This window comes from Actinopolyspora mortivallis, from assembly GCF_003001495.1.
In the GTDB taxonomy this organism is placed as follows: Bacteria; Actinomycetota; Actinomycetes; order Mycobacteriales; family Pseudonocardiaceae; genus Actinopolyspora; species Actinopolyspora mortivallis_A.
In genome coordinates this window covers 1-57,072 of the sequence record NZ_PVSR01000007.1, presented here as the reverse complement: position 1 = coordinate 57,072, position 57,072 = coordinate 1, and the positions used below count along the sequence as shown (strand labels likewise).

At 68.2% G+C, this 57,072-nt stretch carries 52 protein-coding genes (1 of these 52 only partly in view); 35 read left to right on the top strand and 17 right to left on the bottom strand.

Annotated features, from left to right (window positions below):
* A protein-coding gene (locus CEP50_RS07370; protein ID WP_106113187.1) for a DUF3040 domain-containing protein crosses the window boundary here: on the bottom strand, positions 1–248 show its 5' portion. It extends 19 nt beyond the left edge of the window; the window shows 248 of its 267 coding nt (coding positions 1–248); its start codon is at positions 246–248; the stop codon falls past the left edge of the window.
* 338 nt (positions 249–586) lie between these two features.
* On the opposite strand from CEP50_RS07370, the gene CEP50_RS07365 reads away from it, so the two are divergent.
* Positions 587–856 carry a DUF1876 domain-containing protein gene (locus CEP50_RS07365; RefSeq protein ID WP_019854161.1) on the top strand — a complete coding sequence of 90 codons (270 nt, stop codon included), beginning with the start codon at positions 587–589 and terminating at the stop codon, positions 854–856.
* Between the two features lie 48 nt (positions 857–904).
* On the opposite strand, the gene CEP50_RS07360 is transcribed toward CEP50_RS07365, so the two are convergent.
* Entirely contained in the window at positions 905–1,810 is a 906-nt protein-coding gene (locus tag CEP50_RS07360) for a universal stress protein (protein WP_106113186.1), read from the bottom strand.
* 129 nt (positions 1,811–1,939) lie between these two features.
* The gene (locus CEP50_RS07355) at positions 1,940–2,377 is read right to left on the bottom strand and encodes a universal stress protein (RefSeq protein ID WP_106113185.1); all 438 of its coding nucleotides are present in this window, start codon (positions 2,375–2,377) and stop codon (positions 1,940–1,942) included.
* Between the two features lie 304 nt (positions 2,378–2,681).
* Between CEP50_RS07355 and CEP50_RS07350 the strand changes: the two genes are divergently transcribed.
* From CEP50_RS07350 to CEP50_RS07300, 11 genes are all read left to right on the top strand, one after another.
* Positions 2,682–4,112 carry an endoglycoceramidase I gene (locus tag CEP50_RS07350; RefSeq protein ID WP_106113184.1) on the top strand — a complete coding sequence of 477 codons (1,431 nt, stop codon included), beginning with the start codon at positions 2,682–2,684 and terminating at the stop codon, positions 4,110–4,112.
* A gap of 95 nt (positions 4,113–4,207) precedes the next feature.
* Complete coding sequence (locus CEP50_RS07345; protein ID WP_106113183.1) at positions 4,208–5,098, top strand: universal stress protein; 891 nt, start codon at positions 4,208–4,210, stop codon at positions 5,096–5,098.
* Between the two features lie 185 nt (positions 5,099–5,283).
* Positions 5,284–6,591 (top strand): aspartate aminotransferase family protein, encoded by a 1,308-nt coding sequence (locus CEP50_RS07340; RefSeq protein WP_181188255.1) that lies wholly within the window; start codon positions 5,284–5,286, stop codon positions 6,589–6,591.
* A complete protein-coding gene (locus CEP50_RS07335) occupies positions 6,521–9,805 on the top strand; it encodes a non-ribosomal peptide synthetase (protein WP_106113181.1) in 3,285 nt (1,094 codons plus the stop codon). Before CEP50_RS07340 ends, CEP50_RS07335 begins: the two co-directional genes overlap by 71 nt.
* Before the next feature lie 12 nt (positions 9,806–9,817).
* Complete coding sequence (locus CEP50_RS07330) at positions 9,818–10,558, top strand: thioesterase II family protein (RefSeq protein ID WP_106113180.1); 741 nt, start codon at positions 9,818–9,820, stop codon at positions 10,556–10,558.
* 41 nt (positions 10,559–10,599) lie between these two features.
* Positions 10,600–11,040 (top strand): nuclear transport factor 2 family protein, encoded by a 441-nt coding sequence (locus tag CEP50_RS07325; protein WP_106113179.1) that lies wholly within the window; start codon positions 10,600–10,602, stop codon positions 11,038–11,040.
* 370 nt (positions 11,041–11,410) lie between these two features.
* Positions 11,411–12,016 (top strand): Rv1733c family protein, encoded by a 606-nt coding sequence (locus CEP50_RS07320; RefSeq protein ID WP_106113178.1) that lies wholly within the window; start codon positions 11,411–11,413, stop codon positions 12,014–12,016.
* 28 nt (positions 12,017–12,044) lie between these two features.
* Positions 12,045–12,632 (top strand): CBS domain-containing protein, encoded by a 588-nt coding sequence (locus CEP50_RS07315; RefSeq protein ID WP_181188253.1) that lies wholly within the window; start codon positions 12,045–12,047, stop codon positions 12,630–12,632.
* Between the two features lie 741 nt (positions 12,633–13,373).
* Positions 13,374–13,664, top strand: a complete 291-nt coding sequence (locus tag CEP50_RS07310; RefSeq protein ID WP_106113177.1) for a WhiB family transcriptional regulator — start codon at positions 13,374–13,376, stop codon at positions 13,662–13,664.
* Between the two features lie 284 nt (positions 13,665–13,948).
* A complete protein-coding gene (locus tag CEP50_RS07305; protein WP_106113176.1) occupies positions 13,949–14,887 on the top strand; it encodes a quinone oxidoreductase family protein in 939 nt (312 codons plus the stop codon).
* A 144-nt stretch (positions 14,888–15,031) separates the two neighbouring features.
* A complete protein-coding gene (locus CEP50_RS07300) occupies positions 15,032–15,295 on the top strand; it encodes a DUF3040 domain-containing protein (protein ID WP_106113175.1) in 264 nt (87 codons plus the stop codon).
* A 41-nt stretch (positions 15,296–15,336) separates the two neighbouring features.
* Here CEP50_RS07300 and CEP50_RS07295 read toward each other — a convergent pair whose 3' ends face one another.
* The 3 genes from CEP50_RS07295 to CEP50_RS07285 all read right to left on the bottom strand — a co-directional run bounded on the left by CEP50_RS07295 (position 15,337) and on the right by CEP50_RS07285 (position 17,349).
* Entirely contained in the window at positions 15,337–16,215 is an 879-nt protein-coding gene (locus tag CEP50_RS07295) for an NAD(P)-dependent oxidoreductase (RefSeq protein ID WP_106113174.1), read from the bottom strand.
* 138 nt (positions 16,216–16,353) lie between these two features.
* Positions 16,354–16,785: a gamma-glutamylcyclotransferase family protein gene (locus CEP50_RS07290; protein WP_106113173.1), complete on the bottom strand. Its 432-nt coding sequence runs from the start codon at positions 16,783–16,785 to the stop codon at positions 16,354–16,356.
* Between the two features lie 39 nt (positions 16,786–16,824).
* Entirely contained in the window at positions 16,825–17,349 is a 525-nt protein-coding gene (locus CEP50_RS07285; RefSeq protein ID WP_106113172.1) for a hypothetical protein, read from the bottom strand.
* Between the two features lie 413 nt (positions 17,350–17,762).
* Between CEP50_RS07285 and CEP50_RS07280 the strand changes: the two genes are divergently transcribed.
* Complete coding sequence (locus tag CEP50_RS07280; RefSeq protein WP_106113171.1) at positions 17,763–18,653, top strand: universal stress protein; 891 nt, start codon at positions 17,763–17,765, stop codon at positions 18,651–18,653.
* A 36-nt stretch (positions 18,654–18,689) separates the two neighbouring features.
* On the opposite strand, the gene CEP50_RS07275 is transcribed toward CEP50_RS07280, so the two are convergent.
* Positions 18,690–20,417 (bottom strand): carbon starvation CstA family protein, encoded by a 1,728-nt coding sequence (locus CEP50_RS07275; protein ID WP_106113170.1) that lies wholly within the window; start codon positions 20,415–20,417, stop codon positions 18,690–18,692.
* Between the two features lie 106 nt (positions 20,418–20,523).
* Here CEP50_RS07275 and CEP50_RS07270 point away from each other — a divergent pair, with 106 nt between their 5' ends.
* Complete coding sequence (locus tag CEP50_RS07270) at positions 20,524–21,324, top strand: hypothetical protein (protein WP_146134757.1); 801 nt, start codon at positions 20,524–20,526, stop codon at positions 21,322–21,324.
* Between the two features lie 35 nt (positions 21,325–21,359).
* Here CEP50_RS07270 and CEP50_RS07265 read toward each other — a convergent pair whose 3' ends face one another.
* From CEP50_RS07265 to CEP50_RS07255, 3 genes are all read right to left on the bottom strand, one after another.
* Entirely contained in the window at positions 21,360–22,217 is an 858-nt protein-coding gene (locus CEP50_RS07265) for an endonuclease/exonuclease/phosphatase family protein (RefSeq protein WP_219905370.1), read from the bottom strand.
* 153 nt (positions 22,218–22,370) lie between these two features.
* Positions 22,371–23,048, bottom strand: coding sequence for an MBL fold metallo-hydrolase (locus CEP50_RS07260; RefSeq protein ID WP_106113167.1), 678 nt, complete (start codon positions 23,046–23,048; stop codon positions 22,371–22,373).
* 35 nt (positions 23,049–23,083) lie between these two features.
* Positions 23,084–23,848, bottom strand: a complete 765-nt coding sequence (locus CEP50_RS07255) for a maleylpyruvate isomerase family mycothiol-dependent enzyme (protein WP_106113166.1) — start codon at positions 23,846–23,848, stop codon at positions 23,084–23,086.
* A 412-nt stretch (positions 23,849–24,260) separates the two neighbouring features.
* On the opposite strand from CEP50_RS07255, the gene uvrA reads away from it, so the two are divergent.
* Both uvrA and CEP50_RS07245 read left to right on the top strand, forming a co-directional pair.
* Positions 24,261–27,137, top strand: a complete 2,877-nt coding sequence (uvrA, locus tag CEP50_RS07250) for an excinuclease ABC subunit UvrA (protein WP_106113165.1) — start codon at positions 24,261–24,263, stop codon at positions 27,135–27,137.
* Positions 27,138–27,517: 380 nt separating this feature from the next.
* The gene (locus CEP50_RS07245) at positions 27,518–28,627 is read left to right on the top strand and encodes a J domain-containing protein (RefSeq protein WP_106113164.1); all 1,110 of its coding nucleotides are present in this window, start codon (positions 27,518–27,520) and stop codon (positions 28,625–28,627) included.
* Between the two features lie 34 nt (positions 28,628–28,661).
* Here the strand turns inward: CEP50_RS07245 and CEP50_RS07240 are convergent, their stop codons facing one another.
* The 6 genes from CEP50_RS07240 to CEP50_RS07215 all read right to left on the bottom strand — a co-directional run bounded on the left by CEP50_RS07240 (position 28,662) and on the right by CEP50_RS07215 (position 36,290).
* The gene (locus CEP50_RS07240; protein WP_106113163.1) at positions 28,662–30,254 is read right to left on the bottom strand and encodes a beta-N-acetylhexosaminidase; all 1,593 of its coding nucleotides are present in this window, start codon (positions 30,252–30,254) and stop codon (positions 28,662–28,664) included.
* Positions 30,251–31,147, bottom strand: a complete 897-nt coding sequence (locus tag CEP50_RS07235; protein WP_106113162.1) for a carbohydrate ABC transporter permease — start codon at positions 31,145–31,147, stop codon at positions 30,251–30,253. The genes CEP50_RS07240 and CEP50_RS07235 overlap by 4 nt, the downstream gene beginning before the upstream one ends.
* Positions 31,144–32,121: a carbohydrate ABC transporter permease gene (locus CEP50_RS07230; protein ID WP_106113161.1), complete on the bottom strand. Its 978-nt coding sequence runs from the start codon at positions 32,119–32,121 to the stop codon at positions 31,144–31,146. The genes CEP50_RS07235 and CEP50_RS07230 overlap by 4 nt, the downstream gene beginning before the upstream one ends.
* A 31-nt stretch (positions 32,122–32,152) precedes the next feature.
* Positions 32,153–33,436, bottom strand: coding sequence for an extracellular solute-binding protein (locus tag CEP50_RS07225; RefSeq protein WP_106113160.1), 1,284 nt, complete (start codon positions 33,434–33,436; stop codon positions 32,153–32,155).
* Between the two features lie 264 nt (positions 33,437–33,700).
* Positions 33,701–34,837, bottom strand: a complete 1,137-nt coding sequence (locus tag CEP50_RS07220) for a lactonase family protein (protein ID WP_106113159.1) — start codon at positions 34,835–34,837, stop codon at positions 33,701–33,703.
* Positions 34,838–34,985: 148 nt separating this feature from the next.
* On the bottom strand, positions 34,986–36,290 hold the full coding sequence (locus CEP50_RS07215) for an amino acid deaminase (protein ID WP_106113158.1): 1,305 nt from the start codon (positions 36,288–36,290) through the stop codon (positions 34,986–34,988).
* Between the two features lie 164 nt (positions 36,291–36,454).
* Here CEP50_RS07215 and CEP50_RS07210 point away from each other — a divergent pair, with 164 nt between their 5' ends.
* From CEP50_RS07210 to CEP50_RS07200, 3 genes are all read left to right on the top strand, one after another.
* Complete coding sequence (locus tag CEP50_RS07210) at positions 36,455–37,201, top strand: IclR family transcriptional regulator (protein WP_106113157.1); 747 nt, start codon at positions 36,455–36,457, stop codon at positions 37,199–37,201.
* A gap of 19 nt (positions 37,202–37,220) precedes the next feature.
* Entirely contained in the window at positions 37,221–37,610 is a 390-nt protein-coding gene (locus CEP50_RS07205; protein ID WP_106113156.1) for a RidA family protein, read from the top strand.
* Between the two features lie 228 nt (positions 37,611–37,838).
* On the top strand, positions 37,839–38,717 hold the full coding sequence (locus tag CEP50_RS07200) for an endonuclease/exonuclease/phosphatase family protein (protein WP_258174975.1): 879 nt from the start codon (positions 37,839–37,841) through the stop codon (positions 38,715–38,717).
* A 31-nt stretch (positions 38,718–38,748) separates the two neighbouring features.
* On the opposite strand, the gene CEP50_RS07195 is transcribed toward CEP50_RS07200, so the two are convergent.
* The gene (locus CEP50_RS07195; protein WP_181188252.1) at positions 38,749–39,165 is read right to left on the bottom strand and encodes a DUF1844 domain-containing protein; all 417 of its coding nucleotides are present in this window, start codon (positions 39,163–39,165) and stop codon (positions 38,749–38,751) included.
* Positions 39,166–39,382: 217 nt separating this feature from the next.
* On the opposite strand from CEP50_RS07195, the gene infC reads away from it, so the two are divergent.
* The 16 genes from infC to tyrS all read left to right on the top strand — a co-directional run bounded on the left by infC (position 39,383) and on the right by tyrS (position 56,509).
* Complete coding sequence (gene infC / locus CEP50_RS07190) at positions 39,383–39,994, top strand: translation initiation factor IF-3 (protein ID WP_084792096.1); 612 nt, start codon at positions 39,383–39,385, stop codon at positions 39,992–39,994.
* 121 nt (positions 39,995–40,115) lie between these two features.
* Positions 40,116–40,310: a 50S ribosomal protein L35 gene (rpmI, locus tag CEP50_RS07185; protein WP_019854195.1), complete on the top strand. Its 195-nt coding sequence runs from the start codon at positions 40,116–40,118 to the stop codon at positions 40,308–40,310.
* Between the two features lie 123 nt (positions 40,311–40,433).
* Positions 40,434–40,802 carry a 50S ribosomal protein L20 gene (rplT, locus tag CEP50_RS07180; RefSeq protein WP_106113154.1) on the top strand — a complete coding sequence of 123 codons (369 nt, stop codon included), beginning with the start codon at positions 40,434–40,436 and terminating at the stop codon, positions 40,800–40,802.
* Between the two features lie 50 nt (positions 40,803–40,852).
* Positions 40,853–41,701 (top strand): TrmH family RNA methyltransferase, encoded by an 849-nt coding sequence (locus CEP50_RS07175; protein WP_181188263.1) that lies wholly within the window; start codon positions 40,853–40,855, stop codon positions 41,699–41,701.
* A gap of 168 nt (positions 41,702–41,869) precedes the next feature.
* Entirely contained in the window at positions 41,870–42,937 is a 1,068-nt protein-coding gene (gene pheS / locus CEP50_RS07170; protein WP_106113153.1) for a phenylalanine--tRNA ligase subunit alpha, read from the top strand.
* A gap of 71 nt (positions 42,938–43,008) precedes the next feature.
* Positions 43,009–45,501, top strand: coding sequence for a phenylalanine--tRNA ligase subunit beta (pheT, locus tag CEP50_RS07165; RefSeq protein ID WP_106113152.1), 2,493 nt, complete (start codon positions 43,009–43,011; stop codon positions 45,499–45,501).
* A 226-nt stretch (positions 45,502–45,727) separates the two neighbouring features.
* The gene (gene argC, locus CEP50_RS07160; RefSeq protein WP_106113151.1) at positions 45,728–46,753 is read left to right on the top strand and encodes an N-acetyl-gamma-glutamyl-phosphate reductase; all 1,026 of its coding nucleotides are present in this window, start codon (positions 45,728–45,730) and stop codon (positions 46,751–46,753) included.
* Between the two features lie 154 nt (positions 46,754–46,907).
* The gene (argJ, locus tag CEP50_RS07155) at positions 46,908–48,068 is read left to right on the top strand and encodes a bifunctional glutamate N-acetyltransferase/amino-acid acetyltransferase ArgJ (RefSeq protein ID WP_106113238.1); all 1,161 of its coding nucleotides are present in this window, start codon (positions 46,908–46,910) and stop codon (positions 48,066–48,068) included.
* Entirely contained in the window at positions 48,065–48,988 is a 924-nt protein-coding gene (gene argB / locus CEP50_RS07150; protein ID WP_106113150.1) for an acetylglutamate kinase, read from the top strand. The genes argJ and argB overlap by 4 nt, the downstream gene beginning before the upstream one ends.
* Positions 48,988–50,211, top strand: coding sequence for an acetylornithine transaminase (locus tag CEP50_RS07145; RefSeq protein WP_106113149.1), 1,224 nt, complete (start codon positions 48,988–48,990; stop codon positions 50,209–50,211). The genes argB and CEP50_RS07145 overlap by 1 nt, the downstream gene beginning before the upstream one ends.
* Entirely contained in the window at positions 50,211–51,137 is a 927-nt protein-coding gene (argF, locus tag CEP50_RS07140) for an ornithine carbamoyltransferase (RefSeq protein WP_106113148.1), read from the top strand. Before CEP50_RS07145 ends, argF begins: the two co-directional genes overlap by 1 nt.
* Positions 51,134–51,703, top strand: a complete 570-nt coding sequence (locus CEP50_RS07135) for an arginine repressor (protein WP_106113147.1) — start codon at positions 51,134–51,136, stop codon at positions 51,701–51,703. Before argF ends, CEP50_RS07135 begins: the two co-directional genes overlap by 4 nt.
* Entirely contained in the window at positions 51,696–52,892 is a 1,197-nt protein-coding gene (locus CEP50_RS07130; protein ID WP_106113146.1) for an argininosuccinate synthase, read from the top strand. Before CEP50_RS07135 ends, CEP50_RS07130 begins: the two co-directional genes overlap by 8 nt.
* Positions 52,893–53,024: 132 nt before the next feature.
* Positions 53,025–54,494: an argininosuccinate lyase gene (argH, locus tag CEP50_RS07125; protein ID WP_106113237.1), complete on the top strand. Its 1,470-nt coding sequence runs from the start codon at positions 53,025–53,027 to the stop codon at positions 54,492–54,494.
* A gap of 19 nt (positions 54,495–54,513) precedes the next feature.
* Positions 54,514–55,167, top strand: coding sequence for a DNA-3-methyladenine glycosylase (locus CEP50_RS07120; protein ID WP_374957089.1), 654 nt, complete (start codon positions 54,514–54,516; stop codon positions 55,165–55,167).
* Between the two features lie 70 nt (positions 55,168–55,237).
* Complete coding sequence (gene tyrS / locus CEP50_RS07115; RefSeq protein WP_181188251.1) at positions 55,238–56,509, top strand: tyrosine--tRNA ligase; 1,272 nt, start codon at positions 55,238–55,240, stop codon at positions 56,507–56,509.
* Positions 56,510–57,072 lie beyond the last annotated feature (563 nt).

The following is a 57,072-nucleotide window of genomic DNA, read 5'->3' as shown; positions in this document are numbered from 1 at the left end:
CAGTCGTGCAGTGCGATCAGCGCGGTCGCCAGGGCCACGCCGAGGAAGAATCCGCCTCCCTCACCGAGCAGCAGGCACAGCGCGGCGCACGTATAGGTGAACACGACCAGTGCCGTTCTGGGTCTCAGCGCTCCACGGAACGAGGGGCGCGAGGCCCGCCCGTTCATGCGTTCGGCGAGATCGGGGTCGTCGCCGGTCAGGTGTCGTTCGATCTCGTCGAGGCGGCGCCGTTCGTCCCGGTCGAGCATGTCCACCTCCCGTGGTCGAACCGGTCGGTTCCAGACTCGCGCGGGCGGAGTCGACGGGAAAGGGGGAAACCTACCCGAATCTGATATGTGACCGGGGCTTTCGGTCTCCGTCCGCACCCGCCGGTGCGGGTGGACTCCTTGCACCGCGGATGTGACCGCGCTCACCATGGTGGTGTGTGCCTCGTTCCGTGCATGCGCCGGTCCAACCGGGGAGAGGCCGGAACGAGCCCGATCGAAGGACCGGGCGGAACCGTTTTCACGGGACGGGGAGGACCGGACACCGACGCCGTCCCCGGACAGGTCCGGCGAAGGTGACGCGGTGACATCGGGAGGACATCATGATCGCGACCGAGGAGTGGTCGGTGACGATCCACATCGATGAGCGAGAGGACCGCACTCACGCCGAGGCCCGGTTGAGACGACGGGGCGGGGAGGAGATTCGCGGTAACGGGTTGGCGCGCAGAAACCCGCACGACGTCAACGTCCCCGAGATAGGTGCGGAGTTGGCCGCGGCCCGGGCGTTGTCACAGCTGTCGCACCAGCTGTTGGACGTCTCCATCGCCGACGTCGAGCGTTCGACGGGGCAGCCGGCGCATTTCCACAGCTGAGCACGTATCCGTTCCGGAGGCGGGGCTTCGGAGCGTTCGACCGCCGCGTCAGTGCACGACGGCCACGGGACAACGCGCGTAGTGGGCCACGGCGTAGCTGACCGATCCGAGCAGGCTTGATCGGATGGAGCCGCGTCCCTGACTTCCCACCACGAGCAGGTCGGCCTCTTCGGAGGCGGAGAACAGCGCGTCGGCGGCTTTCTCCTCGGTCACCACCTGGCGGTGCAGGGGGACCTCGGGATAGCGTTCGTGCCAACCGGCCACGGTTTCGGCGAGAACCTTCTCGCAGGTCTGGTGCACCTGGCTCTGGTCGAGCCTGCGCCGGGCCGCCGGGGAGACGGCGTACTTGCGGATCTCGTTCCAGGACAACAACACTGTCAGTCCCGCTCCGTGACGTGAGGCGAACTCGTAGGCGAACTGGACCGCCCGAGAACTGCCCCGGGAGCCGTCGACCCCGACGACAACCCTGGTGAATTCGCGCGGGTTGGTGGTGATCCTCCTCAGTTCCCGTTCGCCCCGTACCACCACCACGGGAGTGCGGGCGGTGCGAACCAGCTCGGCGGAGGTGGAACCGAGCAGTATCCGCCAGGGTTTGGCCTGGTCCGGTGGTCCCAGCACCAGCAGATCCTCCGGTTCGGTGGTCTCCCCGAGGATCTTGGCCGGGTGCCCCATACGTGTCATGGTGCGAACCCGAAGATCGGGAAGTTCCCGGGTGCACTCGGTGGCCATGGTGTTGAGTTCGGTCTCCAACTCCGTGCGCAGCGGTTCGAACTCCACAGCCTCAGTGGGCAGGCGGATCCTGGTGAACTCCTCCAACGGCACGGGGATGGCCTGGGCAATCAGGAGGGGTTGGTTCTTGCTGGCCGCTTCGAAGGCGGCCCAGCGAACCGTGTGTCGGGAGTGTTCGAGTTCCTTGAAGCCGACGACGACCTTTCCGGCACGTTCCGCGTTCATCGCTGACACCCTTCCGAGTTCGCCGAAGCGGTGGTCTTCGTTGTCGGCCGGTGGGTTTTCTCCTGCTCCGGGGCCCGTGGACCATGGTAGTCGGACACGCGGACGGGTGTGTGCGGAAACACCCCGGGGTTATTCGACGGGTTCGCGGACCACGACCACGGGGCAGGCCGCGTGGTGGACACAGTGCTGGGCGACCGAGCCGAGCAGGGCGCCGGGGAAACCTCCGTGGCCCCGGGAGCCGAGTACGAGCAGGTCCGCGTCGGCACTGGCCTCCAGCAGGGACCGCGTCGCCGATCCGCGGGCGACTCGTCTGTCGACCTCCAGGTCGCTTCCGAAGCGGGAGAGGGCGTCGGTGACCGCCCGCGTCAGTTGACGGGTGGCGTTCTCCTCACCACCCCGGTCGACCTTCGGAGCCTGTGGGTCGTGGTAGTCGGGGGGAGCCCAGGCGACCAACGCCGTGACCTCCGCGTCGTTGGTGAGCGCGTAGCGCAGCGCCCAGGTCAGAGCCTCCTCGGAGTCCGGTGAACCGTCCACTCCGACCACGACTCGTTCGGGCTCGGTACCCATGGTCTCCTCCCGGGTCGGGTGGGGTCCCCGTGCGGGTCGGCCCCGGGCGTTCCTGAGGTGGCCTCGTGTCGTGGTCGGGGGACCCGCGGTGCGGGTCGGCTGCGGAACAAAGTCCGCCCGGTCGGCGCGGGGACGGTGTGAGCTCGTTCGCCGTGCTCACGGTACTGCTCGTGCGCGGGAACGACAATGTGAACTCCCGGGCGGCTCCGTACCTCCGATCCGGTGACAGGGGGACGACACCGTCGAATTAAATGAATAATTTTCATACAGTTTGTCCCCGTGATCCGACAGTGACGGAGCGGGTATGAGAAGACTGATCACGCTGGCCCTGGTGGCCGCCACCGCCGTGTTGTCGGTCGACGGGGCGCGGGTCCACGCCGAGAGCCCGTCCCCACAGCGGGCGGGGGAGCTGCGCATCCAGGGGCGGTGGTTCCTCGACGAACACGACCGCCGGGTCCTGCTGCACGGGGTGAACAACGTGGACAAGACCGCTCCCTACGTCCAACCGGGGGACGGTTTCACCGTGACGGCCGAGGACGCCCGACTGTTGGCCCGACACGGGTTCAACACCGTCCGTCTCGGCGTGTCCTTCGACGGACTGATGCCGAACCGTGGCGAGCTCGACGAACGGTACCTGGACCGTGTCGCCCACGTGGTGGATGTTCTCGGTGCGGAGGGTATCCACGTGCTGCTCGACAACCACCAGGACGGACTCAGCGAGATCTGGGGCGGAAACGGCTTCCCGGAGTGGGCGCTCGAAAGCCGACCGTTTCCCGGGGAACCGAACCCGGGCTTTCCGCTGTACTACCTGATGCCGAGTATGAACCGGGCCTGGGACGAGGTCTGGAACAACAGCAACGGGGTGCTCGACCACCTGGGGGACGCGCTGGCGGCACTGGCCGAGAGGGTCTCCGACAAACCCGCCGTGCTCGGCATCGAGCTGTTGAACGAGCCCTGGCCGGGAACGGCCTTCCCCACCTGCTTCCCCGCCGGATGTCCGGCCTTCGACCGCGAGTACCAGGCGGTGCACGAACGACTGACCGAACGGATCAAGGGGGTGGCTCCGGAACTACCCGTGTTCTGGGAACCCAACGTCACCTGGAACCAGCTGATGCCCACCCACATGGCCGATCCCCCGTGGACACCGCCGATCACCGACGAGCGGGTGGCGTTCTCCTTCCACGACTACTGCCTCGCCAGCCAGGCCGCCACCTACCTGGGACTGCCGGAGGAACTGGTCGGTGCCTGCCCGGCACAGCACGAGCTGACCTGGTCCCACGCCGACGACTTCGTCGCGCGGACGAACGTTCCCGCCATGGTCACCGAGTTCGGAGACGGTGATCCCCGGGTGCTGGCCAACACCCTGCAGCGGGCCGACGAGAGGTTCGTGGGCTGGCACTACTGGCACTACACGAGTGTGGTCGGATCCGCCGAGGAACGGCGGGATCCCTTCGGCGGGGAACTCGGAAAGCAACTCGTCCGAACCTACCCGCGAGCCACGGCGGGAACACCGGAGTCCATGGACTTCGACGCGGAAACCGGCCGGTTCGAGTACACCTACCAGCCCGAACCGGCCACCGCCCCCACCGAGATCTACGTGTCGGACCGGCACTATCCGAACGGCTACGAGGTCTCGGTGCGGGGCGGACGGGTGGTCTCGGCCCCCGGTTCCTCCGTCCTGCTGGTCGAGTCCACCGGAAGCGAGCCGGTCACGGTGGACCTCCGAGCCGAGTGAAAACCGGTCCCCGCGCCGACACCCCACCGGGCTGAGGTGAGCAGAAAACCGTCCGCGGACGGGCGAACGGGCGGTTGCTGCGCGAGCATCGGGGCATGACGGATTCCTCGACACCGCGGATCGTGGTCGGAGTGGACGGCTCGGACTCCTCGACGCGGGCCGCGGTGTGGGCGGCTCACCAGGCTGCGTGGTACTCGGCGAAGCTGTGCCTGGTGCACGCCTACGTGGTTCCACAGCGAGGGTATCCGCGTTTTCTCGTTCCGGTGAAGGCGCTGCGCCGGGGGTTGCGTGAGCAGGCCGACAGCGCGCTGCGTACCGCCACCGAGGCCGTGCGGGAGGCCGCCGGGGTGCGGACCGAGACGAGAACGGTCGAGGCCAATCCGGTGGTGGCCTTGCTGCGGGAGTCCCACGGCGCGCTCATGACCGTGGTGGGCTCGCGAGGACTCGGTGGGTTCGCCGGGATGCTGGCCGGCTCGGTGACCCTGGGACTGTCCGAACACTCCCGCGTTCCCGTGGTGGTGGTGCGGCAGGGACGAGCACACCAGGCCGGGGGAGAGTCGCCGGTGGTCGTGGGAGTGGACGCCTCCCCGAACAGCGCGAACGCCGTGTCCTTCGCGTTCCGGGCCGCGGCCGCGTGTTCCGCTCCGTTGACGGCGGTGCACGTCCACGAGGAGTCATCCGCCGCCGATCCCGAGCAAGGACGTCGACTGCTTTCCGAACAGATGGCCGGAGAGCAGCGGGAGCATCCCGACGTCGTTGTCGAGAAGGTCGTGATGCGGGCACGTGTGGTTCGGACTCTGCTCGATCTGGCGCGGGACGCGCGACTGCTCGTGGTGGGTAACAGGGGGTCGGGAGGTTTCCGGGAGATGCTGCTGGGATCCACCACGCGTTCCCTGGTGCTCCACGCGGACTGTTCGGTCGCGGTGGTGCCCGTGGAAGGGGGGACCACCTCCCGGAGGCAGGACGGATCCGGGCGGGAGCGGTGATCCCACGGCACGGTACCGGGCCCGCTCGAACCAGCCGGATGAGTCTCGTCCACGCCCCTTCAACGCTCTGTGTGCGGAACCAGAGAGCGTGTGTGTCAGCCTCGTGTCAGTATCGAGTCAGCAGTCGCCCGTCTCGTTTTCGGACACGCTCGGTGCCACGACAGGCGTTCGTCTGGAGGGGCGGTATGAATGATCAGGCGTCCGTCGAGTTGCTGCTGCGGCGCCAACACGTCATGCCGCCCTGGATTCCCCTGTACCATCCGGCCGCGCCGCTGGAGATCGTCTCGGGAAACGGGCGTTACCTGTACGACCGGGCCGGCCGGGAGTATCTCGACTTCTATTCCGGTGTCGCCGCCAATTCGCTCGGCTACGACGTTCCGGAGGTGCGGGATCGGGTGCTCGAGAGGATCAGGACCGGAGTCGTACACACCTCGACGTTCTATCTGGACCGTTCGCGTATCGAACTGGCCGAACGCATCGCCCGACTTTCCGGGATCCCCGATCCGGTCGTGTTCTTCACGTGTTCCGGAAGCGAGGCGGTGGAGACCGCGTTGCTCCTCGCCACCGAGTACCGACGTAGTCGACAGGTCATCGCTCTGCGCCACAGTTACCACGGTCGTTCGTTCGGTGCGCTTTCGACGACGGGGGACAACCGATGGCTCGGCCTGGGCGCAGCACCCCTGAACGTCACTCACGTCCGAGCCGGGCAGCCGGAGGAGGGGGTCGGGTCGGAGCTGGATCACGCCTCGTATCTGCGGTTGTGCTCCGAGGAGTTGGAGGAACTCGTCGACGAGGTGTTGCCACAGCCGGTCGCGGCGATGTTGGCCGAACCGGTCCAGGGGATCGCCGGGGCTGTGCCGTTGGAACCCCGGCAGTTGGCGACTTACGCCGAGATCCTCGGCGAGCGGGATATTCCCCTGATCGTCGACGAGATCCAGACGGGTTGGGGACGCACCGGTCGCTTCTGGGGGTACGAGTGGGACGAGGTGTGTCCCGACATGCTGGTTTTTGCCAAGGGGGTGGCCAACGGTTTCGCCCTGGGTGGGGTGGTCGGACGACGCGAAATCATGTCGTGCCTGCCCATGCCCTCGGTGTCGACCTTCGGAGGCAATCCGCTGGCCGTCAGCGCGGGAGACGCCACGCTGGAGGTGATCGAGCGTCGGAACCTGACCGACAGGGCGTACCGAGCGGGGGAGTTGCTGTGGAAGCGGTTGCAACGAGGAACCGGATTCTCGTGCGTGGATCGACTGCGGGGACGGGGACTGTTGTTGGGCTTGACGTGCGTCCTTCCCGGAACAACCGTGCCCAGCGCCGAGTTCGCGGCGACCGTGCAGGACGAGTGCCGCGATCACGGACTTCTGGTCGGACTCGGGGGGAGCAGGGGAAATTGCCTACGGATCATGCCGCCGTTGACGGTCAGTGATGACGAGCTGCGACAGGGCGCGGACGTCCTCGTCGACGCACTCGACAGGGTGCGGGCCTCTTGGGGGTGAAGAGCGGATGGGTGAAACGTGCTCAGAAACCATCGGATCCTTTCCGACGACCCCCGTTCAACGGTCGTACTGGTTGGGCAGAAGCCCCGAGCAGCCGCTCGGCGGTGTCGGGTGCCACATGTATTTCGAGTTCGTCTCCCGAACCGCGCCGGACCCCGCCCGGTTGTCCACGGCCTATCAGGATCTGCAGAAGAGACATCCGATGTTGCGCGCCGTCTTCCCCGACGAGAGACAGGGAACTATCAGCGCGGATCCTGTCGACACACTCGCCGTGTACGACTTCAGCGGTCGTACTGTGGATTCCGTTGAATCGGAGTTGGAAACGGTGCGCGAGAGTTTCGCCCGGCGCGCTCCTGATCCGACGAGAGGTCCGATGACGGCTCTCGCGCTCTCCCTGTTGCCGGGAGGCGCATCGCGCCTGCACGTTGACGTCGACCTCATGGTGGCGGATCCCCCCAGTATCCGGATCGCGCTCGACGATCTGGTCGAGCTCTACGAACAAGCCGAGCCACCACCGATCACGTACGACTTCACACGGTACAGGAACGAGTACGGTACGCTCGAGGGCGAGTCAGCCTCCGAATCATCGGTGCGGACACGCGGGCTGTTGGAGGGCCTGGACCTGGCACCGCCACAGCTGCCCATGGCGTGCGCCCCCGAGGAGCTGTCCGGAGCCGAGTTCGGTCGTCGTCTTCTGTGGCTGTCACCGAGCAGGTGGGGCCGGATCCGTGAGAAAGCCGAGAGCGTGAACGCGCGTCCCGAGAGCGTGCTGTACGCGGCCTATGTCCATACTCTGGCTCGCTGGAGCGAGAGCCAGGGTTTCCTGGTCAACGTGCCCGTTTTCGATCGTCCCCGGGTCCATGCGGACATCGACCGCGTCGTCGGGGACTTCAGCCGCCTGCTGGCCGCCCCCGTCACCGTCTCCGACGGGAGCACTCTACGAGAGTTGCTCGAGAAAGTGAACCGGTCCGAACGGGTTCTGAACGCCCATCGCGACTCGCTGTCGGTACAGGCGATCAATGACGAGGCCCGTCGTCGCCGAGAGCCCGCTCCCGTCCTCGGTGCGGTGTACACGGAGATGCACCGGGACCTGGTCTCGGAACGTTTCGTTCGACATTTCGGACACCCTCAGCGGACGGGAACGCAAACCCCCCAGGTGTGGTTGGACTGTCTGGTTTATCCCTCGGGTGAGTCGATGTGCATGGCGTGGGACGCCGCCGAGGATGCCTTCCGGGACGGCGTGCTCGACGGGATGGCGGAGTGCTGCCAGAAACTCCTGACCGCTTTCGCCGACAGTGACTGGACGAGCGCGCCGCCGGAATCGTTGCCGGCACGGCAGCGAGCGCGACGTCGTCGGGTGAACGCCACGGACGGTCCGTTGAGCGGCAAGCTGCTGCACGAGGCGTTCTTCGAGTCGGTCGAGGCGGATCCTGAGGCCACGGCCGTGGTGCATGCGGGGCGGAGCCTGACGCGGAGCGAACTGGCCGAGTGGTCGCTGCGTTTCGCCGCGCTGCTCGGTGACTACGGTGTCGACCACGAAGAACCCGTAGGGATCCGGCTGGAGGCGGGACCCTGCCAGATCGCGGCCGTGCTCGGTGTCCTCGCCGCGGGCGCCTGTTATGTCCCCGTCGGGCCGGATCAGCCCTCGAACCGTTTGGAGCGGATTCTCGACACCGCCGGAGTTCGCTTCGTCATAGGAAGCGCACCGATCGACCGCCAGGGCACGCACGTGGGATCCGTCGAGTACGTCCCACCCGCCGAAGCGGATCGGTTTCCCGCGCGGACTCGGCCGCTTCCGGTGTCGGATCGTTCGCTGGCCTACATCATCTTCACGTCCGGATCGACCGGATCCCCGAAGGGCGTGGAGGTCGAGCACCGTTCCGCGGTCAATTCGCTGGAGGACCTCAACCGTCGTGGGGACCTCCGGGTCACGGACCGGTCCCTGTGGGTCTCCGCGCTCGACTTCGACCTTTCCGTCTACGAGATTTTCGGACCGCTGATGGCTGGTGGATCAGTCGTGGTACCCACCGCGGACGAGCAGCGCGATCCGGAGGCGTGGCTGCGCCTCATGGAACGGCATCGGGTGACAGTGTGGGATTCGGTGCCGGCACTCCTGGACATGGTGGTCTCCACGGCGGAGGTGGCCGCAGCGGAGGGGCGCGCTCGTTCCGAGGCGTGGGAGGAGGGGGATCCCCTCCCGGAGGGCTCCGAAAGTCCCCTGAGGTGGTTGCGGGTCGTGTTCACCGGAGGTGACTGGATTCCACTCGAACTGCCCCCTCGGCTGCACCGGTTGGCACGCGGGTGTCGTTTTCTGGCCTGTGGCGGTGCGACCGAGGGGGCCGTTTACTCGAACTGCTTCGAGGTGCACCGGATCGAGCCGGACTGGATGTCCGTACCCTACGGTTACCCCCTGCGGAATCAGCGTTACCGCGTCGTCGACGGGCAGGAACGTGATTGCCCCGACTGGGTGCCGGGAGAGATGTGGATCGGTGGTGTCGGGGTCGCTCGTGGTTATCGTCGTGATCCCGAGCGCACCGCCGATCGATTCCGTGAGATCGGCGGCGTGCGGTGGTACCGCACCGGTGACCGTGGCCGGTACCGCGATGACGGTGCGTTGGAGTTTCTCGGTCGTCTCGACGATCAGATCAAATTGCACGGCTACCGCATCGAACTGGGCGAGATCGAGTCCGTGCTGAGTTCGCACCCCGATGTCTCCCGAGCGGTCGCCGTGGTCGGTAACGAGGAGAGCGCCCCCGGTCTCGTGGCTTTCGTCCAGCCGGTGGGGGACGAGATCGACCTACGGGGAGTTCGGGAGCACGCCCGAAACTGGCTGGCGGACTATGCGCGTCCTTCTCGCCTTTTCGTTCTGCTCGATCTCCCACTGAACGCCAACGGAAAGGTCGATCGCCCCACGCTGGCCGACTGGGCGGCACCGATGAGTGACTCCGTTCCTGACGAACCTCCCCGCACCGAGACGGAGAGGTGTCTCGCACGGGAGTGGAACGCACTGCTGGACAGAGAGGTGACCGCGCGTGGGCAGAGTTTCTTCGATCTCGGCGGAGACAGCGTGGGGATCACCCGACTCGCAGCGGTGATCGCGGACCGTTTCGGTGTCAGGGTGTCACTTCGCGGGATCCAAACGACGCCGACGTTGGCGGGTATGGCGGAAACGATCGAGGAGGCTCTGCGGAGCCGAGAACGGCGATCGGCGTAAGGAGCGACGGGAATGAGTGTCGACCACCACGTTCCTCCGAACAGGTGGCTCAGATCGTTGCACAAACCCTCGCCAACCACGAATCGGTTGATCTGTTTCCCGTACGCGGGTGGCGGGGCGGGTGTCTACGGTCGTTGGGTGCCTTTTCTCCCGGACGGTCACGAGTTGTTGGCGGTGCAGTACCCCGGCAGGGAAGACCGACTTGAGGAAGACCCCCCGGACAGCGTCCGTTCGATCGCCCGTCGGACAGCTGTGGCCCTTCAGTGGTTCAACGACAGGCCCTACTCGGTTTTCGGTCACAGCATGGGAGCCGTCGTCGCCTACGAGACGTGCCGATTCGCCGAGATGCTCGGTGTTGCTGGTCCGGAGGAACTCGTTGTCGCCGCGGGCGAGTCGCCGGACCGGCTGACGGTGGGCCAGCTGTCCGGGGCGAGCGTTGGTCGAGCGATGACGAGTTCGGCGGGAGGAGACTCTCGCGGAGAGCACGAGGCGGCTGGGCCGCCGACCGTCAATCTGGAGCACGACCTCGAGCTGCTGGCCGAGTACGCCGGCCTCGATGCCGCGAGCACGAGCGTTCGGGTTCCCCTCGTGGTGGTGACCTACGAGGACGATCCCGACATCGACGCGGACACGGTGCGGTCCTGGTCCTGCCGAACCGAGCGGAGTTGTAGGTACGCGGTGCTTCCGGGGGATCATTTCAGCTGTTTCATCGACCCGGGGAGGACCATCCGTGAGATTACCGGCGGTGCTTGACCGCACGCGTTGTCGGAGAGAAACGAGCCCGAGGAGTTGTTGTGTACACCACGACCGACCTGACGAACGGTGATGCCGCTCTTGTCGGAAAACGGCAGAGACTGTTCGAACAACTGGAATCGCCCGACACGATACCACGTTTCTTCGACGGTGTCGCCGAGGACGTGTCCTGGACGTTGCACGGAAAGCACCCACTGGCGGGCGAGTACCGGACCAAGCGTTCCTTCCTGACTCTCGTCGTCGATCGGCTGCGTCCGATGATGAGAAATGACCTACAGTTTCGGATCAGACGTCTGCATGTCGGTGACACCGTGGTGGTCGCCGAGATGGAAAGCGGTTCTGTCGGAGTGGCCGGTGATCCGTACGATCAGTTCTACGTCTGGATCTGCACGTTCGACGGGGACGTCATAGTCGAGGTGCATGCCTATGTCGACTCGGTGGTGGTGAACGAGTTCCTGCGGCGGAACGAACCGGTTTCGTGATTCGCCCGTCCCGAGCAGCTGGCTCGACGGTGTCGTTGGTCAGACGGAGTGCCCGGTACCGGTGGTCCGTGGGACACGGCGGCCCGGAGCTGGTGCGGTTCGTTCCCGGCGGCGTTGGTGCGTGGCTGAGGGCGTCGAGTTGTGTCCTCTCCGGTGTTCGCCCACCGTGGGGAAGTGCTGTAGCCCCCGGGCCGGAGGCGGGCGGGCGGTGCCAGGGCGGGCACGGGAACGAATCGCTGGTGGCGGGGCGTGTCGGCGTCCGGGAAACACACCGGCACCGTCGAACCGCACGGGGTGAACGGGGCAGGGAAACGACAGCTGTTCGGATCCGACTGGTTCGTGCGGAGCCTCGGAGAGGGAAGGCGGCGAGATGGGGGAGTCCGTTCTCCGTGTCGTGCGGCTGCTTCGCCCGGGAGCCAATCCGCTTGCGCGGGTCTCGGACAGGGTCGAGGGCGTGCTGCTCGTCCTCGTGATGCTCCTGCCCGTGCTGAGCCTGCCGGTCTCGCTCGTGATCGGCTCTCAGACCTATGCGGAACAGCTCCGGCTGGCTCGGCACCAGGAGAACACCAGAACTCCGGTGACGGCCGTGTTGACGGAGGACGCCGTCTCCACCGTGCCCCGCGCACGCGGTTCCACGATGACGGAGGCCCCCGCCTCCTGGAGATCGCCCGACGGCCGGGTCCGCACCGGAACCGTGGCGGTCCGGGCGGGCGCCCGGAAGTGGGAGAGCGTGCGTATCTGGATCGACGCGGAGGGAAGGAAGGTCACCGCCCCGTTGACCGAGAGCGCCGCTTTTCGGGAGGCGAGCGCGGCCGTCCTCAGTTGTTGGCTGGCGGTGTTGTTCGGCTCCACGGCAGTCTTCTGGGGGACACGCTGGGTTCTGGACCGCCTGCGCTGGCGTGCCTGGGAACGGGAGTGGAACAGTTACGGCAGGCTCTGGGGCGGCTTCCACGGCAGCGGAAGCGGAGAAACGTGAAGGGATCTCGATGCGGGTGCGGGATGTCATGAGCGAACCGGGTGTGGTGGCGCGGGCCGACACCCCGGTGAAGACCGCTGCGGGTCTGTTGGTCGAACACGGGGTGACGGCGTTGCCCGTGGTGGACTCCGAGGACCACGTGCTCGGGGAGGTGACCGAGCTCGACCTGGTGCGGGACCGCTTTCCCCGCGACCCCCGGTACTCCAGCGACGCCGAGGGGCGTGCCGATCTTCCTCCGGGAGTGGTGGGTGAACTGATGTCACCGCGCATCACCGGCATCGACCCGGAGACCGATGTGACCGATCTGGTGAAGGTCCTTCTCGAGGAGCGGATCCGCAGTGTTCCCGTCGTCGAGGACGGGCGTCTGATCGGGATGGTGACCGGCCGCGACCTCGTGCGCACCCTGGCACGCAACGACGACCTCCTGGCGCGGGAGATCAGCTACCGTCTTTCCTTCCTCGGTGGGCAGGGACGCTGGACGGTCCGGGTGCACGAGGGCACGGCCGTGATCACGGACGAGTTCGACAGCGCCGAGGACCGCCATGTGGCGCGGGTACTGGCCGAAAGCGTTCCGGGCGTGCTCCGGGCCCGGTGCGCTGTGGCCGGGTCCGAGTGAGCGGGGTCGGCGCGGTGTCCCGGTGAGGGTCTGTGTCCTGTTCCCCCGTTCGCTCCCGGTACTGGCCCGTTCGGCCCGCGGACGTTCCGCCTCCGTGTTTCCGTCCTCCGACGGATGGAAAGAATGCGACATCACACCTCCGATTTGGTGATTACCGGTGTACGAGAAGGCGGATTCGTGTGTAAGATGCAGACGATCAGCGTTGCAGGGGTGAGTCGCGGCGCTGCCGGGTGGACTGCCTCTCCGAGAGTCTTCAGGCCGACGAAGCGGTAAACACCGGGCTGCGACGCTGGTCAAATGGGGTAAACGTGGCTACTGTGGGATCCGGTCACGGGCCGAGGTCGTCGCTTCGGACGGCGGAATCCCGTTGGCGGAATCAGGTGACCGCGGAACCGGTGTGGTTACGACAACAGGAAAACCCGGCCACGGGCGTCCCGGACGGATGACGCGCGCCCTCTTTTCGAACCGCGGGGTTGGAAATCCTTCGAGCGCGCCCGCCCGGATCCTCCGGAAGGCCGGTCGTGTGAGTTCTTGTGAGCGGACACACCCGTGCGGCGCGGAACTGGTCCCGGTCCCACAGCGTTGCAGGTGAGGCTGGTCGTTGTCCTGCCCCGTCGACGTGTTCGACGGGGTGGCTGACCGCGGCCTTTTCACCGCCGCGATGTACTCACACGCCGAAAGGCACCCAGAACCGACCACACGCACACGATCGCGCCCAAAGGAGAAAGGAGGCGCCCCACGATGGACACCATGAGCACCGACTGGCAGCACCGCGCCAGCTGCCGCGACCAGGACCCGGAACTGTTCTTCCCGGTATCCGAGGTAGGTCCCGGAGCGCAGCAGGTACAGCGTGCCAAGGCAGTGTGCGCCAGCTGCCCCGTCCGTTCCGAATGCCTGGCCTACGCGCAGAGCCACGGTCTCGACTTCGGCATCTTCGGCGGAATGACCCCGGACGAACGACGCAAGTCCGCCCGGCGTGCCCGCCGTTCCACCGCGTCCAACGGTGCCCAGTCCTCGACGGCTCGCCAGTGACGGTGTGACGGACCGGTTTCGCCTCTCGGTCTCCCGGCGATCCTGCCGGGACGTGCTCCCCGCGACCGATCCCGGTTTTCTCGGACCCGTTCCGTGCACCCCCGCAGCCGTGCACCGTGGCCTCGTGTGACTTCCCGTGACGGTGCCCGAGTCCCCGCGTACTCGGGCACCGTCACGTTTCTGTTTTCCCGGTGGTGGTTTCTTTCTCCCGGTTCGTTCGGCAACGGTGCTTCGACGGGGCCCGTCGTGGGAATGTCACCACCGCCTCGCTGGTTGAGTCCGGTATGCGAGCAGTGGGTGTGACCGAGTTCGGCGGTCCCGAGAAATTGCGTGTCCTGGACGTTCCCGAGCCCCATCCGGGAAGGGGAGAGGTTCGGATCCGGGTGCACGCTGCCACCGTGAATCCCACCGACACGGCGTTGCGGGCCGGACAACACCGCACCGACGGGCTGGAACCCCCCTACGTTCCCGGTATGGATGCCGCCGGGGTGGTCAGCGCCGTCGGCGAGGACGTCGACTCCCCGCGGGTGGGGGACCGGGTCATGGCCGTGGTGGTGCCGGTCCGTCCGCGCGGAGGGGCCTACGCGGACGAGATCGTCGTTCCGGCGACCTCGGTGGCGCCCGTTCCGGCAGGAGCCGACTTCGCCGCTGCCTCCACCCTGCCCATGAACGGGCTCACCGCGCATCTGGCGTTGCGTCAGCTGGCCCTTCCGGCCGGATCCACCCTGGCCGTCACCGGAGCCGCCGGAGCCTTCGGCGGCTATGTGGTCCAGCTCGCCAAGGAGCAGGGGCTGCACGTGATCGGTGACGCCTCCGAGGCCGACGAGCGGCTGGTGCGGGACCTCGGTGCCGACCGGGTGGTGCGCAGAGGGCAGGACGTGGCCGAGCGGATCCGGGAGCTGGTGCCCGAGGGGGTCGACGGTGTCGCCGACGGTGCCGTGCTGAACGAGGCGGTGGCTCCTGCCGTGCGGGACGGCGGCGGGCTGGCCGTGGTGCGTGGCTGGAAGGGGGATCCCGGCCGGGACATCACGGTGCACAGAGTGCTGGTCGTCGAAGCCGCCGAGGACAACGTGGCCCTGGACGGGTTGCGTCACCAGGTCGAGCGTTCGGTGCTGAGCCTGCGGGTCGCCCGGGTGCTGCCCGCCGAGCAGGCGGCCGAGGCCCACCGGCTGCTGGAGGCCGGAGGGACTCGCGGTCGACTGGTGCTCGACTTCTCCTCCTGAGCCGAGCAGTGGGTGCGGCCCCGCGGAACAGGGCCGCACCCGCCGAGTTCCCCGCGATTCCGTGCCTGGCTCCCGGGGGCACGGGAGTGTGACACTGGTGCTGCCGGAGGGGAGTGGACAGGCAGCGTTGCCGGGAGGTCGGCGATGTTGGACAAACACGAACGCCGTAGCCTGGAAGAGATCGAGAACCGGCTCGCCGAGGAGGACCCGGAGCTGGCACGGGGGTTGGCCGAGGGAACCCCGCGATCCGCCTGGCGGGGGATCTCACCACTGCTCGTGCTCGCCGCGGTGGCGATGGCGCTTTCCGTGACGCTGTTGGTGCTGGCCGAGTTCGGTGCCGCGTTACTGGCGGCCGTGCTGGCGGGCTCGGCCGTGCTGGTCCGGATGTGGCGGCTGCGTGGTCGATGAGGTCGCGAGGCCGGCGGTCCGACAACACCGGGCAGGCCGCGTCACCGTGAGGTGTGGGGCCCGTCCGGCCCGAACGAGGCATAGTAGGCCGCGGCCATGTCCGAGTTGCCGTACCCGGCCCGTTCCGCACGGGCGAAGCGTTGCCGCGCGGCGGCCGTGAGATCCATCCGCAGGTGGTGGTCGGCCGCCTCGAGGATCAGATCGGCGTCCTTGCCCGCTCCGTGCACGGTGAACGAGGCGGCGAGCTCTCCGTTCAGGATCGCCGATCCCTTCAGGTGGGCGTAGGGGGAGTCGGTGGCCGTGCCCTCGATGGCGCCCAGGAACAGGGCCGGGTCCACGCCGAGGTGTTCGGCCAGCGCCATCGACTCACCGACCGCGTTGGTCAGGCTGAGTATCCAGCTGTTGACCGCCAGTTTGAGTCTCGTCGCCTCGGCCCTGGCGGGATCCTCGCCGACCCACACGGTGTCCCGCCCCACCGCGTCGAAGATCGGGCGCAGCACGGTGCGGATCCCTCGGGGAGCGGCGGCCAGGACCGTCAGCGTCCCCTCCTCAGCCGGAGCGCGGGTTCCGAGCACGGGAGCGTCGACCAGCGGGATCCCCTCCGCGACCTTCCGGGCACGGTCCATTCCGCTGAGGCCGATGGTTCCCATCTGTACCCAGATCGCTTCGGGGGCCAGTTCCGGGACCGCCGCCTTCCCGGCTTCCACGGTCGCCTCCGCGTCCAACAGCATGCTCACCAGCACGTCCGCGTTCCCGGCCGCCTCCTCCGGGGTGCCTGCCACCGTGGCACCCGCCGAACCCAGCGGTTCCGCCCTGGCCGCGGTACGGTTCCAGACCCGGACATCGAAACCGGCTTCGAGCAGGTTGCGCGCCATCGGAGCACCCATGGTGCCCGTTCCCAGGAAAGCGATCGTCGTCATCGTGGCCTCCGGAGCGTTCGTCTCCCGCGAGTGCGGCGGGGATCGCGGTCGGGGTACCCGTTCCGCCGTACCGGAACACCCGGGCCACGGTCGGTGGTGGACACCGGTCGGAAGGTCCGCTCGTGCGCCGGGCGAGACTCACCGTGTCGTGGGCCAACCCCCGGGCAGCTCGGTCATCCCGGTCACGGGAGCACGCCACAGGTAGACCCAGCACGGACGGTCGGGGGCGAGCCGCAGGACGCGGCGTTCGTACTCCGGGCCCTCGTAGTCGTCCAGGATCGGCAACGCCGTCGCGGGGTCGTGCAGCCGGTACACCTCGGCGGGCACTCCCCGTCCCGGGGGCCGGCCGTGGCGGGAAGCGTCGAGCACCAGGGCCGGATAACCGTGTCCCGTGTCGTACAGCACTCCCGGCAACAGGACGTCCCGCTCCCGCGCACCGACCAGCGGCCGCAGCAGGTCGGCGGCGGAGGAGTCGCTGCGCAGCGTGCCATACACGGCGATCCTGGTGAGCCGGTCCTCGTGCGGAGCTTCGGGATCATCTGGGACAAGCGGGTCGTCACCCACCGTCACTGGTCACCACCACGTCGGGTCGCCGAGAGTCGTGCCGGCTCACTCGTGCGAGGGTCGCTGACCGCCCCGTTTGCTGAGACTCGACAGCAGTCGTTCCATGACCTGCGGGTCGAAGTCCTCCGAGTCCGGTTCGCTCCGTTGTTCGGAGGAACTCGTCCGTTTCGGATCACGACGGGGAAGCGGCACGTCGGAGGCACGCATCCCACGCGGAAGTTCCAGCTCGCACCGTGCGATCCGGCCCCTTCCGGAGGGGAACACCTCCACCCGGGTGCCGGCGGGATCCTCGGGGATCGTGCCGGGCAGCACTCCCGCCTCGTCCTCCACTTCGATGACCAGGTTGTTGCCGTGGATCCGCAGCCGGACGGAGACGAAGCCGGGAGCCTGGGCGTCGGAGTGGTTGACGACCACGGAAACCAAGTGGGTCGCCGCCTGCGCGGCCTCCTCCGACATGGGGCGCAGTGACCATTCGCTCAGCGTGAAACGGACGAACATGTCGGTGCAGTTCACGGCGCTCTGCAGCGCGACGAGCCGAAGGTCGTCGGTCTGCGCGATCTCGGTGTCCACCTCGGTCCTTCCCTTGTCGGCATCGTAGCCCGCCGCCGAAAGGCCACACGCTGCCGAACCGCCGCAGCCGCCTCGACACCGAGGCCGTCCGTGTCGCGACCGAGGGACACGGTGTTCACGGGCGCCGGCGACGCGTGTCCTCATCCGTATTGTTCACTGTCGGAACCGGCGCTTACCGGCCGGGGTTGTTCCGGCACAACCTCTGTCCGTGTGATAAGCGCGATGATCGCACACCCACCGGGGCCAGGAACAGGGGCGAAAACCGTTGCGGTGTTTCCGACCCCCGCTCCGGGCGCTGCCCGGCCTCCTCGGGCGAGCTCCGGGGTGGGGTGGTGTTTCGTCTCCGGTGCGCGCGGGAACCTTCCTGCCAACGAGCATCTCGTCGGGGCACCCGAGAATCCCGGAGTCAGCAGATGTCGAACTCGACGACCAGGCCGGTTCTGGTGGGGCTGGACGGCTCGCCCACCTCGTTCGAGGCCGTGCGTTGGGCGGCCCGTGAGGCCTCCTACCGCGCGGCTCCGCTGCGTGTGGTGCACGCCGATGTCTCCGCGCTGAGTTACGTCCCGGACACGCTGGGGACCTCCGCCCCGGAGTCGGCCAACGAGACCGCCCGGGAGTTCATCCGGGACTGGCTGCGCAGCGCCGAGGAGATCGCGGCGGCGGAGGCCCCCGAGGTCGAGGTGGAAACGGGGATCCGCACCGGTTCGGCCCGCACGGTGCTGCTGGACGAGTCCAGTACGGCACGGCTCGTGGTCGTCGGCAGCAGGGGGCTGGGCAGCTTCAGCGGGGTGATACTGGGCTCGGTGGCGATCGCGTTGTGCCAGCACGGTCAGACCCCGGTGGCGGTGATCCGGGAACCCGACGAGGGGGCCGAAGCCGTGGACCGACCCGTTGTGGTCGGTGTGGACGGCTCCAGAGCGGGTGAGCCCGCGCTGAGGTGGGCGTTCGAGGCGGCTTCGTCGAGATCGGCGTCGTTGACGGCCGTGCACGCCTGGCACGACCTGGTGGTGGGGGAACTGTGGACCAGGGAGCAGGCCGAACGGACCTGGGAGTCGGTGCGGGCCGACGAGGAACGGCTGATGTCCGAGGTGCTGGCCGGGTGGCGGGCCGACTACCCGGACGTGGTGGTGCACGAACTCGTCGTCTACGGCAAGCCCGCGCGGCTGCTGCTGGAGCAGGCCCGGAACGCCCGGCTGCTGGTCGTCGGTGCCCGGGGGAGGGGCGGGCTGGCCGGGCTGTTGCTGGGTTCGACCAGCCAAACCCTGCTGCACCACTCGCCCTGCCCGGTCGTGGTGGCGCGGTGAGACGCGCCCGCCGGGGCGGGCGCCTGTTTTTCGGCCTCAGGAAACGGGGTCCCGGGGTGTGGTGGGTTCCGTGTCACCGGGCTGGGTTCGCCCCCGGGCGGCACGACGCAGCGCCACGGCCGCTTCGACGATCAACCACACCGCCAACAGGAAGATGACGGTGTCCAGTGGGGCGAGCACCCACTGGCCCTGTGCGAGGAAGTCCACCAGGTTCAGCACCAACGCCCAGGTCGTCATCACCAGCAGGAACAGCAGGGGGAACAGCACCACCAGCGGATTGCGCCCGTTCTTGGTCACCCAGACCGCCACCACCGCCAGGGCCAGCCCGGCCGTGAGCTGGTTGGTGGTGCCGAACAGCTGCCAGAGGACACCGAAGGTGTAGCCCTTCTCCCCTCCTCCGGGAAGCAGGGCCATGGCAAGCGGAACGGCCACGGCCACCGAGGTGGCCACGGTCATGTTCCTGGACAGGACCGAGACGCGGGTTATCTCCCCGATCTCTTGGACGACGTAACGCTGGAGTCGAACCCCGGTGTCCATGGTCGTGGCGGCGAAGCTGATCACCACGATGGTCGCGAACACGACTCCGATGCTGACGGGCAGTCCGAGGTTGTTCGCGAATCCGGCCACGCCCTCCACGAAGTTCTGCGTCGCTCCGTCGGAGGCCTTCGCGAAGCTCGCGTAGAGCTCGTTCCACTCCGCCGTGGAGCCGACGGCCCCGGCTGTCACGGCGAGCACGGCGGCCACGGCCAGGGTTCCCTCGCTGAGGGCTCCCAGGTACCCGATGTAGCGGGCGTCGGTCTCGCGGTGCAGCTGTTTCGACGAGGTGCCCGAGCAGACCAGACTGTGGAATCCGGAGACGGCTCCGCAGGCGATGGTCACGAACAGGAAGGGGAACCAGCTGGGCGCGCTGTCCGGCACGTCGTTGACGAGCGGGGCGGCCATCCTGTCGAAACCGACGAGGATTCCCAGCAGGATGACCCCGAGTCCGATGAACAGTTGGTGCGAGTTGATGTAGTCCCGCGGCTGCAACAGCAGCCACACCGGAAGCCGGGAGGCGACGAAGGTGTAGGCGAACAGGAGGACGACCCACAGGGTGCGCTGCCCCACGTCGAGGAACTCGGCCAGCGGTTCCACCGTGATGGGCAAACGGGTCCCGAGCAGGATCGTCAGGTAGAGCACGATCACCCCGACCACCGAGGGCAGGAAGGCCGAGGAACGGGTGCGGTAGACGTACTGGCCGATCCCGATGGCCAGGGGGATCTGCAACAGCACCGGCAGCACCGCCGCCGGGTTGGCCACGAACAGGTTGGCGATGACCACGGCGAACACGGCGTTCACCAGGGTGAGCAGGAAGAATATGATCAGCAGGAACAGCGTCCTGGCTCTCCGCCCGATCACGTCCCTGGCCACGACCCCGATGCTCTGGGCCCGGTGCCGGACCGAGACCACCAGCGACCCCATGTCGTGCACCCCGGCGGCCAGGATCGTTCCCAGGGTGATCCACAGCAACGCGGGTCCCCATCCCCAGAACACCGCTATCGCGGGCCCGACGATGGGAGCCGCGCCCGCCACGGAGGTGAAGTGGTGACCGAACAGCACGTGCTTGTTGGTCGGCACGAAGTCGACACCGTCGTGTCGGCTGTGGGCGGGGGTGACGAACGCGGAGTCCAGAGCGTACACACGCCGGGCCAGATAGGACGAGTAGTAACGGTAGCCCAGGGCGAAGAGACCCAGGACGACCAGTGCCGGGACGATCGCGGGCATGTCTCACTCCTCCGGCGTGGCCGTGTTCTCCGACGGCGTGGTACAAGCCACTGGCGGAGACTATCTCCCATTCGGGGGACACACCAGAGTGGAAGGATGTGTGTCGGTGCGGGAGTTCCGGTCGACCTGGCGGAGGGCGTGGACGGCGGAGCTGTGCTGGGTGGACGCGAACGGGTGTCCGAACGGGATCGCCGTGACCCCGCTGCTGAGGTCGGGCACCCCCTGTGTGGCCCTGCCGTACTGCCACCTGGGGCTGGCCCGGGAGATCGCCGCCGCCGGACGGGTCGGTGCGGCCGTCACGGACCGACGGTCCCTCGGAGGAGGCACGGCCGGAGGTCTCGTCGCGTACGGCACGGTGGCGCTCACCGAGGACCGTTCCGGGCAGGTGTTCCTCGACGAGCTGCTCGACCAGGAGCTGGTCAAGTACCCACCCAGCCGGGTGCTCGCCGACAGCGTGCTGGACCGCAGGGAGAACTGGTGGTGGACACCGCGGTTGCTGCTGGAACTGACCGGGGTGGACGAGGTGCTGGAACAACCGCCCCGTTCCGCTCCGGTGGAGCACGCCCTGCTGCTCCGCGCCGGGTCCGCCGGGGTGCGAATACGGAACGTGACCCTCCACGGTGCGAGCTCCGAGCGGGTGTCCTGCACCGCCCTGGACGGGGCGGAACTCCCGTGCTTCGACACGGGGACGCTCTTCGGCCACGACTACACCGCTCCCGACTTCGAACGGTGGGAGAGCTGGCGACTGTTCGGTGACTGCCGTGCCGACGGGTTCGTGGTGCGAAGCCGTGAGGGGAACCCGACCAGACGACTCACGCCACTGGGACTGCTGGAGCGGTTGCGACGTGAGCGTCGGATCGCCAGAGCCTGCCGCGACGGCATCGCACGTGCCGAACGCGGGGGCTGAAGTGCCCTTGGCTCCGGAGAGCCGGGGAACGTGTTTTACTCTCCGTGTTCTCCTGACGGAACGGAAAGGCCAGCGAGCACCGGAAGGTGGTCGGAGGCCCCACTCCACGGGGTCGCCGAACACGAGACCGTGACCTCCGGTGACACGGCGATGTGGTCGATGCGGACACGGGGGTCGCGCGTCGGGTAGGTGGGCCTTCCCGGGGGAGACTCCGTCGTCCGCAGGCGTCTCCACAGCGGCGCCAGCTCCGGAGCGCGAGCCGGTGCGTTCAGGTCCCCGAACAGCACCGTCGGTTCCCCGGCGGGGTCCGCGGCGAGGGTGCCGAGCGCTTCCCGGACCTGTCTGCGCCGTATCCGGGGGTCGGGCCGGTGGTCCAGATGGGCGGAGTAGGCGTGCAGGCGGGTGCCCTCCAGGTCGAGGACGACTTCGGCGGATCCGGGCCGCCGCCGAGGGGGGCGTTCCGGGTGGAGGGAGCTCACCCGGGTCATGCGGTGGTTGGTCGTTTCGACGATCGGCAGGGTGCTCAGCACCGCCGTCCCGAACCGGCGGGGTGGGGAACCCGGTTCCGGAGGAGGAAGGGTGTACACGGGAGCGAAGAACGCCCGCATCGACAGCCGCTCGGCCAGCGCGGCGATCTGGTCACGCCAGGAGCTGCGCGCCGACCAGTGCACGTCCACCTCCTGCAGCCCGACCACGTCGGGACGCAGGGCCTCGAGGGTTCGGGCGGTGCGTTCCAGGTCGGCCCGTCCGTCGAGGCCCCGGCCGGAACGGATGTTGTACTGCACCACGCGGAGCTCCGCCCGGGACGGGGAACGGGGAGCGTCGGGGTGCGGACACGGGACCGAATGGGCCGTCAGCAGGGAGCCGAGCAGTATCACGAGCGCCGCAACCACCGGTGCAGTCTCGCAGGACCCACGGGCTGTGGGAGCGATTTCCGCTCCGGTGGGTCCCGTGTCGTCTCACGGGCCCCACCGGAGCGTTCGTTCACGGAACGGGGCCGCGCACGGTTCTTCGGCGGGTTCTGTCTCGGTGCCCCCGGGGGGCGGTCACCAGCCGCGCTCGCGCCACTCGGCCAGTTTGGGCCGTTCGGCACCGAGGGTGGAGTCGTCCCCGTGCCCCGGGTAGAACCAGGTCTCGTCGGGCAGGACCGCGAACACCCGGTTCTCCACGTCGTCGATCAACGACCGGAAGTCCTCCGGGGAGTTGGTCTTGCCCACGCCCCCGGGGAACAGGGAGTCACCGGTGAAGAGGTGGGGATGCCCGCTGGGGTCGCGGTAGAGCAGCGCGATCGAGCCGGGAGTGTGGCCACGCAGATGGATGACCTCCAGGGAGCAGTCCCCCACCGTCACGGTGTCCCCGTGCTCGACCTCGTGGTCCGGGGGCACCGGCAGTGGCTGCGCGTCGGCGGGATGGGCCACGGTGTAGGAGCCGGTCTGTCCCGCCAGGGATCCGAGCGCCTGCCAGTGGTCCGGGTGCTGGTGGGTGGTCACGATGGTCCGCAGGCGTGGGCGGTCCTCGTCGTGGCCGAGCAGGTCGGCCAGGCGTTCGGGGTCGTTGGCCGCGTCGACCAACAGCGCGTCCCCGGTGTTTCTGCACGTGAGCAGGTACGCGTTGTTGTCCATCGGTCCCACGGAGACCTTGGTGACGGTCAACGCGTCGAGCCGCCTGCGGGCGGCGGCCCCGCCGGGCTGTACGTGTCCGGTGTAGTGTTCCTGGATCTCCACACCGCCGAGCCTAACGACCACCGGGGCGGAAGGGCTCACAGCCACGGCGGCATCGTGGGCGGTGAACCGGTGAGTTCGTCCGGGCCGGTGCGTCCCAGCAGCCATCCCAGGACCCTGTCTGCCCTGCCACGGACCCTGTGGCGCTCGTTCCGCGCCTCGCCCAGTTCCCAGACGGTACTGCTTCCGTCGTCGAACTCGATCGTCATCGACAACGGCGGTACGTCCGGTCTGCCGACGAGCTGGCGCACGGTGTCGTTGAGCAGGGTTTCGAGGTCCCCCCGGGGGATGTCCGCGAAACCCGGTCCGTAGTCGAGGTCGACCAGATGCACCCGTACCTCGAGCAGGCGTCTGCGCAGCACCTCGTAGGCGGGAACCGGTTTGCCGGGCGAAATCACCACCTCGGTGTGCCAGTCCTGGGCATGCAGCCCCCGGGCGGCTTCGAAGAAGCGTCCGGCCGAGGCGGCCAGGTCCTCGAACAGCAGCCGGTGGCTGCGGTGGGCACCTTCCGCGATGTCGGCGTCCCGGTCCTCGGCGCTGGGGTACATGGGGTGTTCGACACCGGTGTGCGCCCAGGTGAGCAGGTTCACGCAGCCGTCCGCGTGGCGGGCGAGATGGGTGATCACGTGGGCCCGTTTCCAGCCGGGAAGCAGGCTGGGGGCGTGCACGGTGACCTCGTCCATGGCCTCGACCGTGCTGAGCAGAGTGCTCGTGGCCCCCTGGACCGCCGCGATGAGCCGGTTCGTCCCGATCGGCTCGACGGTGCCTCGTCCGTCTCCCGAACGGAACTCGAGATCGACCATGTTCCTCCTTCCGAGGGGATGGTGCGAGCTCGCTGGCCCGAGTGAGCGTCGAGTACTGTCGGTTTTTGGGTGCGCACTCGGTGCGGTCGAGGGTAAGTCCGGTCACGGCCTCGGCGGTAGGGTGTGCGTGTACCGTCGTGAGGTGAGCGCGACGTCCGGGTGGGGACCGCCGCACCGGAATTCCCGTTCCGGGGAGGGCGTTGACCGAGGGACCTCCTTCCGCTTCCCGGTGACCGCTCGTGCCGGACCGTCTGTCGGCCCCCTGCCCTAGCATGGGGTGCCGTGCCCGGTTCCCGCCGCACGACCGCTCGCCTGGTCAAGCGGGATACGGGAAACGGCCTCGGTGGCCTACGGCGACCGGGCGCCACGTGTGCATCCGCATTGACCACGCACTGTGCGAAGGGATTTCCGAGTGGCTGACCGGCTAGTCGTTCGCGGCGCGCGGGAGCACAACCTGAGCGGAATAGATCTCGATCTTCCGCGGGACAGCCTCATCGCCTTCACGGGCCTGTCCGGGTCGGGCAAGTCGAGCCTGGCCTTCGACACGATCTTCGCCGAGGGGCAGCGCCGCTACGTCGAGTCGCTGTCGGCCTACGCCAGACAGTTCCTGGGGCAGATGGACAAGCCGGACGTGGACTTCATCGAGGGTCTTTCCCCGGCGGTGTCGATCGACCAGAAGTCGACGAGCAGGAACCCCCGGTCGACGGTGGGCACCATCACCGAGGTGCACGACTACCTGCGTCTGCTGTTCTCCCGAGCGGGACGGCCCCACTGCCCCGAATGCGGGGAGGCCATCAGCAAGCAGACCCCGCAGCAGATCGTGGACCAGGTGCTGGAGATGCCGGAACGCACCCGGTTCCAGGTGCTGGCTCCGGTGGTGCGGGGCCGCAAGGGCGAGTACGTGGATCTGTTCGAGCAGCTCCAGACCCAGGGCTACGCGCGTGTGCGCGTGGACGGGGAGGTCTACCCGCTGGAGAGCCCTCCCACGTTGAAGAAACAGGAGAAGCACGACATAGCCGTGGTCGTGGACCGGCTCACGGTGAAACCGAGCGCCAAGCAACGGCTGACCGACTCCGTCGAGACGGCGCTGCGACTGGCGGACGGGCTGGTCGTGCTGGAGTTCGTCGACGTCGACGAGCAGCAGGGCCAGCGGGAACGCAAGTTCTCGGAGAACTTCGCCTGCCCCAACGGGCACCCCTTCGGGGTGGAGGAGCTGGAACCCAGGGCCTTCTCGTTCAACTCCCCCTACGGCGCGTGCCCGGAGTGTGCGGGACTGGGGATCCGCAAGGAGGTGGATCCGGAGCTGATCGTCCCCGACGAGGACCTCTCGTTGTCCGAGGGGGCGATCGCCCCGTGGAACGGCGGGAACACCGCCGAGTACTTCACCAGAATGCTGACCGCGCTGTCCGAATCCCTCGGGTTCCGCATGGACACCCCCTGGAAGCGACTGTCCACCAAGGTGAAGAAGGCGGTACTGCACGGCACCAACGACCAGGTGCACATGCGCTACCGGAACCGTTACGGCAGGCAGCGTTCGTACTACGCCGCCTACGAGGGCGTCATTCCCTTCCTGGAGCGCAGGCTGGAGCAGACCGAGTCGGACTACGCCAGGGAGAAGTACGAGGGGTACATGCGCGACGTGCCGTGCCCCTCCTGCGCGGGCAGCAGGCTCAAGCCGGAGATCCTCGCCGTGACCGTGGAGAACTCCGAGCTCGGTGAGAAGTCGATCGCCGAGGTCAGCGCGCTGAGCGTGCGGGACTGCTCGACGTTCCTCGAAGGTCTGGTGCTCGACGAGCGCGAGCGCATGATCGCCGGCCGGGTACTCAAGGAGGTGCAGGCCAGACTCGGTTTCCTGCTCGACGTCGGGCTGGACTACCTGTCGCTGGACCGCCCCGCGGGCACCCTCTCCGGGGGAGAGGCACAGCGTATCCGGCTGGCCACCCAGATCGGCTCCGGTCTGGTGGGAGTGCTGTACGTGCTGGACGAGCCGTCGATCGGGTTGCACCAGCGGGACAACCACCGGCTGCTGGGTACCCTGAACCGACTGCGCGACCTGGGGAACACCCTGATCGTCGTCGAGCACGACGAGGACACGGTACGCAGCGCGGACTGGGTGGTCGACATCGGTCCCGGGGCGGGGGAGCACGGCGGTCGCGTGGTGCACGCGGGTCCCGTGCGGGAGCTGCTGGACAACGAGGACTCGTTGACCGGCGACTACCTGTCCCGACGCAGGCGCATCGAGCTTCCCGCCGCTCGGCGCCCCCGTGATCCGAAGCGTCAGTTGACCGTGGTGGGCGCACGGGAGAACAACCTGCGTGAGATCGACGTCTCCTTTCCGCTGGGCTGTCTGATCGGGGTGACCGGTGTTTCGGGGTCGGGCAAGTCCACCCTGGTCAACGATGTGCTGGCCTCCTCGTTGGCGAACAAGGTGAACGGGGCGCGCACGGTTCCCGGGCGGCACAAGAGGCTCCGGGGGCTGGAGCAGGTGGACAAGCTCGTCCAGGTGGACCAGTCCCCGATCGGGCGTACACCGCGTTCCAACCCGGCCACCTACACCGGGGTTTTCGACCGCATCCGCAAACTGTTCGCCGCCACCAACGAAGCCAAGGTGCGCGGATACCAGCCGGGGCGGTTCTCGTTCAACCTCAAGGGAGGTCGCTGTGAGGCCTGTGCCGGTGACGGCACCCTGAAGATCGAGATGAACTTCCTGCCCGACGTGTACGTGCCCTGCGAGGTGTGCAAGGGAGCCCGGTACAACCGGGAGACCCTCGAGGTCCACTACAAGGGCAAGACCATCGCCGAGGTGCTGGACATGCCGATCGAGGAGGCGGCCGAGTTCTTCGAGCCGATCACCGCGATCCATCGTCACCTCAGGACGCTGGTCGACGTGGGGCTGGGCTACGTGCGTCTGGGGCAACCCGCGCCGACCCTGTCCGGCGGTGAGGCCCAGCGGGTCAAACTCGCCAGCGAACTGCAGAAACGTTCCACCGGCCAGACCATCTACATCCTGGACGAGCCGACCACGGGACTGCACTTCGAGGACATCCGGAAGCTGCTGGGTGTGATCAACGGGCTGGTCGACAAGGGCAACACCGTGATCGTCATCGAGCACAACCTCGACGTCATCAAGATGGCCGACTGGCTGCTGGACCTGGGCCCGGAGGGCGGTGACGGCGGGGGGACCCTCGTCGCCCAGGGCACGCCCGAACAGGTGTGCCGCGTGGAGAGCAGCCACACCGGCCGGTACCTGGCCCCGGTGTTGGAGGAACACGGGGCGATCACCCGTTGAGGTCCGCTCGCCGAGCACGGACGGGCACTCCTCGGAGGTGCCGGCCCGGGGCGGAACCGAGTCCCCGGGCCGGCACCGGGAGTTTCGAACAGTCCCGGTTCCTCCCGGAGGGGTGATGGAAACGCCGGTGTCGTTCTCCCCGTGGCGGGCGGTTCCGAGTCCGTCCTCGACGAGGAACGTCCGATTCTTCCGGGCGTTGATCACCACGATGGAGTCTCGTTGTGGGCTCCGGACACTGTGTACGCTGTCGCCACCCGACAGTCCGGTACTCCCGGACGGATGATACGTGTTTTCTGCCCGATGATCGGCTGGGCGCCGAGTCCGCGACGAGACGGCGCCCCGTATCGTCACGGTGCCGGAACGGAAGGTGGACGCGTAGCGTGAGCGGGGTCGACTACTACGAGCTTCTCGGAGTGGCTCGGGACGCGTCGGCGGCGGAGATCAAGTCGGCCTACCGGTCGCTTGCTCGTGTCATGCATCCCGACGCCGGCGGGACCGCCGGTACTTTCCGGAATCTCCAGGAAGCCTACGAGACGCTCAGCGATCCGGACCGTCGTGCAGCCTACGACCGCGGGGAACTGGACGGGCGAGCACGGGAACCGGCGGGCGGCTCCGCGGCTTTTCGTCGACGAGGTTTCACACGCCGCACCCGCAGGGACTTCGGGGCCGATCCGCACTTCGTGCCTCCCACCCCGGAGGTCGATGTGGACCGGTTGCCGTGGTGGCACGCGGTGAACCCGAAACAACCGGTGCGCTACATCCCGCGCGCCTCCTACCGGGGAGGGGTGACGGCGAGTGTGGTCGGAGGGTGGGCACTGCTGTTGCCGGTGGTGTTGGTCAGCGAGGTCTGGCCGGTGCTGCTGGTGCTGTGGCTGATGCCGGCGATCGTGGTGGCCGGGGCCTACCGCTACGGACCCGAGTACCTGCCGGCCGCGGCCGAGGACCGCGCGTTCATCACGGAGTTCGGACGGTGCACCGTCTTCGGGGAACCGGCCGGGGTGCGGGGAGAACACGGGGAGAGGCTGACCGCGGAACTGCTGGACAAGTACCTGACCCGGTTACCGGGAGTCAAGATATTCCACGGGCTGTCCTGGCCCGGTTCGGTGTTCGCCGATATCGACCACGCGGTGCTCTGCGGCAGGAGACTGGTGCTCATCGAGTCCAAGATGTGGCTTCCGGGGCACTACACGGTCGACGCCGACGGCACGCTGCGCCGGAACGGGAGCGTTTTCCGCGGGGGAGGAACCCGGCTTCCCGAGGGGATCGCCGCCTACCGTGAGTTGCTGGAGGACATCGAGGTGGTGGGGGCACTGGTGCTGTACCCCAGCCGTGCGGGGGAGATCACCGCCAGTGAGGCGCCGGGAACCGTTCCCGCGCCGCCGATGACTCCCACGGGGTTCGTGACCGAGGTGGGCGGGTACCTGGCCGCGGACCCGGCCAGTGTGCACCGGGACGCCTTCCGTGCGGTGTTGTCCAGGGTGATCCCCTGAGCGTCCGTTCCGGACGGTGCCGCCGGAGGGGAGTTCACCGAGGGTTGCCGGGTACGTCCGGCCGGGTCTGCCACGGGTGGGGTCCCCCCAGGGGACGGAACTCGACACCGAAGGCCTCCAGTCGGGGCAGATGATACCTGCTCAGTCGCTGGTGGAAACGCGCGAACTCCCTCCGGGCCGGTTCGGACCAGGCCACCTCCGCGAGCGCGCACAGGCGCGGAAAAGCCGCGTAATCCACTCTGGACGGTGTATCCAGGTGCTCGGTCCACACCTGGGCCTGGGTGCCGAGAACACGGTGGGCGTTCTCAGCGGGAACCCCCCGTGGAACGGGTTCGTAGGAGTAGACGTCCTCGAGAGTGCTGAGAAAACCCACCGGAACCGGTTCCCGGGGGTCGTCGGACTGCCGGTGGTCCAGGTACACCGCCTGTTCGGGGCACATGACCGTGTCGTAGCCGGCCGTGGCGGCCCGGACGCCACCGTCTTCGCCGCGCCAGGAGGCGACGATGCTGCCGGCGGGAGGCTCCTCGCCGGCATCGAGGATCTCGTCCCAGCCCAGTGCTCGCCGCCCCCGCCCGTGCAGGTGGTCGATCATCCGTCGGAGGAACCACCCGTGCAGGCGCGCCGGTGCGGACAGTCCCAACGCGCGGCTCCGGGTCACGCACCTCCGGCTGTTCTCCCACTCGGTGGTGGGGACCTCGTCCCCGCCGACACAGATGACCTCGCCCGGAAACGTCGCGAGCACGTGGTCGAACACGCGTTTGAAGAAGTCCACGGTGGTTTCCTCCGCGTTGAGCACGTGCTCACTGACCCCCCAGGACGTCCAGACGTCCAGTTGCCTGTCCGGGTCGGTCCCCAGCCACGGGTAGGAGGCCAGGGCGGCCTGACAGTGGCCGGGCACGTCCACCTCCGGCACCACGGTGACGTGGTGTTCGGCCGCGTAGGAGACGATCTCGAGGAGATCCGCGGTGGTGTAGTACCCCCCGTGCGGGCGGGACAGGTGCCCGGCTCGTGGCCCCGCTCCGAGCTGGGACCCCTTCCGCCAGGCCCCGACCTCCGTCAGCCGGGGCAGTCCCGGTACCTCGATGCGCCACCCCTGGTCGTCGGTGAGGTGCAGGTGCAGCACGTTGAGCTTGTGCGCGGAGAGAAGCTCGACGAAACGGAGGATTTCGCGTTTGGGCAGGAAGTGGCGGGCCAGGTCCAGATGACAGCCCCGCCACGGAAAGCGGGGGGCGTCGGCGATCTCCCCACAGGGAATCCGCCACGGGCCGGCACCGACGGGGGAGCGGCGCCAGGCCGGGGGGCCGAGCAGCTGTCGCACCGTCTGTGCCGCGTGATGGGCACCCGCCGGGTCGTGGGCCAGCACCTCGATCCCCGCTGCGGAGATCTCCATCCGGTACCCCTCCCGGTGGGGCACGCGCTCCGGAGCGAGGCGGAAGACGATGTCTCCTTCCGCCGCCTCGCGGAGGGGAAGTCCGGTGGCGCGCCCCACGGTGTCCCGGAACCACCCCACCGTTCGAGGCTCTCCGGACAGCGTCGTTTCCTCCCGCAGGGTGAACACCCCGGACCTCGCTCGGATGTGCGCCGGACGCGGGACGACCGAGTCCAGTGCGGTGACGGGGGCGCTCATTCCTTCACCGCCCCGGCTATTCCGGACACCAGGTGACGTTGGACCAGGACGAAGAAGACCAGCACCGGAATCGTCATCAACGTGGAACCGGCCATGATCGCCCCCCAGTCGTTGCCGGTGGGTTTGAAGAACACGAGGACGGCCAACGGCAGGGTCTGGTTCTCGGTGGCCGAGATGATGAAGGTCTTGGCGAACAGGAAGTCGTTCCAGGCGTGGATGAACGACAGCACGCTCATCGCCACGAGTCCCGGAGCGACCAACGGGAAGAGCACCTGCCAGGTGAACCGGAACCTGCTCGCACCGTCCAGGGTCGCGGCCTCCTCGAGTTCGGCCGGCACGGCCGCGACGAACCCGCGCAACATCCAGATCGCGAACGGAAGGCTGAAGGCCAGGTGCACCAGCACCAGTGACCCCAGGTGGTTCAGCCCGAACCAGGGGGCCACCGATCCCACGGAGCGCATCAGGAAGAACAGCGGGATGGTCAGTGCCTCGACCGGAACCATCTGCGCGGTCAGGATCATCACCAGCAGCACCGTTCTGCCGCGGAAACGGAACCTGGTCAGGGCCACCGCCGCCAGGAAGGACACCACCAGGGAGACCACCACCACGACTCCGGCCACCAGGAGACTGTTCAGGAAGTAGCGGCCGAAGTCGTTCACGGTGAACACCCGACGGAAGTTCTCCAGGGTGGGCGACAGCGTCCACGGACGCGGATCGGTGGACTGGATCTGTCCGCGCGGTTTGAACGCGGTGAGCAGCATCCAGTAGAGCGGGAAGGCCACCACCGCGGCCACGAGCACCGTGGTGATCTCGGCCAGGGTCCGTCCAGGTCGCCTGAACAGTTGTTTCCTTCTCCGGCCCGTGGTGGGGGCGGTATGGGTCGCGGTCGTCATGCGTTTTCCCCGGTTCCTCGTTGCACGCGCAGGTAGATCACCGTGATCAGCAGCAACAGGGCGGTCATCACCACTCCGATGGCCGAGCCGAGTCCGTAGTTGGACCCGGCGAAGGCCTCCTGGTAGGCGTAGACGTTGAGCACCAGGTTCTGTCCCGCCACGCCACCGCCGTCGGTCATCACGTAGATCTGGGTGAATATCTTGAAGTCCCAGATGATCGACTGGATGGTGGCGATGACCAGCAGAGGACGCAGCATCGGCAGCAGCACGCTGCGTGCCGTACGCCAGGTGGAGGCCCCGTCCAGCGAGGCCGCCTCGACCATCTCCTCCGGTATCGCCTTGATGCCCGCGTACATGGTCACCATGACGAAGGGGAAGGAGCACCAGATCACTTCGCCCGCCACCAGGGCGAAGGCGACGAACCGGTCGTAGGTCCAGGAGAACCCTTCCATCCCCGTGAGGCCGATCCCGGTGAGCACCTCGTTGACCAGTCCGAAGTCCTGGTCGAACAGGAACAGCCAGACCGTGGACCCGGCCACGGCGGGGGTGGCCCACGCCCCCAGCGCGGCCAGGAACAGCAGGGCGCGCGGCAGCTGACGGACCCTGCTCGCCAACACGGCCAGGGTGATTCCGACGGCCAGGCTGCCCGCCACGCAGACCGCGGCGAATCCGCAGGTGTTGAGCAACACCATCCAGAACCGTGGGTCGTTCAGCAGTCGGGTGTAGTTCCCGAGGCCGAGGAACTCCAGGGGAGCTCCCCCACTGGCCTGTGCCTGCCCGTACTCGTACAGCGAGAGCTGGACGAGCTGGTAGAGGGGGTAGGCCATCACCGAGACCAGTACGATCCCGGCGGGGGCGAGGTACAGGGCGGCGATCCGCGCCTGTCCACGGTGCGCACGGCGACGGCGTACGGACCTCCCGGAGGGTTCTGGTGCGCCGTCCCGTTGTGGGGCGAGGGTCGACTGGGCGGTCATGGGCGGAACTCGTCTCCGAATCGTGGTGCTCTCAGTCCCGGAACGTGTCGTTCATGCGTCGGGCGGCTTCCGCCGTGGCGGAGTCGAGTTCACCCTCGGTGACGATGCGCTGCACCATGGTCGGCAGGATCTCCTGGGCGTCGATCTCGGACCACGCGGGTGTGGCCGGAACGAACCTGGTTCCCGCCTGCAGCGTCTCGACGAAGGGGCGCACCGTGGGGTCCTCCGAGGACACCTGGTTCTGCACGTCCTCGAAGGTGGGCAGGTATCCCATCGCCTCGTACATCTCACGCTGGTACTTCTTTCCCGCCAGTACCCGGATGAACTCCTCGGCCAGCGAGGACCGGTCCGAGGAACGCAGCACTCCCAGCAGGTTCCCTCCCGCGAAGGCGGGGGCGATCTCACCGGGTTCGGTGCCGGGCAGCGGAACGACGTCGTAGTGGTCGCCGGCCGCTCCCGCGTCCACGGCCGCCCGGTTGAAGTCTCCTCCGATGGTCATCGCCGCCTTGCCTCCGGCGAAGGCCTGCACGCTTTCCGTGCCGGTCAGCTGGGCGCACTGCTCCGGCGGGCAGACGTTGGGCTCCAGCAGCTCGGTGTAGGCCTCTATTCCCGCACGGGCGGCGGGTTCGTCGACGGCCGACTCCCACCTCGCGCCCTCACCGCGGGCGAGCTCGCCGTCGTGCGCCCAGATGAACGGCATCATCGCGTAGGTGTACTTGCCCCCGGTCGCGATGCCGTACATGTCAGGCCGTGCGGCCCGGACACGGCGTGCCTTCTCGGCGATCTCGCCGAGAGTGCGCGGGGGGTCGAGGTCGAGTTCCTCGAACACGTCCGTGCGGTAGTAGAGGGCGCGTACTCCGGTGAACCAGGGAACTCCGTAGGTCTTTCCGTCCGTGCGGGCCGTCTCCAGCACGGACTCGGAGAGGTCCTGCGCGGCCGGCCAGTTCCCGAGCATGGTGTCGAGTTCGGCCAGTCCTCCCGCGGCGACGTAGCTGGCCAGGTCGGTGTTGCCGAACTCGGCCACGTCGGGGGCACTGGAGGGGTCGTTGAAGGCTCCGGTGAACCGTTCGGAGCGGGTGTCCACGGCTATGTAGCGCACGTCGACGGTGACGTCCTCGTGCTCGCCCTCGAACTCACGTACCGCCGCGTTCACCACGTCTTCCTTGGGGTCGCGGTTGGCCTCGTCGAACAGCCACACGCGCAGGGTCCCGGTGCTTTTGTCCTCTCCGGACGCTCCCTGGTCCACCTGTGGCGGGCCACAACCGGCCAGCAGTGCCCCGGCCACGACCACGGCTGCTGTCTTCCAGAACCGCATGACACCTCCGTTGCTTGGAGTGCAACATTCGTTCTGTTCTGTGCAATGTGCTTGATGCTAGGCCGGGCGTGGAACGGACACAAGGTCTAGACCGGTGGCGACTGCGAGCGCCCGGAACGGTGAGAGTTACGGCGGCGTTCCGGGAGCGGGAGTTCCCCGGAAGAAGCGGCAACGGGACCGTGGTTCCGTGCCGGGGCGCGGAACCACGGGCGGTACGGGTGGGTGGGCGGAGCGCTCCGCGAGGACGTGCTTTCGGCCCCTGCCTCAGGGTTGGAAAGCCAGCACGGCGGCTCCGGCGACCTCGGCACTGTCGATCAGCGCTCCCAGCTCCCCGGTCACCGTGTTCCGGGCCAGGCGGGTGACGGTGCCGGAGTTCTGGTTGGCCACGTACATCCAGCGTTGTCCGGGATCCAACGTGCAGTGTCGCGGCCACTCACCCCCGGTGGGAACACTGTCCACGAGACGGAGGCGGGCACCGTGTTCGGAAAGGGCGAACACGGCCACCGTGTCATCCCCTCGGTTGGTGACGTAGCAGGTACGTCCCGGCCGGTCCACCACGACCTCGGCGGGATAGTTCTCCCCCGTGGCTCCCTCCGGCCGGGTGTCGAGGGTGGCACCGGCGGTGAACACCCCCGTGGCGGCGTGCCAGTCCAGTACCGTCACCGTGCTGGCCAGCTCGTTGACCAGATAGGCGTGTCGGCCACTCGGATGGAAGGCCAGGTGTCTGGGGCCGTTGCCGGAAGCCACCGAGAGTCGGCTGTTGTGGTGCAGTGTTCCGCTCGAGAGGTCCAGACGGTAGGTGTGGACGGCGTCGGCGCCGAGGTCCACGGCGACGACCCATCGACCGCTCGGATCGACGATCACCTGGTGAGCCCTGGGGGGACGTTCGGGCGAGGTGTGCTGGACCAGGTCGGTGAGCTCCCCGACGCCTCCGTCCTGCCGGAGACGGTGGACGACCACCGTGCCGTCGGTGTAGTTGGCCGTCAACAGAAAACGTCCCGTCGGGTGCACGCTCAGGTGGGTGGGGCCCGCTCCTTCGGTGGAACGGGTGTTGAGCGGTCGTGGATGGTGGGGATCGACGAGGCTCAACGCCGTGACGGAGCCGTTCGGCACGAGTTCGTTGGTCGTGTAGAGCACCTGCCCGTCCGGGGAGAAGGCCAGCCAGGAGGCGTCGGGAACCCCGGGAACCGCCCGACGCGGGGTCAGTCTTCCGGAGAGAGTGTCGTGGCAGGCGACCTCGAACCCCTCTCCGGGTGGGGTGGTCCATCCGAAACTGCCGAGATAGGCGGCCCGCAGGTGTCCGTCCTGCCGGGCGTGGGCCGGGGACGAGCCCAGTGCGGTGAGCACTCCCGCGCTGCCGAGGGCGGAGAGGAAGAAACGACGAGTGGCGGCAGGGGACACGTGGCCTCCTCGGAGTCCTCCGCGTGCGGCCCGTGCAGGGCGCGACACGGTGTCGGTTGATCTCGTGCGGGGTAGTGTGCCGTATGTCGCCCAGCTGGACTAGACCAAAATTCGACGAATCGTCTCCGCCGGAACGGCAGGATCGAGATCAGAAGAAGGTGCGCACCAGGTCCACGACCTCGTCGTCCTCGACGACGGGGATGAGCGGCCACTTGTCGAACACCGTGCAGGGATGGGAGAGCCCGCACTCCATCCACTGGCCGATCTCGACACCCGAGTCGGCAGGCAGGGCCACGAAGGCGTGCTGGTCGGCCAGTTCGGTCACCCGACAGTCCCGCAGGGGGAACTCGCCCTCGGCGGTGCGCAGTCGGTGGGGCTGTGGGAGGTCCTGGTCGAAGGAGGCGTCCCGCCGGCCGAGGGTCAGCAGAGCCAGTTGGGGTTCGGGACGGGAGGTCACCTGTGCCAGTATCCGGAGCGCGGGACGGAACGGTTCCTCGGGGCCGGCCAGACGGTGAGCACGGCCGAAGGGGGACATGGCCCGGTAGAGACCGTGGTCGTGCGTGACGTAGGAGCCACTGCGGAGCACGGCGAGTACGGGTCTGTCCAGTCCCCACGAGGCGGTGAGCGCTTCGGCCACCTGGTCGAAGTAGGAACTTCCTCCGGCGGTGACGACGATCTCCTCGGTCTCGTCGAACAGCCCCGCCCGAGCGATCCGTTCGACCGTTTCGCGCATCGTGCTCAGGTAGCGGTCCACCGCGGCGAGCCCGCTGTCGCTGAGATCGTGGGCGAGTGCTCCCTCGTAGCCGCTCACGCCGACCAGCCGCAGATGAGGGCTGTCACGGGCCGCTCGCGCGACCTCCAGGGCCTGCTCGACTCCGCGCACTCCGGTGCGTCCGCCGGCGCCGCCGACCTCGACCAACACGTCCACCGGCACGCGGCATTCCACGGCGGACAGATGCTCGGTCATGATCCGCACGTTCTCCGGCGAGTCCACCCAACACCCGAAGCGGAACTCCGGATCCCTGCCGAGTTCCTCCGCGACCCAGGTCAGTCCGCTCGGATCCACCAGCTGGTTGGCCAGCAGGACACGGCTGACCCCGAAGGCCCGGTACACCCGTAGTTGACTCGTGTTCGCCGCGGTCAGCCCCCACGCGCCGTGATCGAGTTGGCGTTGGAAGAGCTGGGGAGCCATGGTCGTCTTGCCGTGCGGGCACAGCAGCACCCCGTTGCGCGCGCACCACTCGGCCATCGTCCGCAGGTTGTGGTCCAGGGCCGCTCGGTCGAGCAGCAGCAACGGTCCCACGAAACCGCTGGTGTGCAGAGTCGGGCGTTTCTCGAGGAACTGTTCGATCGTGCTCCCGAACGATTCGGGAGGCATTCCCTTGAACCGCCAGTCGATCCGTTCCCGTCGCAGTTCGCGTACCGCCGTGCGGTTCATGGTCGCCGCCCGCACCGACCCTCCAATTGCATGTCTCGCAATGGATATTGCATATATTGCTAGTATGCTGTCTAGCACGTCGCCGTGGGGGCGTCAACGCGCCGAACACCGCGGCCGGAAGGAGGGATCACCGGGATCTCCGGTGGGACTCCGGTCGGCAGGAACCGGAAGGGAGGGGAATGAGTCAGAGTCTGCAACGGGGACTCGCGTTGCTGAACGCCCTGGCGGACGGCGCGCGGACTCTCGACCAGCTCGCCGAGACGGTGGGGGTGCACAAGTCCACCGCGATGCGTCTGCTGCGTTCCCTGGAGGGCGAGGGTTTCGTGCACCGGCCGGACTCCCATCGGTACAAGCTGGGCAGTGCGCTGTTCGACCTCGCCAACCGAGCCCTGGACGACGTCGAGGTGCGCGAGGTCGCCCGTGAGCACCTGCGTGAACTCGGGAACCGTACCGGCCACACGGTGCATCTGGCCGTCCGGGAACGGGACCAGGTGGTCTACGTGGACAAGGTGGACAGCACACGTCCTGTGCGGATGTACTCCCGGATAGGGGCGCGTGCGCCACTGCACTGCACGGCGGTCGGCAAGATCCTGATGGCCGGGGTGCCGGAGGAGTCCAGACGGGAGTTCGTGGCCGCCCTGGACCGTCCGGCCCTGACCACCCACACCCTCACCGACGAGCGAACGCTGTTGGAGGAGGTGCGTCGTGCCGCCGACGAGAACTGTGCCCTCGATCGTGGTGAGCACGAGGAGTTCGTGCACTGCCTCGCCTCCGGGGTCCGGGACACGCGGGGAACGATCGTCGCGGCCGTCTCCCTCTCGGCGCCGAAGGTGCTGCTGGACTTCGACGACCTGCTCGGCTGGCGTGACGAGGTGATCGCGACCTGCGAACGGATCTCGGCCGAGCTCGGTTGGCGCAGCGAGTGATCCGCGGAAGGAGAAACACATGTCCAGAAGTGTCGTGACCACCCAGGCGGCCCCACGGCCCCCGGCAGGGGTTCCCCTGTCCCAGGGAGTGCGCAAGGGCAACCTGGTTCAGGTGTCCGGGCAGACGGGAGTCGACCCCGCCACCGGAGAACCCGTCTCCGATTCCGTCGCGGAACAGACCGAGCGGGCGTTGCGCAACGTCCTCGCCGTCCTCGAGGAGGCCGGGGCCGGTGTCGAGGACGTCCTCATGCTGCGGGTCTATCTCACCGACGTGACACATTTCTCGGAGATGAACGAAACCTACGCACGGGTGGTCGGGGAGCCCTACCCGGCGCGGACCACCGTCTACGTCGGACTACCTCCCGGCCTGTTGGTGGAGGTCGACGCCCTGGCCGCCCTCGACGGGTGACCGCGGAACACGGTGCCCCTCCCGGTCGGTACGGGCCGGGGGCGGGGTGCCGTTCTCTCATCCTCCGCTCAGGTTCGTGCGGCAGACTCCCTCCCGATGAGGCAGGAACGCGCAGCAGGTCGGACGGAACGTGGGACCGAGTGTCCACGGGGGGCGCTCGCCGCTTCCCGACGGATGTTCGGACGGGTCCGGTCGGGGAAACGTCCCTGGCGTGCCAGGGACACCCTGTTGGGCCTGTTCGCGGGCGCGGTCACCGTGTTGTTCCTCGGACACGGTCTGGTGCCGAACCCGCTGGGGATCGGCACCCTGCTGGACAGTGTCATCCCCTGGTTGGGGGTGCTGCCCGTGCTGGCCCTCGTTCCCGCCTTGCTCGGACGGTGTCGGGCCACCGGGCTGCTGCTCGTGCCCGTGCTCGTGTGGGCGCTGGTCTTCGGACGTTCGCTCCCGGCCGACGGAGCATCCGGTGAGGGGCACCTGGAGGTCGTGACGCAGAACCTCTACGCCGACAACCGGGAACCGGAGGTGACCCTGCGCCAGCTGGCCCGGACGGGTTCGGACCTGGTCGGTCTGCAGGAAGTCACCAACGGTGACCGTGAGGAGGTCGCCGAGATACTCGGCTCGGAGTACCCCCACCACGCGAGCGTGGGGACCGTGGGACTGTGGAGCCGTTACCCGCTCTCGGAGGTCCGTACGGTCGACCTCGGGCTGGGGTGGGCCCGCGCCCTGCGAGCCACTGTGCGCGCTCCCGAGGGGGTGACCGCCGTGTACACGGTCCACCTTCCCTCACTACGTCCCGACCTGGTCGAACGGCGCAATCGTGCGCTGGAGCGGTTGGCCGAAGCCGTGCGCGGGGAGGGGATCCGCAGGGTGGTGCTGCTCGGTGACCTCAACACCGCCGGTACGGATCGTGCCCTGGACACGCTCACCGGGGTTCTTCCCGCACGGGCGTCCGCGGCCACCAGCGGGTTCGGTTTCACCTGGCCGGCGGGTTTCCCCGTGGTTCGTCTCGACCACGTGCTCGCACGCGCGATGCGTCCCGTCACCTCCGAGGTGCTCGACACCTCGGGCAGCGACCACCGCGCGGTGCGGACCACCCTGACCTACTGACCCGTCCCGTTCCGGGGCCGTCGCGGTGAGGTCAGTGTACCGGGCCCGTGTACTTCTCCCCGGGGCCCTGGCCCGGCGGGTCCGGCTCGGCCGAAGCCTCGCGGAAGGCCCGTTGCAGGGTCTGCAACCCGTCCCTCATGGCTCCCGCGTGCGGACCGAGATACTCCACGGACGACGTGATCAGTCCGGCCAGGGCGGTGATCAGGCGGCGGGCCTCGTCCAGATCCCGTACGGGGGCCGTGTCGGGGTCCTCCTCGGCGAGCCCGAGTTTCTCCGCGGCCGCCGACATCAGCATCACACCGGCGCGGCTGATCACCTCCACGCTCGGAACACTGGCCAGCTCGCGGACGTTGTCCGTATTACCCGTGGTGTCGAGGCTGTCCCCTCCGGGGCCGTCGAACGTCCGGTCGGCGGGTTCGGGGGACTCGGTTGGCTGCGGCTCGGTCACACCTGTTACTCTTGCACGTGCGCAACGCCCCCGATCCCTCGGGGGCGGGAAAGTGGAGCCCCGCTCCCACCCGCGTGGCCGAGCCACAGGCTGCCGGGTCCCGATCCCGCCGTCGACGTCGTTCGACGGCGGATTGAAGCGGTATGGCATACCGGTTCGATCGGTTGGAGTATGAGGGTCCCGTGGAGCCTGTGAGGGTTCTTCGCGGGGCGGCTGCATTGCTCTAGGGGCGAGCTTCACGCCGCGGTGCAGCAGAGGTACGCCATCGAACCGAGGAGGCCCCATCAGCTCCGAGACGCGCATCAACGACCGTATCCGTGTTCCCGAGGTCCGACTCGTGGGACCCAACGGTGAACAGGTCGGTATCGTCCGTATCGAGGACGCACTCCGGCTCGCCGAGGAAGCGGATCTGGATCTCGTCGAGGTCGCTCCGCAGGCGCGCCCGCCGGTGTGCAAACTCATGGACTACGGCAAGTTCAAGTACGAGAGTGCGCAGAAGGCTCGTGAGTCGCGCCGCAATCAGCAGCAGACCGTCATCAAGGAGCAGAAGCTCCGCCCGAAGATCGATCCGCACGACTACGAGACCAAGAAGGGTCACGTGTCGCGGTTCCTCGGGCAGGGCCACAAGGTCAAGGTGACGATCATGTTCCGTGGCCGTGAGCAGTCGCGTCCCGAACTGGGTTTCCGGCTGCTGGAGCGACTGGCCGAGGATGTCTCCGAGAAGGGCTTCATCGAGGCCAAACCCAAGCAGGACGGCCGCAACATGACCATGGTGCTGGCGCCGCACAAGACCGGTAAGGGCAACAAGAGCAAGGCGAACGCGTCATAACCGTCGAGCGGAATCGGGATCGACAGCGGTCGTCTACCCGGCTGTAACCGCACCCCGAACGCAGGCCGGGCGGGATTCCTCCGGGGATTCTGCCCGGCGTTCGTACGAAAAGAGGACGAAAATGCCGAAGAACAAGACGCACAGCGGTTCCGCCAAGCGGTTCAAGGTCACCGGCTCCGGAAAGCTGCGGCACGAGCGTGCCGGCCGTAGGCACATCCTCGAGAAGAAGTCCAGCAAGCTGAAGCGTCGTCTGGAGGGCACCGCGGAGGTCTCCCAGAACGACAAGAGGCAGGTCAACAAGCTGCTGGGTCGCTGAGAAGGCCCCGCCGCGGCCCGCACCGGTGACCGGGTGGCACCCACCGCGTGTCCCCGGAAGCCCTGACAGCCCTATCAGCCGGGGCGGAACACCGCCCCCAGTACGATCGACAGGACGGAACCAATGGCACGCGCCAAGCGAGCGGTGAACGCTCAGAAGAAGCGTCGGAAGATTCTCGAGTCGGCGAAGGGGTACCGCGGGCAGCGTTCTCGGCTCTACCGCAAGGCCAAGGAGCAGATGCTGCACTCGCAGGTCTACTCCTACCGGGACCGCCGTGCCCGCAAGGGCGACTTCCGCAAGCTCTGGATCATGCGCATCAACGCGGCCAGCAGGCAGAACGGTCTCAGCTACAACAGGTTCATGCAGGGACTGAAGGCCGCCGACATCGAGGTGGACCGCAAGATGCTCGCCGAGCTGGCGGTCAACGATCCGCAGGCCTTCACCGCACTGTGCGACAAGGCCCGGAACAGCCTCGCCGAAGGCGCGGCCTGATTTCCGCTCGTGCGAGTACCCGACGGAGCGGTGTGGTGACCGGAGAGCCGATGTCGTGCCCCCAGCAGGAGCGGGCTCCGCTGACGGAGCGTTCCTCCAGGGTGAGCGCTGCTCGTAAGCTCACTCGCCGTTCCGGTCGGGAACGTGCCGGAATGTTCCTGGCCGAAGGGCCGATGGCCGTCGTGGAGGCCCTGGAGGCCGAGTCCGAGGGCCGATCCGGTCCGGGAATGTCCGGCGGAGTACGGGAGGTGTTCGCCACTCCCGAGGGGGCACGGCGTTGTCCCGAGCTGGCGGAGCGCTGCGCCGCCGCGGGAGTGGCCCTGCGCCCTGTGACGGAGCGGGCCGCCGCCACACTGTCGGAGACGGTCACTCCGCAGGGGTTGGTCGCCGTGTGTGACCTGCCTCGCTCCTCCGTGGAGGAGGTGCTGGCGAATCGGCCCCGCACGGTCGCCGTACTGCTGAACGTCGCGGACCCGGGCAACGCGGGAACCGTGGTGCGTGTCGCCGACGCCGCGGGTGCCGGGGCCGTCCTGTTCGCGGGGGACACCGTCGATCCGTACAACGGAAAGGCGGTTCGCGCCTCCACCGGAAGTGTCTTTCACCTCCCCCTGGTCCGGGAACGGAACGTGGAGTCCGTGTTCAGCGCCTGCCGCGCGGCCGGACTCCGACTGGTCGGCGCCGAGGGCGGGGCGGACGAGGATCTGCACACCGCCGAGCGACGGGGGGAGCTGGACACGCCCACCGCCTGGGTCTTCGGCAGCGAGGCTCACGGCCTCGGGGAACACGCCGGGGAGGTGGACCTCACGGTGCGCGTGCCGATCTACGGACGTGCCGAGAGTCTCAACCTGGCCACGGCGGCGGCCGTCTGCCTGTACACCTCGGCACGACGTGCGCGGTGAGCGTGGTTTCGGTGATCCTGTCCGAGCCCGGACGTCGTTGTCCGGTCGTGGTGACGGCGGCGACCCGGTTCACGGGCATCCCATAGACTAACGGCTGGGGAAGAGTTTTCACACGTCAAGGTCGGTTCGCATGAGCGGGCCGTCGGATACGGGAGTCACACAGCGACGATGTCTGGAGCCAACGACCCGTACGACCCGAAAGAGGTCGTCGCGCTCGCACCGGAGACGCTGCAAGGCGCGGTCGACGACGCCCGCAAGGCATTCGAGGAGGCGGCCGATCTCGACGAGCTGGCCGCGGTCAAACCCGCCCACCTGGGGGAACGTTCCCCGGTGTTGACGGCGCGTCGGGAGATCGGCTCGCTGCCCCCGCAGGCCAAGGCCGACGCGGGTAAGCGGGTCAACGAGACCCGCCGGCTGATCCAGGAGGCCTACGACGCTCGCCACGCCCGGCTCAGTGCCGAACGCGACGCCAGAGTGCTGCGCGAGGAGGCGGTGGACGTCACGCTTCCGACCGACCGGGTGCCCGGCGGAGCGCGTCATCCGATCACCCAGCTCATCGAACGCATCGCGGACGGGTTCGTGGCCATGGGCTGGCAGGTCTCGGAGGGCCCGGAGCTGGAGGCGGAGTGGTTCAACTTCGACGCGCTCAACTTCGGCAAGGACCACCCCGCCCGCACGATGCAGGACACCTTCCACATCGCTCCCGACGACTCGGGGCTGGTGCTGCGCACGCAGACCTCCCCGGTGCAGGTCCGTGCGCTGCTGCACAACGACCTGCCGGTCTACCGGATCTCTCCGGGCAGGGTCTTCCGTACCGACGCGCTCGACGCCACCCACACACCGGTCTTCCACCAGGTGGAGGGGCTGGCGGTCGACAGGGACCTGACCATGGCGCATCTGAAGGGAACACTGGACGCCTTCGCCCGTTCGATGTTCGGCCCGCAGTCACTGACCCGTTTCCGGCCCAGCTTCTTCCCGTTCACCGAGCCCTCTGCGGAGATCGACGTCTGGTTCCCGGAGAAGAAGGGCGGCGCGGGCTGGGTCGAATGGGGCGGCTGCGGCATGGTTCATCCGAACGTACTGCGCGCTTCCGGGGTCGACCCCGATACCTATTCCGGATTCGCTTTCGGCATGGGGCTGGAACGGACGCTGCAGTTCCGTAACGGCATTCCCGACATGCGGGACATGGTCGAAGGGGATGTCCGGTTCACCGAGGCGTTCGGGATCGGATACTGAGTCCGCCCCGGCGCCGGGACGTCCACATCGGTACTTCTGACCCCACCACGATAGAGAAGGGCTGCGATCCAGTGCGGATTCCGGTTTCCTGGCTGGCCGAGCATCTTGAGTTGCCCGAGGAGACGAGCGCCGAGAGTCTGGCCGAGGCGTTCGTGCGGATCGGGCTGGAAGTCGAGGAGGTCACCCACCTCACCCCGATCACCGGCCCCCTCGTCGTCGGACGCGTCGCCGAGGTCGAGGAGCTGACCGGGTTCAAAAAGCCCATCCGTTACTGCCGGGTGGAGGTCGGAAAGTCCGACGCCGGTGAGGAGCTGTTCCGCGGAATCGTGTGCGGAGCCACGAACTTCAGCGCGGGTTCCCTGGTCGTGGTGGCTCTTCCCGGTGCCGTGCTGCCGGGCGGCTTCGAGATCTCCGAGCGCAAGACCTACGGCAGGGTCAGCGAGGGAATGATCTGCTCGGTCCGCGAACTGGGGATCGGCGAGGATCATGAGGGAATTCTCGTACTGCCTCCGGGCTCGGCGGATCCGGGAGCCGACGCGGGCGAGATCGTCGGCTTGGACGACTCGGTCATCGAGCTGTCGATCACCCCGGACCGGGGATACTGCTTCTCCGTGCGTGGACTGGCCCGGGAGCTGTCCAACGCGTTGGACGTGCCCTTCGGGGATCCGGCCAACCGTTCCATCCCCGACGACGACCGCCCGTCGCGGACCGTGCGGCTCGACGACGAGACGGCCTGTTCGCGGTTCGTCTTCCGTCGTTTGACCGGGGTGGATCCCACCGCGCCCACCCCGTGGTGGATGCGGCGCAGGTTGGCTCTGGCCGGGATCCGGTCCATCTCGCTGCCCGTGGACGTCACCAACTACGTGATGCTCGAACTCGGCCAGCCCCTGCACGCCTGGGACGCGCTCAAGCTCGACGGTGACGTGGTGGTGCGACGTGCCTCGGCGGGCGAGACCCTGGTCACGCTGGACGACGTGCACCGCGAGCTGGACCCGGACGACATCGTGATCTGCGATGACTCCGGTCCGGTCTCGCTGGCCGGGGTCATGGGGGGCGCCAGCACCGAGATCGGCCAGGACAGCAACGACATCCTGCTGGAGGCCGCCAACTGGGATCCGGCCAGTATCGCCCGCATGATCCGGCGCCATCGTCTGCCGAGCGAGGCGGGCAAGCGTTTCGAGCGCGGAGTGGATCCCGCGGTGGCCGCGGTCGCCGTCGAACGTGCCGCGCGTCTGCTCGTCGAGTACGGCGAGGCCACGATCGCCGCCGGGCGGACCGACGTCGGTGAGCCGGTTCCTCCCGCTCCGGTGACGATGCCGTTGGCACTGCCGGACCGGATCGCCGGGGTGCGCTACGAGCGTGGCGTGACCGTACAACGGTTGACCCAGATCGGATGCCGTATCGAGGTGGGCACCTCCGAGGAGGGAGTGGGAGTGGTCACGGCCACGCCCCCGACCTGGCGGCCCGATCTCACCCAGCCGGCCGATCTGGTGGAGGAGGTACTGCGGCTGGAGGGGTATCACACCATCCCCTCGGTGCTTCCCGCCGCTCCGGCCGGGGCGGGGCTGGACCAGGCCCAGTTGCGGGAACGCGCCGTCTCCCGCGCACTGGCGCACGACGGTTACGTCGAAGTGCTGCCGTTCCCCTTCACGGGGGAGGAGACCTTCGAGGCCTTCGGGCTGGGTGAGGACGATCCGCGGCGCAACGCCCTGCGCGCTGCCAACGCGCTCGAAGCGGAACGTTCGCTGATCAGCACCACGCTGCTTCCGGGGCTGCTGGAGGCGTTGCAGCGCAACCTTTCCCGGGGACGGCGGGATCTCGCGCTGTTCCACATCGGCCAAGTGGTCCTGCCGGGCAAGGAGCAGCAGGTCGTGCCCGAGCTGGGAGTGCGGCAGCGGCCCTCCGAGGAGGAGCTGGCCGAGTTGTACGCGGCGTTGCCCGCGCAACCCAAACACGTGGGTGTGGTGCTGGCGGGCCAGCGGGAACGCTCCGGCTGGTGGGGGGCAGGACGCCAGGCAGGATGGGCCGACGCGATCCAGGCCGCGAGGCTGGTGGCCGACACGGCCGGAGTGACGTTGAGCGTCTCCACCGGGAACAACCCTCCGTGGCACCCCGGACGCTGTGCCGAGCTTCTGGTGGACGACACCGTGGTGGGGTACGCGGGGGAGCTGCATCCCAAGGTGGTCGAGGCCCTCGAACTGCCGAAGCGGACCTGTGCCATGGAACTCGATCTGGACGCCCTGCCCCTGTCCGAGTCGAGGCCCGCTCCGCGGGTCTCCTCCTATCCGCCGGTGCGTCTCGACGTGGCGTTGGTGGTCGACGAGGAGGTCTCGGCGGCCGAGCTCACCGACGCCCTCAGGTCCGGGGGCGGCGAACTGATCGAGGAGATCAGGTTGTTCGACGTTTTCACCGGTGAACAGCTGGGTGAGGGCAAGAAGTCGTTGGCTTTCGCGCTGCAGTTGCGTGCCCCGGACCGGACGTTGACCCAGCAGGAGGCGAGCGAGGTGCGGGAGGCCGCTGTCGCGGCCGCCCACGAACGCGTGGGGGCGACCCTGCGCGGGTGAGGGCTTCCGCCCCGGGGGCGCGGCCGGGGAGAGGACACGATCGGGCGGTCGGTTCCGCTGTGAACCGGCCGCCCGATTCTTATTCACCGGAGTGTGTGGTGATACGCACCGAAGATGCTGGTCGTTGTCGCTTCTTGCCGCCCTGTCTTCGGTGTTGCCGGGGCGAATACGAACAGCGGTCAAAAACCTCTTGATTGATATTGCATCATCATGCATACTCATTCGTATGAGTATACGGGTGGCGGTGGCCGGTGCGAGTGGTTACGCGGGCGGAGAGCTGCTCCGACTGCTGCTCGCCCATCCGCGCGTGGAGATCGGCGCGCTCACCGCGGGAGGCAACGTCGGCAGTCGGCTGGGAGAGCACCACCCGGGGCTGACGGAGCTCGCCGACAGGGAGCTCGAAGAGACCACCGTGGAGACCCTCGCCGGGCACGACGTGGTCTTTCTCGCCCTGCCTCACGGGCACTCGGCGGAGTTGTCCGACGGACTCGACGGGACCGTGGTGATCGACTGCGGGGCCGACCACCGACTCGAGGACCCGGCGGCGTGGCAACGGTGGTACGGCGGACCGCACCCCGGGAGCTGGCCCTACGGCATCCCGGAGCTCCCCGGCAAGCGGGAGGAACTGAGCGGGGCCCGGCGGGTGGCTGTCCCCGGGTGTTTCCCCACCGCGGTGTCCCTGGCCATGGCGCCCGCCTTCTCCGCCTCCCTGGTGGAGCCCGAGGCCGTGGTCGTGGCGGCCACGGGAACCTCGGGAGCGGGCCGGGCGCTCAAGCCGCACCTGCTCTCCGCCGAGGTCATGGGTTCGGCCAGCGTCTACGGCGTGGGTGGGGCCCACCGGCACACCCCGGAGATGATCCAGAACCTCACGGCGGTGGCCGGCGAACCCGTGCGGGTGTCGTTCACTCCGGTCCTGGCTCCGATGTCGCGGGGAATCCTCGCGACCTGTAGTTCCCCGCTCCTGTCCGGTGTCGACCCCCGAGGTGTTCGGGAGCAGTACCTCACCGCCTACGAGAAGGAGCCGTTCGTCCGACTACTGCCGGAGGGGCAGTGGCCCCAGACCTCGGCCACGATCGGTGCCAACACGCTACAGCTGCAGGTGACCGTCGACGTCGACGCGGGACGACTGGTCGCCGTCGCGGCCGAGGACAACCTGACCAAGGGCACGGCGGGCGCGGCCGTGCAGTGTATGAACCTCGCTCTCGGGATGCCGGAGGAGACGGGGCTGCCCCGCGCGGGGGTGGCGCCGTGAGGAGGACGAGAGGGGCCACGAACACCACAACGGCGGGACCGAAGACCCGAGATCGGACGGGTCGCGTCGTGAACGAGCTGCCGGGAGGAGCACAGTGAGTACTGACCACGAGCACCCCACCCCCTCTTCCGGAACCGGGAACGGTCCCCAGCCCGTGGGTGTGACCGGGCCGCGCGGTTTCCGGGCCTCCGGAGTGGCGGCCGGGATCAAGGAAGGGGGAGGGCCGGATCTCGCCCTGGTCGTCAACGACGGCCCCCGACGGGAAGCCACCGGGCTGTTCACCACGAACAAGGTGAAGGCGGCACCGGTGCTGTGGTCCGAGCAGGTGCTGCGCGAACGGCGTCTCCACGCGGTGGTGCTCAACTCGGGAGGAGCCAACGCGTGCACCGGCCCCGAGGGCTTCCAGGACACCCACTCCACGGCGGAGAGGGTCGCGGGGGAACTCGGGACCGGTGCCATCGAGGTCGCGGTCTGCTCCACCGGCCTCATCGGGCAGCGGCTTCCGATGGAGGCGCTGCTCAGTGGTGTGACCACCGCGGTCGGGGAACTCTCCGACAGCGGGCGGGCCGCCGAGGACGCCGCCACGGCGATACTCACCACCGACAGCGGCCCCAAACAGGCGTTCGTGCGGCACCCTTCCGGTTTCTCCGTCGGAGCCATGGTCAAGGGAGCGGGCATGATCGCGCCCAACCTGGCGACGATGCTGGCCGTGCTCACCACGGACGCCGTGGCCGAACCTGACGTGTTGGACCAGGCCCTGCGCCGGGCCGCCGCCACCACCTTCGAAAGGCTGGACGTCGACGGGGGGACCTCCACCAACGACACGGTGCTCCTGCTCTCCTCCGGGGCCTCCGGGGTCGCTGTCGACACGGACGAACTCACCGGGATTCTCACGGAAACGTGTGCCGAGCTGGTCCGGCACCTCCAGTACGACGCGGAGGGAGCCACGAAGGCCGTCGACGTCACGGTACGCGGAGCGGTTCGGGAGACCGACGCCGTACGGATCGCCCGGGTGGTCGCCGAGGACAACCTGGTCGGCACGGCCCTGTTCGGCTCCGACCCGAACTGGGGGCGCATCGCCATGGCGGTGGGGCGCGCCCTGGCGGACACGGACGCGGAGGCGATGGAGATCGCGCTCAACGGAGTGACCCTGTACTCCGCCGGGGTCCCGGTCGCCGAGCGGGAGGTGGTGGACCTCTCCGGCCGTGAGGTCGAGATCGTGATCGATCTCCGGTCCGGACCCCACGAGGCGACCGTGTACACCACCGATCTGTCCCACGGATACGTCGAAGAGAACAGCGCCTATTCCTCATGACCGAGACATCATCCGAAGACCGGCTCACCGCGGCGGCCCGGAAGGCGGGCGTGCTGACCGAGGCGCTGCCGTGGTTGGAACGCTTCCGCGGGGCCACCGTCGTGGTCAAGTACGGCGGCAACGCGATGACCGACGACGGCCTCAAGCGGGCCTTCGCCGAGGACATGGTCTTTCTTCGCCTGGCGGGGCTGCGTCCCGTGGTCGTGCACGGTGGAGGTCCGCAGATCACGAACATGCTGGACAGGCTCGGGATGACCGGAGAGTTCCGTGGTGGTCTGCGGGTCACCTCCCCCGAGGTGATGGACGTGGTCCGCATGGTTCTGGTCGGCCAGGTCGGCCGGGAACTGGTGGGCATGATCAACCAGCACGGACCGCACGCCGTGGGGATGTCCGGGGAGGACGCCCAGCTGTTCACCGCGCGCAGACGCGAGGCGGTGGTGGACGGGGAACCGGTGGACATCGGGTTGGTCGGCGACGTCGAGAACGTGGATCCGACCGCCGTCCTCGACCTGGTCGACGCGGGGCGGATCCCCGTGGTCTCCACCGTGGCCCCGGACCGGGACGGGGTGGTGCACAACGTCAACGCCGACACGGCAGCGGGGGCCCTGGCCGTGGCCCTGCGTGCCGAGAAGCTGGTGGTGCTGACCGACGTCGAAGGGCTCTACACCGACTGGCCGGACCGGGACTCGCTGGTGTCGAGTGTGGACACCCACAGGTTGAGCGCACTGTTGCCGACCCTCTCGGAGGGCATGATCCCCAAGATGGAGGCCTGTCTGCAGGCCGTCTCCGGAGGGGTCAGCCGGGCCCACGTGATCGACGGCAGGCTGGCCCACTCCGTGCTGCTCGAAGTTTTCACCAGCGAGGGGGTGGGCACCATGGTCGTCCCACCCGACCAGGACCCAGGAAAGGACGGTGCCTGATGCCCTCCGAGGAGGACGGCAACCTCGAAGCGGCGCGGCGGTGGCGCGGCTCGATCATGCAGACCTACGGAACACCTCCGGTGGAACTGGTCTCCGGATCCGGCTGTGAGGTCACCGATGTCGAGGGCCACAGCTACCTCGACCTGATGGGGGGGATCGCGGTCAACGTGCTCGGTCACGCCCATCCCGCGGTCACGGCGGCGGTGAGCGGGCAGATCTCCCGGTTGGGCCACGTGTCGAACTTCTACAGCCACGAGCCCGAACTGCGCCTGGCCGAACGTCTGCTCGCGTTGAGCGGAGCCTCCACCGAGGGACGCGTGTTCTTCTGCAACTCCGGCTCCGAGGCCAACGAGACAGCGTTCAAGATCGCCCGGCGTACCGGTCGTCCCCGGGTGGTGGCCGCCTCCGGGGGATTCCACGGGCGAACCATGGGAGCCTTGGCGCTGACCGGACAGCCCGCCAAGAGGGAACCCTTCGAACCACTGCCCTCCGGGGTGTGCCACGTCCCCTACGGAGACGTCACCGCGCTCGAAGCCGCCGTGGACGAGGACACCGCGGCCGTGCTGCTGGAACCCGTGCAGGGTGAGGCGGGAGTGGTCCTCCCTCCTGAGGGTTACCTCGCCTCCGCCCGGGAGATCGCCGACCGTGCGGGCGCGCTGTTGGTGTTCGACGAGGTGCAGACCGGGATCGGCCGCACCGGCCACTGGTTCGCCTTCCACCGTCACGGGGTGCTGCCCGATGTGATCACCCTGGCGAAGGGACTGGGTGGGGGACTGCCCCTGGGGGCCTGCATCGGCATCGGGGAAGCGGCCACGTTGCTCTCCCCCGGTCAGCACGCCACCACGTTCGGCGGGAACCCGGTCTGTTGTGCGGCGGCACTCGCCGTGCTGGACACGATCGAGTCCGAGGACCTGCTGCGGCACGGCAGCGAGGTGGGCGCGGAGCTGCTCACCATGATCGGGAAGCTGGACCATCCGTTGATAGCCGAGGTGCGCGGTGCGGGGATGCTGATCGCCGTCGAGCTCACCGAGGAGATCGCCCCGGCCGTGGTGGAGACGGCACGTCAGCGTGGCTATCTCCTCAACCCGGTGCGGCCGGACACGGTGCGGCTGGCGCCTCCGCTGGTCCTCGGAAGGCAGCAGGCGCGGCGGTTCGTGGACGACCTGGCCGGGATGCTGTCCGAGATGGTGCCGATGTCCACGGGTGGAGAGGAAGAACAGTGATGCCGCGTCATTTTCTCCGGGACGACGATCTGACCCTGAGGGAACAGCAGGAGATTCTCGATCTGGCCGCCGCGTTCAAGAGCGGACGGGAGAACTCCACGCCGTTGGCCGGGCCGAGGTCCGTCGCCGTCATCTTCGAGAAGACCTCGACCAGGACCCGTCTCTCCTTCGAGACCGGGATCGTGCAACTGGGCGGGCACCCGGTGGTGGTCGACGCCCGGACCATGCAACTCGGACGTGAGGAGACGATCGAGGACACCGCCCGGGTGCTCACCCGTTACGTCGACGTCGTGGTGTGGCGTACCTTCGCCCAGGCACGGATCGACGCCATGAGTTCGGCCTCGGACATCCCCGTGGTCAACGCGCTGACGAACGAGTTCCACCCCTGCCAGGTGCTCGCCGACCTGCAGACCGTGCGCGAGCGCCACGGTCCGCTTCCCGGGCTGACCCTCACTTACCTGGGTGATGGCGCCAACAACATGGCGCACTCCCTGCTGGTCGGTGGGGTCACCGCGGGAATGCACATCCGGGTGGCCGCCCCGCATGGTTTCGCCCCCGCACAGTGGGTACTCGAGGCGGCACACAAGCGGGCGGCCGAAACGGGAGGATCCGTCGAGGTGTTCGACAGTCCGGAGGCGGCCGTCTCCGGGGCGGACGTGCTCGCCACCGACTCGTGGACCTCCATGGGCCAGGAGAACGACGGCAAGGACAGGGTGGGCCCCTTCCGTCCCTTCCGGCTCGACACAGCCCTGCTGGAGGCCACCGGCAAGCGGGAGACCAGTGTGTTGCACTGTCTGCCCGCCCACCGGGGATGGGAGATCACCGACGAGGTGCTGGACGGCCCCTCCAGCGCGGTGTTCGACGAGGCCGAGAACAGACTGCACGCGCAGAAGGCACTGTTGACGTGGCTGGTGCAGCAGCGATGACCACGCGGGTGGCGCGACAGGCGCGCATCGTCGAAATCGTCACCGGTACGGAGGTCCGCAGTCAGACCGAGCTGGCCGGACTGCTGGCCGAGGACGGCATCGAGGTCACCCAGGCGACGCTCTCCCGGGACCTCGACGAACTGGGCGCGGTCAAGCTCCGGGGGCCGGACGGAGGACAGCCGGTCTACGTCATCCCGGAGGACGGCACGCCGGTCCAGGGAGTGCAGGGCGGTACGGCCCGGTTGAGCCGATTACTCGGAGAGCTGCTGGTCAGCGCCGAGGGCTCCGGGAACCTGACCGTGTTGCGAACCCCTCCGGGAGCCGCCCAGTTCCTCGCCAGCGCCATCGACAGGTCGGCGATGGAGGAGGTGGCGGGAACCATCGCGGGTGACGACACGCTGATGGTGGTGGCCCGTGAACCGCTCACCGGAGGTGAACTCGCGCAGCGACTGCGTGAACTCGCCGAACCACAACCGGGTTCCCCACCGGACCCCTCGGAGCCCACCCGCGGACGAGGGACACGTCAGCACAGGACCAACAAGCACGAGGAGCAGAACCATGAGTGACCGGGTCGTACTCGCCTACTCCGGAGGCCTCGACACCTCCGTGGCCATCGGGTGGATCGCCGAGGAGACCAACGCGGAGGTCATCGCCGTGGCCGTGGACGTGGGCCAGGGCGGTGAGGACCTGGAGACGATCCGCAAGAGGGCACTGGCCTGCGGTGCCGTGGAGGCGGTCGTCGCCGACGCCCGTGCCGAGTTCGCGGAGAACTACTGCGTGCCCGCCCTGCGGGCCAACGCCATGTACATGGACCAGTACCCGTTGGTCTCGGCCCTGTCGAGGCCGTTGATCGCCAAGCACCTCACGGAGGCGGCACGCGAACACGGTGCGGACACCGTGGCGCACGGGTGCACCGGCAAGGGGAACGACCAGGTGCGTTTCGAGGTCGGTATCGGCGCGCTCGCCCCCGAGACGAAGGTGCTGGCCCCGGTACGTGACTTCGCCTGGACGCGGGAGAAGGCCATCGCCTGGGCCGAACGCAACGGCCTGCCGATCGATGTCGACAACAAGTCGCCCTACTCGATCGACCAGAACCTCTGGGGCCGCGCGGTGGAGACCGGGTTCCTCGAGGACATCTGGAACGCCCCGATCGAGGACGTCTACTCCTACACCGAGAACCCGGCGCTGGAGCGGGAACCGGACGAGGTGGTGATCACCTTCGACCAGGGTGTTCCGGTGGCCCTCGACGGGACCGCTGTCACCCCCCTGCAGGCGGTCACCGAACTGAACCGCAGGGCCGGTGCCCAAGGGGTCGGCAGGCTCGACATGGTCGAGGACCGGCTGGTCGGCATCAAGAGCAGGGAGATCTACGAAGCCCCCGGGGCGATCGCACTGATCACCGCGCACCGGGAGCTCGAGGCGGTCACCCTGGAGCGGGACCTCGCCCGTTTCAAGAGGACCGTGCAGCAGCGGTGGGCGGAGCTGGTCTACGACGGGCTGTGGTTCTCCCCCTTGAAGAACTCGTTGGACGCCTTCATCGCCGACACCCAGCGGCACGTCTCCGGGCGGATCAGGATGACCCTGCACAACGGCACCGCCGTCGTCACCGGACGCAGCAGCGAGCAGTCCCTGTACGACTTCAACCTCGCCACCTACGACGAGGGCGACAGCTTCGACCAGGGGCTGGCCAAGGGGTTCGTGCAGCTGTGGGGACTTCCCAGCAAGATCGCCGCCAAGCGCGAACAGGATCTCTGAGCACCACGGTGGGGCCGGCCACCGTGCGGGACGGCCCCACCCGCGTACCCCACCGACCGTGCTTCTAGTTGCGAGGAACATCGCGTGTCCCGAGAAGAGAACCCCGTGGACGACCACAGTTCGCAGTCCACGATGTTGTGGGGAGGACGTTTCTCCTCCGGCCCCTCGGAAACCATGGCGGCGCTGAGCCTGTCCACCCACTTCGACTGGTGCCTGGCTCCGTACGACATAGCGGGTTCGGCCGCGCACGCCCGGGTGCTGCACCGGGCCGGACTGCTCACCGACGAGGAACTCGACCGGATGCTGGCCGGGCTCGAAACACTCGCCGAGGACGTGCGGACCGGCGAGTTCGTTCCCGACCCCGGCGACGAGGACGTGCACACCGCACTGGAACGCGGCCTGCTGGAACGTGTGGGCAACCAGCTGGGGGGCAAGTTGCGGGCCGGTCGTTCCCGCAACGACCAGGTGGCCACCCAGTTCCGGATGTGGCTGCGGGACGCCGTCCACCGAGTGACGGAGGGAACGCTCGACGTCGTCGAGGCACTCGAACGGCAGGCCACCGCCCACCCCGGCGCGGTGCTCGCCGGGCGAACCCACCTGCAACACGCCCAACCCGTGTTGCTGGCCCACCACCTGCTCGCGCACTGCCAGGCGCTGTTGCGCGACGTCGAACGGCTGCGCGACTGGGAGGCCCGCACAGCGCAGTCGCCGTACGGGGCCGGGGCACTGGCCGGCTCCTCCCTGGGGCTGGACCCCGATGCGGTGGCCGAGGAACTCGGTTTCGACCAGGGGGTGGACAACTCCATGGACGGCACCTCGGCCCGGGACTTCGCGGCCGAGGCCTCCTTCGCGTTCGCGATGCTCGGGGTGAACCTGTCCCGGATCGCGGAGGAGGTGGTGCTGTGGAACACGGCGGAGTTCGGCTACGTCACGCTGGACGACTCGTGGGCCACGGGCAGTTCGATCATGCCGCAGAAGAAGAACCCCGACGTCGCCGAGCTGGCCCGGGCGAAGTCCGGAAGGATGCTCGGAAACCTCACCGGCCTGCTGACCAGCCTCAAGGCGCAACCGCTGGCCTACAACAGGGATCTGCAGGAGGACAAGGAGCCGGTGTTCGACTCGGTACGGCAGCTGGATCTGGTGCTTCCCGCGATGGCGGGGATGCTGGGCACCCTGTCGTTCGACACCGAACGCATGGCGGAGATGGCTCCGGTCGGTTTCACCTTGGCGACCGATCTGGCCGAATGGCTGGTGCGGCGGGGGGTTCCGTTCCGCACGGCGCACGAGGCCGCGGGGGAGTGCGTACGCCTGGCCGAGCAGCGGGGCGTGGGACTCGACGAACTCACCGGCTCCGAACTCGCCGGAGTCCACCCCGAGCTCACCCCCGAGGTTCGTGAGGTGCTGACAGTCCGGGGGGCGGTGGCGGCCCGCAACTCCCGGGGAGGGACCGCCCCGGAGCGGGTCGCCGAACAGGCGCGCCGGGTGCGGGAACGGATCACCGAACACCGCTCCCGGGTTCGAGAGCGTTCCGTGATGCTCTTCCCGTGGGGAGGCTCCTCCCGGGAGAAGGGGCCCGCCGCCGGAGAGGTCCCCGCTCGGTAGTGTCAGGGCCGTGACCGAGGTGACACGTTCCGAACTCGCCCGTGACCCACTGCGTGTGGCACGTTTCCTACTCGGCAGCGAGCTGTGGTCGACCTCCCCGGAAGGGGAGGTCGGAGTACGACTGGTCGAGGTGGAGGCCTACCGGGGAGGGGACGATCCCGCCTCACACTGCTATCGGGGACGGACAGCGCGCAATTCGGTGATGTTCGGGCCCGCCGGCCACCTCTACGTCTACTTCGTGTACGGGATGCACTTCTGCGTGAACGTGGTGTGCCTGGGGGACGGCGTCCCCGGTGCCGTGCTGTTGCGGGCGGGAGAGGTGCTGAGCGGTCTCCCACTGGCGCGTGCTCGTCGCCCCGCCGTCCGGAAGGAGACCGCGCTGGCCAGCGGGCCGGCGCGGTTGGCCGGAGTGCTGGGAATCACCCGTGAGTACAACGGGACCGATCTCACTGATCCGGATTCCCCGATCCGTTTGCTCCGGGGAACGGAGGTGGACGAGGACAGCATCCGCAGCGGGCCCAGGGTGGGGGTCTCCACCGCGACGGAGCTTCCGTGGCGTTCCTGGGTGCACGGCTCTCCCGCGGTCAGTTCCTACCGGCGTGGTGGCCGCGGACGTGCCGGCACCACCACCGGAAGCACCACCGGCGTGGGCCGGATCGCCGAAGGGGAGTGAGCGGGTTCTCTCCCGAGCGGGTCCCCTGCCCCGGTGCGGGGCTCCGAGGATGATGAGCGAGACTGACACCGTGAGTGAGCACATTCTGGACGAGCTTTCCTGGCGCGGACTGATCGCGCAGACCACCGATCTCGAGTCGTTGCGACGGGATCTGGATTCACCACCACTCACACTGTATGCGGGTTTCGATCCGACGGGGCCGAGCCTGCACGCCGGTCATCTGATCCCACTGCTGACGCTGCGCCGCTTCCAACTCGCCGGGCACCGCCCCCTGGTGCTGGCGGGTGGGGCCACCGGTCTGATCGGCGATCCACGGGACGTGGGGGAGCGCAGCCTGCACGACGAGAGCGTGATCGCCGAGTGGACCGAGGGGATCCGTCGGCAGCTCGAACTGTTCGTGGACTTCGACGGTTCGGACACCGGGGCGGTCATGGAGAACAACGCCCATTGGACGGCTGAGCTGCCGGTGACGAGCTTCCTGCGTGACGTGGGCAAGCACTTCCCGCTCAACGCGATGCTGTCCAGGGACACCGTCCGGAGGCGGTTGGAGTCCGACGGCATGTCCTACACCGAGTTCAGCTACATGCTGTTGCAGGCCAACGACTACGTGCAGCTCTACCGGAAGTACGGCACACGTCTGCAGCTCGGCGGGTCCGACCAGTGGGGCAACATCGTCGCCGGGGTGGACCTGCTGCGCAGGCAGGAGGGGGTCACCGCGCACGCGCTCACGATGCCGCTGGTCACCGATGCGGAAGGGCGCAAGTTCGGCAAGTCCACCGGGGGTGGCAATCTCTGGCTGGACCCGGAGAGGACCTCCCCCTACTCCTGGTACCAGTACTTTTTCAACACCGCCGACGCCGATGTGGGCAGGTACCTGCGGTTGTTCACCTTCCTGGAGCGGGAGGAGATCGAGGAGCTCGAACGGGCGACCAGGGAACATCCGAGCGAACGGCGGGCCCAACGACGTCTCGCCGAGGAACTGACCACCCTGGTGCACGGTGCCGAGGCGACCGAGCAGGTGGTCGCGGCGAGCCGGGCGGTGTTTGGCAAGGGGGACTTCGGAGGGCTGGAGTCGCAGACACTCGAGTCGGTGATGTCCGAGGTCCCGAACGTGCGGCTGCGACTCGCCGATCAGCCGGACATCGTGGACATGCTCGTGGAGAGCGGGCTGGTCGGAGGTCGTAAGGCGGCTCGGAGGACGATCGCCGAGGGCGGAGCCTACGTGAACAACGTCAAGGTGTTGGACGAGACCTGGTCACCGAGCGAGGAGGAGCTGTTGCACGGTGGCTGGCTGGTGCTGCGTCGTGGTAAGCGACACACCGCGGGGGTCAAGTTGGTCTAGCGCCGTTCCTCGGGAGTGGAAGGGCGGGATGTCCCGCTCAGCGGGGTTCCCGTGGTGGGGGCGAGGCCGGTTTGACATCCGGGGTGCCTCCGCGTACATTAGTTCTTGCCAGCGCGACAGGCGCGTGATGCATGGGGTTCTCTGCGGAGGATCGTCAGTGCTCGGCCGTGTCGGCTGGCGGGATCTCCCTCCCCCGGCTTCGGGGTGGACGGTCCTGATGTAACATGAGAGATGACCGAGACGGGCGGGATTCCGTTGCGTGGAGGTCGTCGAGATCGCTTGATCTGGCATGGTGTCGGTTCTGCCCCGTGATGCGGGGCGGGGTTGGCGGTGTGCTAGGTTGGGCGGGTGCCCACGGTGGTGGGTGTGTTCTTTGAGAATTCAACAGTGCCCTGTTTGTGTGCGTGTGGGGCCCGTGTGGGTCTTGTGGTTTTTTTGAGTGTTTGTTGCTGGGGTTTTTTCTCTGGTTGTTTGTTGGAGAGTTTGATCCTGGCTCAGGACGAACGCTGACGGCGCGCTTCACACATGCAAGTCGAACGCTCGCACCCCGTGTGCTTTCCCCT

Bases quoted from the DNA above. Each gene is read 5' to 3' on its own strand.
- CEP50_RS07230 (WP_106113161.1), bottom strand. From the start codon at position 32,121: ATGACCGCCCAGTCGACCCTCGCCCCACAACGGGACGGCGCACCAGAA.
- CEP50_RS07335 (WP_106113181.1), top strand. From the start codon at position 6,521: ATGACGAGCTGCGACAGGGCGCGGACGTCCTCGTCGACGCACTCGACA.
- CEP50_RS07280 (WP_106113171.1), top strand. From the start codon at position 17,763: ATGTCGAACTCGACGACCAGGCCGGTTCTGGTGGGGCTGGACGGCTCG.
- CEP50_RS07320 (WP_106113178.1), top strand. From the start codon at position 11,411: ATGGGGGAGTCCGTTCTCCGTGTCGTGCGGCTGCTTCGCCCGGGAGCC.
- CEP50_RS07330 (WP_106113180.1), top strand. From the start codon at position 9,818: ATGAGTGTCGACCACCACGTTCCTCCGAACAGGTGGCTCAGATCGTTG.
- argF (WP_106113148.1), top strand. From the start codon at position 50,211: ATGCCGCGTCATTTTCTCCGGGACGACGATCTGACCCTGAGGGAACAG.
- CEP50_RS07210 (WP_106113157.1), top strand. From the start codon at position 36,455: ATGAGTCAGAGTCTGCAACGGGGACTCGCGTTGCTGAACGCCCTGGCG.
- CEP50_RS07315 (WP_181188253.1), top strand. From the start codon at position 12,045: ATGAGCGAACCGGGTGTGGTGGCGCGGGCCGACACCCCGGTGAAGACC.
- CEP50_RS07295 (WP_106113174.1), bottom strand. From the start codon at position 16,215: ATGACGACGATCGCTTTCCTGGGAACGGGCACCATGGGTGCTCCGATG.
- CEP50_RS07355 (WP_106113185.1), bottom strand. From the start codon at position 2,377: ATGGGTACCGAGCCCGAACGAGTCGTGGTCGGAGTGGACGGTTCACCG.
- CEP50_RS07345 (WP_106113183.1), top strand. From the start codon at position 4,208: ATGACGGATTCCTCGACACCGCGGATCGTGGTCGGAGTGGACGGCTCG.
- CEP50_RS07145 (WP_106113149.1), top strand. From the start codon at position 48,988: ATGCCCTCCGAGGAGGACGGCAACCTCGAAGCGGCGCGGCGGTGGCGC.
- CEP50_RS07310 (WP_106113177.1), top strand. From the start codon at position 13,374: ATGGACACCATGAGCACCGACTGGCAGCACCGCGCCAGCTGCCGCGAC.
- CEP50_RS07175 (WP_181188263.1), top strand. From the start codon at position 40,853: ATGTCGTGCCCCCAGCAGGAGCGGGCTCCGCTGACGGAGCGTTCCTCC.
- rpmI (WP_019854195.1), top strand. From the start codon at position 40,116: ATGCCGAAGAACAAGACGCACAGCGGTTCCGCCAAGCGGTTCAAGGTC.
- CEP50_RS07300 (WP_106113175.1), top strand. From the start codon at position 15,032: ATGTTGGACAAACACGAACGCCGTAGCCTGGAAGAGATCGAGAACCGG.
- CEP50_RS07235 (WP_106113162.1), bottom strand. From the start codon at position 31,147: ATGACGACCGCGACCCATACCGCCCCCACCACGGGCCGGAGAAGGAAA.
- CEP50_RS07350 (WP_106113184.1), top strand. From the start codon at position 2,682: ATGAGAAGACTGATCACGCTGGCCCTGGTGGCCGCCACCGCCGTGTTG.
- CEP50_RS07275 (WP_106113170.1), bottom strand. From the start codon at position 20,417: ATGCCCGCGATCGTCCCGGCACTGGTCGTCCTGGGTCTCTTCGCCCTG.
- CEP50_RS07135 (WP_106113147.1), top strand. From the start codon at position 51,134: ATGACCACGCGGGTGGCGCGACAGGCGCGCATCGTCGAAATCGTCACC.
- CEP50_RS07305 (WP_106113176.1), top strand. From the start codon at position 13,949: ATGCGAGCAGTGGGTGTGACCGAGTTCGGCGGTCCCGAGAAATTGCGT.
- argB (WP_106113150.1), top strand. From the start codon at position 48,065: ATGACCGAGACATCATCCGAAGACCGGCTCACCGCGGCGGCCCGGAAG.
- CEP50_RS07130 (WP_106113146.1), top strand. From the start codon at position 51,696: ATGAGTGACCGGGTCGTACTCGCCTACTCCGGAGGCCTCGACACCTCC.
- CEP50_RS07340 (WP_181188255.1), top strand. From the start codon at position 5,284: ATGAATGATCAGGCGTCCGTCGAGTTGCTGCTGCGGCGCCAACACGTC.
- CEP50_RS07225 (WP_106113160.1), bottom strand. From the start codon at position 33,436: ATGCGGTTCTGGAAGACAGCAGCCGTGGTCGTGGCCGGGGCACTGCTG.
- CEP50_RS07255 (WP_106113166.1), bottom strand. From the start codon at position 23,848: ATGGTCGATCTCGAGTTCCGTTCGGGAGACGGACGAGGCACCGTCGAG.
- pheS (WP_106113153.1), top strand. From the start codon at position 41,870: ATGTCTGGAGCCAACGACCCGTACGACCCGAAAGAGGTCGTCGCGCTC.
- CEP50_RS07365 (WP_019854161.1), top strand. From the start codon at position 587: ATGATCGCGACCGAGGAGTGGTCGGTGACGATCCACATCGATGAGCGA.
- argC (WP_106113151.1), top strand. From the start codon at position 45,728: ATGAGTATACGGGTGGCGGTGGCCGGTGCGAGTGGTTACGCGGGCGGA.
- CEP50_RS07205 (WP_106113156.1), top strand. From the start codon at position 37,221: ATGTCCAGAAGTGTCGTGACCACCCAGGCGGCCCCACGGCCCCCGGCA.
- CEP50_RS07360 (WP_106113186.1), bottom strand. From the start codon at position 1,810: ATGAACGCGGAACGTGCCGGAAAGGTCGTCGTCGGCTTCAAGGAACTC.
- CEP50_RS07240 (WP_106113163.1), bottom strand. From the start codon at position 30,254: ATGAGCGCCCCCGTCACCGCACTGGACTCGGTCGTCCCGCGTCCGGCG.
- argH (WP_106113237.1), top strand. From the start codon at position 53,025: ATGTTGTGGGGAGGACGTTTCTCCTCCGGCCCCTCGGAAACCATGGCG.
- rplT (WP_106113154.1), top strand. From the start codon at position 40,434: ATGGCACGCGCCAAGCGAGCGGTGAACGCTCAGAAGAAGCGTCGGAAG.